We start from the raw sequence: 57,671 nt of genomic DNA on the forward strand, positions 1-57,671 counted from the left end.
ATATGGGGATTGCATCGCCACGCTTCGTCATTGCGAGGAGGTACGACGAAGCAATCTACTTTTATTACATGGATTGCTTCGGGACTTCTAGTAATCGATAAAGCATTACAATCCTTATTGTCCCTCGCAATGCCGCGTGGAGTCCAATTGCGGAATAGTTTCAGGATTTTACACCACGATTCGTCACTGTCAGGATGGAGATTAAGCAGACTGTTTTGATATGGGATTGCATCGCCACGCTACGTCATTGCGAGGAGGTACGACGAAGCAATCTTGGCCATAACAAAGATTGCTTCGGGACTACTGTGTATCGAATAAGAATAAAATCCTTTTTGCCCCTCGCAATGACGGGTTTATTTAGGTGGCGAAATTCTTTTGACCAAAAGCGATTCTCTTTTGACCGTTAGCTTATTTTTTATTTTAAGAGTTGTACCGTTCCTTTGATTTTTTTCTGCCTTAGATTTTCATCCATGACATCGAAAATAACGATGGCCTCATAATAATAAGTGCTCGCTGGAAGCTCATTTCCATTTTGATCTTTTCCGTCCCAATTGATGTAAATGTCTCTCTCGGTTGCTTGAGCACTATTGTATTCGTGAACCAATACGCCCCATCTATTATAAATTTTAATAGCAACCGCTTCTACAAATCTTGGACATTTGACATATGGATTGTCAAAAGCTTGGAAAGTTTCATTTACATTGTCTCCGTTAGGTGTAAAGACATTCGGTAGCTCATAGTAGGGGCAATTGTCTATACAAACAATATTGCTTGGCGCGCTTTCGTTGCCGGAACGGTCGATGGCTGTGATGTAATAGCAGCCTTTTAAATCGGTTAAGCCATCTATTCTCGTTTCATTATTGATGACAGAAACATCTTTGACAAAGTTAAAGGTGCCTTCTTCTCCGGTTTCTGAAAAATAAATTTTATAGCCATTCAACTCTGTATCACAGTTCCCAGAGAAGTCTGGTACCCAGCTTAAGTCATGGTAGAAATCACTGAAATTGCAGGGCTTATCTGCAAGGAATGCCTGGCAATCGGGGCCTTCATAGGAAAGTACCGGAGGGCAAGGCAATCTGTCATCATCAGGTTTTGCACAGACGATTTGAGACTTATTCGCCAGAGGATATTCCAAAATATCTAAATTGTAATCTCCATTGGTGATCACATAGTAACAATATTCTTTATCCGTATCCAGAGGAATGCCATTGTGACTTCCATCATCCAGGAAAACAAAACCAGCCTGAGTCACATCTACCTCACCTATCAATACAAAATTGTCTGTATCATTGGCACCAGGGTCTGTTCTGTTCCGGTATACCAAGTGAGGGTATTTTGCCACTTCATTGTTCCAGGAAACAGCAAATTCCCAATTTAATTCGATGGACTCATTGATAATAGTAGGGTCTAAGCGAACTGAAGACGCTGTATTTGAGGAATCTGTGATTACTCCCTGAGACAAGAGGATTACTTGGTAATTATAAACCAGGTTCTCAGTGTTTATATTAGTGTCTGTAAATATCGTGTCACTCGTTGTAATTAATGAAGTACGGTCGTTTGTTCCTGTAAATCCCTGACTTCGAATTAATTCATAAGTGTACGGTCCAGGGTATAAGACAGGATCAATGTCGTAAGGAGGGGTCCACTTCACTAAAATCTCGCCCTCGTCAGTGCTGGTTTTCTCCACACTGACATTGGTGATAAGTGGCACGTCTACATCTATTGTAATACATATTTCATCCGAAACATAACTTTCTCCACTTCTAGGAGCAGGGAAGGCAGCCACTAACCTGTAGCAATATGTGTTTCCTGGGCTTAATCCCATATTGTCATTATTGTCAACAAAAGAGACCACGTCCATATTGGTGGTGCCCACCAATTCATATCCCGGTCTAATCCCTGTTTCGCAAGAGTCCGGCTCATAATTGTCACTGTTAACCCTACGCCAAACCTGCATGGTTTCTGCTGTGTTCGCACAGGCATAAGGATCCCACTCTATTACTGCTGAACGTCCCTGCTGTTGTTCAATATTAAAGAAACTAGGTGGTGGAGCCACTACTGTAATGTTCCAGGTTTTAATGTCTACTAAAGAAGGTCCGGAATCCGGGTCATCTGCTATTCGAACCCTCACTTGGTATGTACGGGCCCTCACATGGCTACAAACTGTTTGCCAATCGAAATTAACGATACCTGGGGAGGATTGAAAAATGGAAATAGGATTGTAGGTAGCTGGAGATGAGGTGATTTCTATCGGGTCACCAAAAACTTCGATTTTAATAGGGTCACCATCAGGATCCATTCCTTGGAAAATCTCCGTTATATCTGTACCCGCCTCGACGCAAATGTCATCAGGCATAATCAATTCAGGTCTTCGATTGTCTGTGTTTTCTATGATAATTTGCATGTCACGCAAAACATAGCCGATTCTGGTCCATTCTCCTGCAACCAGGCGCCACTCTTCTATTCGAAAGGCCACATTGTATTGACCAGCTATACCAGGAGCATCCCAAATAAGGTCTCCGGTGACAGGGTCTAATTCCAATATTGCTGGTGTGGTACCATCTTGTTTGGTAAAGCTAAATTCACCTGAAGCAGGGCTACGGTAATTGTTTACCTGTCGCTGAAAGGCTTGTTTTGGAATGTCCAACACATAAGCCAAACTGTCTCCATCAGGATCATAAGCTCCGGGATTATGAATGTAAGTTTGATTGACCGCTCCATTGTCTACTGGTGCAATGGTTAGGACAGGAGAATTATTGACGCCCAGAAAGGGGTCAATATTTATCATGGTTTCAATATAAAATGGAGTGTCAACAGATTGATCCATGTTCAATGTGTTCGCATTCCGGTTAAATTCCATAAACCTAATGGTATAGGTTCCTGGCCCTTGAAAAGTATGGGTGATTACAAATGTGTTTTTTTCAATGTCATTTCCGAGATTCTCGGTGCTGGTAATGTCACTTTCCGTATTCAATATCTCAGACCTGCCATCGCCAAAGTCGATTTCACCTGGGCCAAAAATGACAGATGAACGGGTGTCAGTATAACCTACAACAGTGATTTTGTAAGTCAATGTTTGGGTAGAGACCCTTTCAGCAATGATCTCTCCTGCTCTAATATGGGTGGCATAAGAGGAGACAGAGCTCAGCATTAAAGCCATCAAGCCCAATAGAAAATAGCAATATTTCATATTATGGTTTATTTCAGCGGGTTGCCCTATTAAAGTTTGCATGAATCAGCTCCGTATCGCTAAGATACATCGGATCAAATTCTTGCTCCTAAGAACAAAACGTTTTTATTTTTCAATGGTTACCCTAAATTATAGCTTTATAGCGAATTTCTCATTTTCTGTAGTATTTTATTATCGATTAGTTTTACCCCTAAGCCCTCTCAAAGATGTTTTTTAATAAAAACAACAAAGGAATAGAAGGGAGAAACAAACTTTTTATTTTCTAACCGGTTCTAATCTAGCTTAATGAATATTTTTTTTCATTCAGGTAGGAAGGAGATCATAAACAAAAAGGTACAGACTAAGTTTAATCAATGGTATAGGTAATTTAATGGTAAATTATTTAGAACTATTTAAAATAAGATGATTGACAGTTGTTTGATTGTTTGCTATTGATTACAAATGTAAATTTGGCGTCAATACAAAGATCAAACCGTAATAACGAAAAATTATATGAGTTGGGTATCTAAAACCTTAAATAGTACGCTGGGCAAAAAATTAATAATGGCCCTTACGGGAATTTTTCTTATTTTGTTTCTAGTAGTTCACCTTGCTGGAAACTTGCAATTAATTTTGCCAGATGATGGAAAATCCTTTAATGTTTATGCTGAGACAATGGCGTCGAATCCATTGATCAGAATTGTTTCAATTTTAAATTTCGGGTTTATCCTTCTGCATGCTGTGTATGCTGCGATCCTTACCCGTCATAACAAAAAATCCAGGCCGATTGGTTATGCTGTATCGAAAGCTTCAGAGAATAGCTCTTGGAGCTCCAGAAGCATGGGGATTTTAGGAACTTTGATCCTTATCTTTCTTTTGGTTCACCTAAGAGGGTTTTGGTACGAGTTAAAGTTTGGAGAGGTGCCAATTGTTACCTATGATGGCGTAAGCTACAAAGATACCTTTGCCATTGTTTCAGCTGCTTACCAGAATATATTTTATGTTATTTTCTATGTAGTGAGTATGGGGGTTTTAGCTTTTCACCTGGCCCATGGTTTTTCCAGTGCTTTTCAAACCTTAGGGATCAATCATAAAAAATACACCCCTTTTATCAAAAAATTAGGATTGGCATTTGCCATCATAGTTCCTGCATTATTTGCATTGATTCCCATTATAATGTTTATACAGGGAAGCTAAGGAGACTAAAATTAAGAAATTAAAGGGAAATTAAATTTGAATATTGATGAAACTTGATTCAAAAATACCCAATGGTCCTTTGGCTGAAAAATGGACCAATCATAAGTTTAACGTTAAATTGGTCAATCCGGCCAATAAAAGAAAATACAATATTATAGTAGTGGGTACTGGCTTGGCTGGTGCTTCTGCTGCGGCCTCACTTGCAGAACTTGGTTATAATGTCCAGGCTTTCTGCTTTCAGGATAGCCCAAGGAGAGCGCATTCTATTGCTGCTCAAGGAGGGATTAATGCCGCAAAGAATTATCAAAATGACGGTGACTCTGTTTACCGACTGTTTTATGACACCATTAAAGGAGGCGATTATCGCTCCAGAGAAGGTAACGTTTATCGTTTAGCTCAAGTATCAGTGAATATTATTGATCAGTGCGTTGCTCAGGGAGTACCGTTTGCTAGAGAATATGGAGGCTTACTTGCCAATAGGTCTTTTGGTGGTGCACAAGTTTCAAGAACTTTCTATGCCAGGGGACAAACTGGACAACAATTGCTATTGGGTGCTTATTCTGCACTTAGCAGACAGGTAGCCAATGGTAAGGTGAAACTGTATCCAAGAACAGAAATGATGGATGTAGTTACTATTGATGGAAAAGCAAAAGGGATTGTTACCCGAAATTTAATTACAGGCGCCATAGAGTCTCATAGTGGAGATGCTGTATTGCTTTGTACTGGAGGTTATGGAAATGTTTTCTTCCTTTCAACCAATGCAATGGGGTCCAATGTGACTGCAGCTTGGAGAGCACATAAGAAAGGTGCCTATTTTAGCAATCCTTGTTACACCCAGATACACCCTACTTGTATTCCGGTTTCAGGTGATCACCAGTCTAAGCTAACACTTATGTCTGAATCCCTAAGGAACGATGGCAGGGTATGGGTACCTAAAACAATACCAACAGCTGAAAAATTAAGGAAAAAGGAAATAGCCCCTAAAGACATCAAAGATGAGGACAGGGATTATTACCTGGAAACAAAATATCCATCCTTTGGTAATTTGGTACCAAGAGATGTTGCTTCTCGAAATGCGAAGTACGTTTGTGATGAAGGAAGAGGAGTAAATGAAACAGGTGAAGCAGTATTCCTTGATTTCAGGGATGCCATTTTGAGAGATGGTGAAGACGCTGTGAGAGGTAAATATGGCAACTTGTTTGACATGTATGAGAAAATCACCGGTGAAAATCCTTATAAAACGCCAATGAAAATATATCCAGCTGTCCATTATACTATGGGTGGACTTTGGGTAGATTATAACTTGATGACTAATGTACCAGGATTGTACGCACTTGGGGAAGCCAATTTCTCCGACCACGGTGCAAACAGATTGGGAGCCTCTGCACTTATGCAAGGTTTAGCAGATGGTTACTTTGTCATCCCTTATACTTTGGGAGATTATTTGGCAAGCCATCCTAATGGTAAAATTTCAGTAGATCATCCGGAGTTTAAAAAATGTGAGGATGAAGTGAAAGCCAAGGTGCAACAATTGTTGACCATCAATGGTAATAAAACAGTCGATCATTTCCATAAAAAATTGGGTAAGATCATGTGGAATTATTGTGGAATGGCCAGAAACGCTGCAGGTCTTACCAAGGCGAAAGAAATGATCAAAGAGCTTAAGAAGGAATTCTGGTCCGATGTTAAAGTTTTAGGAACTGGAGAAGAACTTAATCTTTCTTTAGAGAAAGCACACAGGGTTGCAGATTTTCTGGAACTAGGTGAGTTAATGGTAGTTGATGCACTGCATAGAGAAGAGTCTTGTGGTGGTCATTTCAGAGATGAGCACCAGACTCCTGAAGGAGAAGCTTTGCGGGATGATGAGAATTTCGCTTATGTTGCCGCCTGGGAGTTTGCAGGTGAAGGGAAAGAAGAAGTCTTGAATAAAGAAGAGCTTGTTTTTGAAAATGTTAAGCTTACACAGAGAAGCTACAAATAATTGATTGAACCTATAAAATTCATCATAATATGAATCTTACATTAAAAGTGTGGAGGCAGAAAAACCCATCTGATAAAGGGGGCTTTAAAGATTATACATTAAGTGGAATTTCTTCAGACATGTCTTTCTTGGAAATGTTAGACGTTTTGAATGAAGACCTTTCAGAAAAAGGAGATGATCCTGTTCATTTTGATCATGATTGTAGGGAAGGAATATGTGGCATGTGTTCCTTATATATCAATGGACAACCTCATGGACCAACTCAAACGACTACTTGTCAATTGCACATGCGTTCTTTTAAGGATGGAGATACCATTACTATAGAACCTTGGAGAGCAAGTTCTTTTCCAATTATCAAAGATTTGGTAGTAGACAGAAGTTCATTTGACCGTATCATCCAGTCTGGGGGATATGTTTCAGTGAACACTGGTGGTGTTCCTGATGCCAATGAGATTCCTATTCCAAAGATAATTGCAGATGAAGCTTTTGATTCTGCTACTTGTATTGGTTGTGGAGCTTGTGTAGCTGCTTGTAAAAATGCTTCTGCCATGTTGTTTGTTTCTGCTAAGATTTCTCAGTTGGCTTTATTGCCGCAAGGAAAGGTAGAGAAACGAGGACGTGCAGAGAAAATGGTCGCCCAGATGGATGATGAAGGATTTGGTGCTTGTACAAATACAGGTGCTTGTTCTGCGGAGTGTCCTAAAGGGATAGACTTAAGTAATATCGCTAGAATGAATAGAGAATATTTTGCTGCTTCTCTTAGTACGGAGGAACATTAAAACTTACTTCAAACATAATTAAAGACCGGATTTCCGGTCTTTTTTTTTGCCATACCCCATAGGTTTAATAAAGCTTGGTAGGTAGTTCTAGTGGTGAACATTAGGTTTTACGATATTTTTTATTATTTATGGCTAGCAATTAATCAAAAAATTAAATTAAATGGAGCTTATAGACTTATCTATTTTTATTGTCTACATGATATTTATGCTTGGTGTAGGCTTTTACTTTATGAGAAAAAACACCGGTCAGGATGACTATTATGTAGGTGGGAGGAATATCGGAAGTTGGCATATTGGGCTTTCTGTTGTAGCAACTGATGTAGGAGGTGGTTTTTCAGTAGGACTTGGTGGATTAGGTTTTGTGATGGGGCTTTCCGGTAGCTGGATGCTGTTTACCGGTCTTTTGGGAGCCTGGATTGCTGCAGTATTTTTGATTCCGAAAGTAAAATCGAATCCAGCATTTGAAAAGTTTTATACTTTGCCACAAATTTTCCAACACCTGTTTGACAAGAAAGTAGGGATTGCGGCTGCCGTAATTTCCTTCGTCGGATACCTTGGATTTACCTCTTCCCAATTACTTGCTGGGGCAAAGCTTGCTTCTGGAACCTTTCCTACTCTTGACTTGAACACGGCCCTGCTAATTATGGGCATCATAGCAGTCATTTACACAGTATTGGGAGGCCTCAAAGCAGTTATATATACCGATACCATCCAATGGATCGTGCTGATGATGGGGTTTATATTTATTGGGTTGCCGATTTCTTATTACCACGTAGGTGGCTGGGAAGTAATTAGGGCCACGCTTCCTGATGAATATTTTTCATTGACCAATTTAAGGTGGCAGGATCTTGCCAACTGGGGGATAACTATTTTACCGATTTGGTTTGTGGGAATGACGCTATACCAACGGATATTTGCGAGTGCAGATGTGAAATCAGCCAAGAAAGCATGGTTTATAGCAGGTTTGTTCGAATGGCCTATAATGGCCTTTATGGGTGTTTCCTTAGGCCTATTGGCCAAAGTAGCTTTTGAGCAGGGGTTGATCGTAGGAAGTCTTGAAAGCCTGGATCCAGAAATGGGACTGCCTATTTTGTTAAGTACCGTTTTGCCTCCTGGCATTATGGGGCTGATGATGTCCGCTTATTTTTCAGCGGTACTTTCTACCGCTGACTCTTGTCTGATGGCCGCTTCTGGAAACCTTACCACGGATTTATTTGGGAAGTTCTTAAAATCCAAAGATGATAAGTTTGTCATGCGGGTGAGTCAGCTCTTTACTTTGCTCATTGGAGTGATAGCATTGGTCATCGCTTTACAAATGACGAATGTGCTTGAGCTTATGTTGTATTCATATGCTTTCATGGTATCAGGTCTCTTTGTTCCCATCATTGCAGGTTTATTTTGGAACATGCGCTCACCTCATGCTGCCTTGGCATCCATGATTGTGGGTGGCGTTACTACTGCTGCATTGTCTTTATTGGAGCTTTCTCTGCCATTTGGTCTTGATCCTAACTTTTTTGGGGTTTTTGCATCTCTAGCAGTGTTTTTGCTTGTATATAAGATTGATAAATGAACAGTTAATATTTAATTAAATTAAAAATTATAAATGTTTACCTTAGAAACACTATCGGCTATTGACAATGCTACCTATTTGCAAAAACTTGAAATTGCTGACTTTTTATTTGAGCACCTTGATCAATATGGTGACCCTAAAGAGGATATCATGCGGTGCCTCGATTATGCACTAGATCAAGCTGCGGATAAAGGTGGTTTTTCAGTTTTGGCTAGAGAAGAAGGGAAGGTAGTAGGCGTTGTGGTGGTCAACAAGACAGGGATGTCTGGTTATATTCCCGAAAACATTATTGTATACATTGCTGTAGATGCATCGCAAAGAGGCAAAGGCATGGGGAAAAAGTTAATGCAAACAGCTATAGATATGGCGCATGGTGATGTTGCGCTTCATGTGGAGCCTGATAATCCGGCGAAAATTCTCTACGAAAAATTAGGCTTTGAGAATAAATACTTGGAAATGAGGTTGAAAAGATAATATGGCGTTCTTAAATCTATACAGGGATAAGCTCAAAGCTAATTTTGAGTTTCTGAAAAATGAGTTTGAAGTCAATGACGTTTCATGGGGTATAGTGTCGAAAATTCTTTGCGGTAATCGAATGTACCTACAGGAGTTGATCAACATGGGGACCAATGAAATCCATGATTCACGAATTAGTAACCTGGCAAAAGTAAAAGAATTAAACCCAGATGTTCAGACGGTTTATATAAAACCACCGTCAAAAAGAAATCTTGGTGATGTGGTAAGGTATGCAGACGTCAGTCTTAATAGTGAATTGAATACCATCAGATGGATTAGTGATGAAGCTGTAAAGCAGGATAGATGGCATAAAATTATTATTATGGTGGAGACCGGTGACCTCCGTGAAGGGGTGATGGGAGACCATCTGCTTGATTTCTATGCCAAGGTGTTCGAATTGCCAAACATTGAAGTTATTGGGCTTGGCACCAATTTGAACTGCTTAAATGGGGTGCTTCCCTCTGCAGATAAATTGATTCAGCTTTCTCTTTACAAGCAGATCATTGAGCTTAAATTCAATAAAAAGATTCCTTGGGTATCTGCAGGCACTTCGGTTACCATCCCACTTATGCTTCGCAAGCAATTGCCTAAGGGTGTGAACCACTTTAGAATTGGCGAAACACTTTATTTCGGTGTGGATTTGGTTGAAGAAAAAACCATTGAGGGCATGCACAGCAATGTCTTTGAATTGTTTGCTGAGATCATCGAAATGCAGGAAAAGCCATTGCTCCCAACAGGTACTTTGGCAGCAAATCCCCAAGGTGAAGTATTGGAAATCGATACCTCTCTTTATGGGCAATCCTCTTTTCGCGCCATACTGGATTTAGGTCTTCTGGATGTTGATCCCAAATACCTTATTCCTGATGATGGTGCCTTTGAAATCTTAGGCGCAAGTTCTGATATGATTATTATTAATTTGGGTGAAAACCCCAAAAATTATAAGGTAGGGGACTTGATTAAATTCCAGTTGAAATACATGGGCGCCCTAGCCATTCTTAATTCTAGTTATATAGAAAAGAGAGTCGTTTAATAGTGCTTTCCTTTAATTTTTTTGAGATGGTGTCATTTCAGTCTTATTTGTTGCTTCAGGGCTCAGTAGAAAAATTGCTTCTACTGAGCTTTGATAGCAAAAAAGGAAAGTAAGAATTTTGAACACGCGAATTCTCAAAGTACTTTTTTTGCTTGTATTTTCATAAGGTTTACAACAATGATTTTTTTTGGACCAAAGAAGCATGTGTACATCCAAGGCGTTACCAGATAGTTTTTAGCGCATTAATTCTTTTCTTTCCAGGTTTTGAACCCCGATTTTTTATTGAGCCAGGACTGTATTACGCTGTTAAGGGGACTTAAAATGATGATGTGGAAATTCCAGAGCTGTTTTAAATTATGTGGATTTACCTATCTTATTTAGAATTTATGCCACCGATGGAGTGAATTTATTTTTCGGTCCTCAGGCTTCCGTTCTTTTGGGATCGAGTTTTGAAGCAGATGCGTTAGAAAATACTTATGGCTGGGATACAGACAATATTAGTGATTTTGATGCAGCTGTGGTTGTAGGTGTTGGGTATAATTTACCAAAGGGCTTTAACCTTCAAGCAAGCTATAATTTTGGGATTAATCCTGTTTTTAAAGATTCAGAGGCATCGGTTTACAATAGAGGATTTAAATTGTCCGCAGGGATAAGCTTCTAATCTTGTATAAAAACCTTTAGATGTATTGCTAGGGTTGTTAAAAGGCCTTTTACAGTGGCTTTGCTTACTTCCAGAAGACCTATAAATAAAATCCCCCGGAACAGGGTATGTGTTCCGGGGGATTTTATTATACTTAGCAATAGAGGGCCTATTGCCATGGTTGCTTTAAATGCTTTTTATAGCCTCTATGTCTTCATCTTTATATTGAGGTGTACCACCATTAAAAGTTGCCACCAATGCGCCTAGAGCGCAAGCAAAGTCAAGTATTTTCTCTGGAGATTCTTTGGCGAGGTACTTGCTGATAAATCCAGCGAGAAAGGCATCACCAGATCCCACAGTATCCTGTACTTCTACAGGATAACCTGGGTGATTGATGAACTCTCCGTCTTGATATATAGCGGCACCTTTGCTTCCTAAAGTTATACAGACCAATTCAAATGAAAATAGCTCGCTCAGTTTTTCCAGTGCGGCTTCCATTTGACTAGGCAAATCATAAAAATCTGCCAGTAATGTAAGTTCATCTTCATTTATCTTCAATATATCCGCCTTGGTCATTAGGCGATCGAGTAGATCGGCGGTGTAATATGGCGGGCGAAGATTGATGTCCAGAATTTTTAAAGCTGGAGCCTCCAAAAGTTTGAAAAGCGTTTCCATGCTTTCTTCATTCCTGGCTGCTAGTGAACCAAAAACGATCGCGTCTACATTTCTTGCTGCCTTGTCTATCTCTTCAGACCATTGAATATGGTCCCAAGCTACAGGTTTTACGATTTCATATTTGATATTCTCTTTGTCCTGGTTGTCTACCAAAACACTTCCTGTAGGAAATTCCTTGTCTACCTGGATTAAATCGTGATTGAGACCATATTTCTCGGTAAAAGCGAGCAATTTACGTCCCGGTTTATCATCTCCTACTTTAGAGATCATTTTTACATCCAAGCCAAGATGTTGCAAGTGTAAAGCCACATTCATAGGTGCGCCTCCGGCAATGCTTTCCTTAGGAAATACATCCCACAACATTTCACCAAAGCAGATTATTTTTTTAACCATTGTCTTTTACAAATTCTTTTTGAATTTCTTCAAGTGATCGTCCTTTTGTTTCCGGCATTTTAACAAATACCCAGATAAATTGAAGTACCATCATCACAGCAAAGAAGCCAAAGATGACCATAGGTCCAAATTGATTGGCCATAAGTGGGAAAATATTAGCTACTATTGCGGCAAGTATCCAATGCGTAAAACATCCCATGGACTGACCATGCGCTCTGAGCTCATTAGGGAATATTTCTGAAATGAATACCCAAATGACAGCGCCTTGTCCCACAGCATGGGAGGCAATAAACATAAAGACAAATATTGGCAAAAAGGAACTGTTGATATCCGCTCCGGAAAATGAATAAGCAATTAGGAGTAAGGAAATAATATACCCGACTGAGCCAATGTACATAAGTTTTTTTCTACCAATTCTATCGATTAGAAAGAGCCCTAACATGGTGGCAACTATATTGACTACACCTATACCTACTGTCGATAAAAGAGCACTTTCTGCACTTATACCGGCCATGTCAAAAATTCTAGGAGCAAAGTAAATGATGGCGTTAATCCCTGAAAGTTGATTAAACAAGGCGATGAAAATAGCCAGCATGGTTATTTTGATGTACTTCTTGTTGAACAAAGCCATAAAACCTACTTGTAGTTTGTTTTCCTTTTTCTCTTCCAATGCAAGTCTTACTGCTTCTTCTACACCTTCAGGATCTGTTCTTTTTAGAATTTTTTCGGCATTTTCAAAATCCCCTTTTTTAGCAATCAACCACCTAGGGCTTTGAGGTACTCTCATTACCAATATAGTGTAAATAAAAGCTGGAATGGCTTCCATGCCCAACATCCACCTCCAACTATTTTCTTCAAGATTCAAATCAATAAGGTAGTTGGATAAATAGGCCATCAATATACCAAAGACCAGGTTGAATTGGTACAAGGCCACCAATTGCCCCCTATTCTTGGCAGGCGAAATTTCACTGATATACATTGGAGCAACCACTGAGGATGCTCCTACACCAAGGCCACCGATAAAACGGAAGGCCATAAAGGAATATATTTCTGGAGCGATAGCGGAACCGACAGCAGATATGAAGAAGAGTATCCCAATCCAAATAAGGGATTTTTTTCTACCGAATTTGTCTGCAGGGATGCCTCCAAATAAGGCGCCAATAACAGTACCGTACAATGCGATAGCGATGGCCAAGCCATGACTCCAATCGCTTAATGACCATAGTTCTTGAATCTGTCTTTCTGCTCCTGAGATAACAGCAGTATCGAATCCAAATAAAAAACCTCCCAGCGCAGCTACGAGAGAGAGAAACAGGACATAACTATTGATTTTCATAGATTATCTGGGTGTGAATTTTTTTAAATCTAAAAAGTTATGGGCTTTTTAAAAAATTTATCCCGAATTTAAATTGCAATGACAACACATAATGCTAAATGATAAGCGTTGATAGGGATTAACGGAGTTGTTCTGTCACACTTCTGGATTGTTTAATATTGCGGTAAAACAAGCATAGACAGGTGTTTTAAAATTCCAGTCTTTTAGGTGTTCCTGCTTTTTAACACTTTGCTTAATGAAAAAATTATCATCATTTGATGACTAGTCGAGCTTTAGGTAGAATATGTTTATTATTGAAAAGTTTGAACCAGTTTTCTTTATTGGTCAACAAAAATGCTGCGAAAACGATTAACCTAACTTATGTGATCAGTACCTGTAACCTAAATGAATTCGATAGTAAAACTGAAACTGCATCAACATGTCAGCTTTTATCCGTTTTTGTTGCAGATCGTTTCCATCTAGTTCACTGAATGGGCTATAAATAAAGGTGGCTTCAAAGCCTATATCAGCATCAGATTTTAAATCTTTAAATGCACCTATTCGAAAAGGAATGTATACGCCGGCGTCAGAAGCAGGGTAGCTTTCTGTGCGTCTTCTTGTGTCATTTAGAATTAATTTTTCATCCGTTCGCTTAGAGTAGAAATACCCTAATCCCAATCCTGTGTAAACTTTTATCAAGGAAGGTATATAGCCACTTAAGTTTGGGTTGATGTGGTATATTGGCATTACATCTCCATAGAACACACTGCCTGAAAAGGCATGTGGTTGATTTGATTCAGCGATTAGATCGATTTGTTCTTGATTGTAGTGATCACCACTGTTTATCATTTGCCAGCCAAGGGTTCCTTTTACATCAAAAAAAGGAGTTATTTTTTTTGGTAATCGACTGAAAGTGCCGGTAAAACTTTGAACTTGAATTTACTATGAACACCTGTGTTGTCTCCATACATAAATGACGGCCCAATACCAATGCCAAGCCGGTCTGTGCGATTATCTTGGGAAAAAACTGGATTTAATGATAATAAAAAGATACAAACTAATATGGATAGCGTGCTTTTCATGTTATAAAATTTCCTGTTATGTAATTGACAAGTTAGTGATAACTTATTAATATATAAAGTAAAACGCATTTCGTATTTAATAAAAACTACTTTGGTTTAATTATTGGCTATTAATCCTGTACTTACGAAATTTAGAAGGAAACCAGATCACCATAGATCTTATTTTACTAAGGGGTTAAATTTTAACAAATAATCAGTTTAAATATTAGAGGTATGTAATAAGGTTTTATCGCTTCTTTAGACAGGGCTTCTTCATTAGCAGGGTTTCGGATGAAGTTTTAACGATAAAAACACTGAGAGGATTTGGAGGTCATATCCCTGAAAAAAAGCCATAAAAAAACCGAGATGGATTTACTCCATCTCGGGTAATGATATATAATTTCGCGGACCCAGAATGTAGGTTCGGCTTGAATTTTTATTATCAAATAAAGACCAGGCGATTCAAAACCTATAGCCCAACATTGTTTGTGATAGGTTAGATTAAGAAGTGATTCGCTGATTTTAGGGGAGTAAACCTTTTTTAGGTTTAGTTTTCCTCTATATTCTCACTTTCATTTTCGACTTCAGCTAAAGGCTTCAGATTATCTGGAATGGCAGGATTTAACTCTTCATCGTCTTTCTCGTAAGGGAAAATTTCAACAATTTGGCTTTCAGAAATGTCTGGAACATTAAAGCTTACCAGCATATTGTTCAAACTTTCGTAGATACGTTCGTATGCCTCCTTGACATTGTGAGCGGTCACCAGCATGTATTGGGTTACCTTTTTCTCTTTGCCACTGTCAGCGTCGGCGATGATATAGGTGATTTTACATTTATGCCAAACATCCACATCCTCGAAGAAAAAGACATCTACGATATTGCTTTTACTGATGCTTGTAACCTGAAAATCTCCCCTGATGACACTGCCCAGCATGTCATATATCCTGGCTTCAGCCTCTGTAAAGGATACTGCATCTACTAGGTATTGTTCTGAGACATTTTTGAGAAGTCCCTCCTCATTTTCTTTGGCGTACTTTACCTTACACAAAAACCATGTTCTCATAATGTATTGCTTCTTATCGATGAAGTTACGAAGGTAATCTGAAATCCTAAAAACAAAAAAACCTTTGGAAGAAATCAAACAAATTTGAGAGAATTAATTCTTTTAGGTTTAGAGTGCTACTCCTGTTGTCTTAAAGTCTTTCTTTTAGGTAGTGTTTGTGGTTAATGTGTAAGTGTCTGTTTTACTGTCGTATAAGTGAAGTCCCGATTTAAAATAAGTCATCGGTGAAAGAGACATTCTCCAAAACCAGGCCATTCGCAGGTGCTTTTCCACACAATGGTGTTTTCAAAGGACTCTCCAGTGCATTTTGAATTTCTGATAGACTAATTTCACCTTTTCCCAACATTAAAAGTGCTGCAGCCATTCTTCTAACTTGATGCATAAGAAAGCCGTCTCCAATTACCTTGAATACCATGATGTCATTTTTAGGTAAAAAAACATAGCCTTCAGGTGGCTTTTCAATTTTGGAGTGAGTGATATTTCTTACGAAGTCATCGGTGTTTTTACCCTGGGTGCAGAATCTCCTGAAATCATGCTTTCCTTCAAATAGGGATGCTCCCTCTTCCATGATTTTTAAATCTACCTCCAATCCGGCATAGGCTACTGAGCCTGCAAACATGGGGTGGGGCTTTTCGCCAATAGCAAAATAATACCCATAGCTTTTATGGGCAACATCTTGGATGATGTTAAAAGCATAAGTGGATTGGTGACCACTCAATATTTTAATGTCAGAAGGTAAATTCTCATTCAAAGCGTTGATATAATCTTCTGGGTTAATTGGCTGGGGTAAGAATAATTCAAAGGCGCCATACAGGCATGAAACGCCCGTATCTGTGCGGCTCGAGCCTAAAATGTTGAAGTCTTCATGTTGCAGCACATAGCGGAAGGTCCTTTCTAGCGTTCCCTGAATGGTTTTCACTCCTTTTTGCACTTGCCAGCCATGGTATCGGATACCTAAGTATTGCAATCTGAACACGTATTTAAAGGGCTTTGTCTGCATGGTGCAAAGCTATAAATTGAAGGATAAATTGCCAACTATGTCTGGGAATGGATTGTTTTTTATTGGCAAAGTCTTCCAGTTAAAGCTAAATGCCAGGTTATTTTTTTATCTTGGTTTCTGATAATGAACCATGTTTGGCCTTCCTTTTTTTTAAGAAAATCAGCATTTACAAAAGCAATGACAGTGAATTGTCCAGATTGTGAATGTTTAGAAGGAAGGCTACTAACCCGTAAATAAATAACCTAAAGAAAATGTACACCAAAAGAGGCAAAATAATTTTTGCAGCAATTTATCTGCTCTTATCCATCTCAGTGGCTCACGCTTTTCAGGGAACTTCCGAAAAACCCAATATTTTATTTATCCTGACGGACGATCAGGCACAATGGGCTTTTGGAGCCTCGGGGGATCCCAATGCATTCACTCCAAATTTAGATGATTTAGCGACTAAAGGAGTGACTTTTCGCAATGCCTTTACCACCACCCCGGTGTGTAGCCCGTCCCGTACCAGCATTATGACAGGTAGGTATGCCAGTGAATACAACATTCTGGATTTTATTGTAAGTCCAACCCACAGTAAGTTGAAATATGACCCAAATGTAAATGCCGGCCTTGATCCACAAAGCATCACATTTGCTGAGATGTTGCAAAAAGCTGGGTATGATACTGGGCTTGTCGGTAAATGGCATTTGGGGGACTGGACAACTAAAGAGGGAGAAAAGTACCACCCTAAAAACCATGGGTTTGATTATTTCATGGGTCTTCCAGGTGGTGGGACAAGCCCTGAGAATCCAGAATTGGAATTAAATGGGAAGTTGGAAATCATAAAAGGTTTGACGACAGATATATTGGCCGATCAGGCCATTGCATTTATTGAGGAGTCAAGAAATGCCCCTTTTCTTTTGTGTTTCAACACCCGGGCACCTCATTCTCAGTGGTTGCCTGTTGCGGATGAGGATTGGGCACCATTCCAAAATATGGATCCAATAATACCCAATCCGAATTATCCCGATCTGGACATTGATAAAACAAAAAGAAAGATGAGAGAGTACTTGGCAAGTACAGCAGGTATGGATAGAAATGTGGGAAGGCTCATGGCATCGCTTGAGGAGACAGGTATCATTGACAATACCATCGTTGTTTTTCTATCCGATCATGGCTACAATATGGGGCATAATGGCATAGAACATAAAGGCAATGGGAAATGGATCACCAAGAGCATACCCGCTGAGACCGAAAACATTAATGAAGGCTATCGGCCTAATTTGTACGACAACTCCCTTAAGATTCCTGCCATCGTTTATTGGAAAGGAGTTGCTCAGGCAGGGGCAATCATAAATGAAACCATTTCTGTTCTTGATATTTATCCTACCCTCCTTGAAATGGCTGGAGTTGGGCTTCCTTCTGTAGAGGACCATGTATTAAGAGGGCGAAGTCTTGTGCCTTTGATTAAGGGGGAAAAGATTACTGATTGGGACAATGATTTTTATTCTGAGTATAGTATGGTTAATTATGCTACCTCATTTTTAAGAAGCTACAGAACACCCGAGTGGAAGCTCGTCAGAGACTTTATGGATCCCAAGCGCGATGAATTGTATCATATCGCCCTTGATCCTGAAGAGAACATAAACCTTATTCATGATTCTAGTAACGAAGTACGTGAAATCATTGATTCCCTTCACCAAAAAATCCTAACCAAAATGCAAGAGATAAACGATCCTTTATTGGGAGAGGTAGCGATGAATAGGGAGTATTTTAGGTAGGGGGCTTATGTAACGGGTTTGAAACTATGTGGAACTAGAGAGATGGAGAGATGTGGTGATGTAGTGATCTGTGATGTGGTGATGTGGTGATGGAGTGAAGTGATATTTATCCTCGTTAATCTATCACCGATCCTTTTACCGTTGCAATTTCTTCTTATAGGCTGCCATTACCTTTAAAATTTCTTCGGCTTCTTTATAGCAATCTGTCATTTTTTCTTTGGAAATAAATCCTGCATCTGTAAGCATTTCTATCCAGAACAAGGTTTCATCGGCCTCTTCAACGACTATACATAGTTTGGAGAAACGTTCCTTTTCAGACCTGGCCCTGCAGACTGCTCTGAAATTTGCAGCGGTGGAGGTTGCTGATCTAATCAATTGTTTTCTTATTGTGCCTAATGCATCACTGTACTTGAGTTCACCCAATAAGGTTATTACCTGCAATGCCAGAGTCTTGGTGCGGTTTCTGAATAGCTCATTGAATTCGTCTTGCTTCATAGCAATATAGATGTGATGTTGTGATCGAGTGATGTTGTGATCTGTGATGAAGTGATCGAGTGATGTGGTGAGGTAGTGATATTTATTCTCCTTACCCTATCACCGATCACTTTATCACCCAATCACAGATCACCACATACCTTCTCCTTAAGGCCTAATAATCGTTCCATCAAACTTCCTTACAGTCCATCTCGAATTGGTGTGCATGGGGTATTTGGCGGCCAGCTTTTCATTGATGTCAACGCCTAAACCTGGGACTTCATTGACCCACATATAGCCGTCCTTCATGGTAGGTGATCCAGGGAAAATCTCTCTGGATAGATCCGAAATATTGGCGGCTTCTTGAATGCCGAAATTCCAGATGGCTAGGTCAATATGTGCATTGGCTGCATGACCTACAGGTGAAACGTCTCCTGGGCCATGCCAGGCAGTTTTAACGCCATAAAATTCACCTAGCCGCGCAACTTTCATCGCAGGAGTGATCCCGCCAATCTGGGAAATATGAATTCGGATATAATCGAACAAACGATTGGTCATTGGCTCCTTGAACTCATTGATGTTGTTAAACAATTCCCCCATGGCCAAAGGAACAGTAGTGGCATTCCTCAATTGCTTGAACCATTCCATTTGCTCCGGAGAGAAGGGGTCTTCAATAAAGAAAGGATTGTAAGGCTCCACACTTTTAATGACATTGATGGCGTCCATGGGGTCCAATCTTTCATGAATGTCATGCAATAGCTCTACTTCTTCGCCGCATTGCCTTCTTACAGTTTCAAAAAGCTTGGGAACATCCTTTCTGTATTTCCCTTGATCCATGTATTGGTCAGTATCACGGGCAAAACCTTGCTTTTTAAAGTCCGGTTCGCCGGAGATCCCCGCACCACCATAGCCGCCTTGCTGAATTCTTACATAACGGTAACCTTCCTCCATATAAGAAGAAACTTGGTTTGCGGCTTCCTCTGCCGTGTTGCCGCTGGCGTGGGTGTAACAAGGGACGGCGAACCTGCATTTACCCCCTAACAATTGATAGGTAGGCATGTTGGCACGTTTGCCCTTGATGTCCCATAAGGCCTGGTCAATTCCACTGATGGCGTTGTTGAGCACTGGGCCATTGCGCCAATAAGAACTTACAAAAACGGACTGCCACATGTCCTCAATATTGTCAACATCCTTGCCCACACAGAAGTCCTTAAGGTATTTTTCTATTGCGGTGATCACCGCAAAGGCCCTTTGGGTAAATGTGGCACAACCCAGTCCGTAAAGGCCAGGTTCGGAGGTTTCTACTTTTATTACAATCAGGTTGGAACTATGCGGGGCAAGGCCTATGGCTTTTACATTGGTAATTGTCAAAGGGGGAAGTCCATTGAGGTAGGCCGGTTTTTCTTTTCTGTTTCAGCCATGGCTTTAGGAAGTACGCCTAGCATACCTGCCATTGTCCCTAATCCCAATCCTTTGAGTAAGTTTCTTCTGGTGTTGTTTTCTTTTACTTTCATTGTTTATTGACTATATGATTTATTGTTATTTTGTTACTTTCTATTATTTGGAAAACGCTACCAGTCCACTACTGATCCATCCCTTGGGTCATAAGATTGAGGATTGGTCCAATCGTGTCCTAATTTGTCTTGCAGGGCATCCTCGTCTAGCTCTATGCCTAATCCTGGCCCTTTGGGAATCAATACCGTTCCGTCAGACTCAAGTTTAAAAGGTGTTTTTAAGTAGCCTTCTCCCAATGAAACCTGCTCCTGTACCAGGAAGTTGGGTACGCTCGCTGCCAAATGAAGGCCGCAGGCAAGCGAAATAGGGCCCATAGGATTGTGTGGTGCAATGGCGGCATAATAAGCTTCTGCCATGCCGGCAATCAATCTTCCCTCTGTCAAGCCGCCCGCATGACAAAGATCCGGCTGAACAATGCTTGCTGCACCTTTTTCTAAAATTTCCCGAAAACCCCATTTTGTAAAGATTCTTTCTCCAGTAGCGATAGGCAAATGGGTTCCTCTGGCAATTTCTGCCATCACATCTACATTCTGGGCCTGGCAGGGTTCTTCAATGAACATGGGTTGGTATTGTTCCAATTCTTTGATGAGCACCTTGGCAGTTTGTGGAGAGATGGAGCCATGAAAATCTATGCCTATGTCCATTTCCGGCCCTCCAGCTTCACGGAGGGAAGCGAAATTGTCCGAAGCATATTGGATAAAAGCGGGGTTCTCAACTATCCTTGCGGGCTGTTTCTTTGCAACGCCGGTTTTGATGACGGTATAGCCTTCCTGCTTCCTCTTTTTCATGTCTTCCGCATTGGAAGCACGGCCGTAAATCCTAACCCGGTCTCTCGTTGGTCCTCCAAAAAGCTCATAGACAGGCACACCGAGTAACTTGCCTTTGATGTCCCACAATGCATGGTCTATACCGCTAAGTGCAGACGTCAGGATGGGGCCACCTCTATAAAAGGCATGCCTGTAGATTGCCTGCCAATGATGGACGACATGTCTTGGGTCTTTGCCAATCAGGTAAGGTTCTAATTCTTTTATAGCAGTTTGTATAGTGAGTGCGCGGCCTTCCAGTAAAGGTTCTCCCAAGCCTACAACTCCAGCATCTGTATGGATTTTGAGGAATATCCAGCGTGGTTTTACCAGAAAGGTTTCTAATTTAGTAATCCTTACTTCTCCCGCTTTAAAGTTTGTAGGGGTAGGTTTTTCAGCATAAGAAGAAAGTGGAAGCAGTAAACTTGTCCCCGCTAGCCCAAGTACAGATTGGATGGCGTTTCTCCTTGTTACAAGGCCTGTGGGTGGTTTTCGCTTGATGTTTTTTCGGTTTTTTTCATGGGTTATCTGGTTATTGTATATTTCTTGATTGTTTCTTTCTTCCGATTGGATTTGAAGTAATTCAGCAATTCTGGCTGTTGGGGGATTGAATTTGGTATCCTTTCTCCAGTGGGATTGGATCTACTTGGCGCATTATTGAAAAGTCCAACATTGTTATTTGTTACGATTTGGTGGTTAACTGGTATACTTAGGTAAAATTCTTTGCTTGGTAAATTTCAAATAGTAAAAAGAAAGCTAGAATTTAATACACAAATTAAAGTATTAAAAGCCTTCTGTAGAATTTGTTTGAGATTTTTGATAAAGGAAAAGTACCTGTCCAGAAATAAAGACAGGTACTTCTCACTTTTAGGGTTGGTCCCACCAAACCCTTCGGTCCAGGTTGTTGGGTCCTTGTCTGCTTATTGCCTCCTGTAGATTGGAGCGGTTTACGACGGTTTCTGAATCAGGATAAGGCATGCTTCTGATAAAGTCGCCAGTGATTTCAGACCCGGAATAGGGGTTTGCGTCTAAAGTAGGGTACCCACTTCTTCTAAAATTGGCAAATAACTCTGATCCATCCAGAAAAGAAGAAATCCAGTATTCTGTATTGATCTGTTCCAAAGCCATCTCATCTTCTAGCGGGTGGTTGGCAATATAGCTTGCTGCTGCCTGCTCTGAAACCGTAGCGTCCAGGTCATAAGTGGCCATTTGTTCCATGTTGGCCTTGATTCCTTCTTCATAATAAGTCGTTGCATCTCCTTGCACCCAACCCCTTATAGCTGCTTCTGCAAGCAGTAATTGGGTTTGGGAGTAAGTGAGGAAAAACTGGGGAGAATCTACTTTTAGAACAGTGTAAATATTTGCCTGGGAAAAGTCCCAGAGGCTAACTACCCCATTTTCGGCCAATACACTATTGATGGATACGTCATCGTGACCCATGGGCATGCCTATTTGTAAATCTGGATCCCGGGTTATTCTGTCTATTGTTTGACTAGGGCCATTCGTGGCGCCTACATGTCTGATGGCAATAGATTCCAGTCTTGGATCTTCATTGGTTTTGAGGTGATTTACAAATGGCTCGGTGAGGTAATAGTTTGCCTTTTCTCTTGCTCCCAAATGCACGCCTATGTAATTGTTGAAGACAGAAGTGTTGCGAAGGATAGCGTTTTCCTCATTGGAGGTAATTAGACCACCCATCACTGCTTTTGTAACATAAGATTCCGCTGTGGAGGGGGCGACTTTGGTAAGTCGCATGGCCGCACGCAACATCAAAGAATAACCGAATTTTTTCCATTTTAAAGGATCTCCACCGTATAGTATTTCACTTGTGGAAGATGGTTTGGAAGGGTCTAGTCCTGCAGTGGCTTCTTCCAGTTCCTTCAAAATATCCATATAAATCGTTTCCTGGCTATCGTATTTTGGTGAAACGATTTGTTCTATGAAACCTTTGGCCCCTTCAAAATAAGGAATGTCTCCATAATTATCTGTCAATACCATGAACGCATAGGCTTTCCAAATCCTCGCTGAATGGTATAAATTGGTGTTGTCAGGATTTTCCTTGCTTTTCTCTACAGCATCCACGGTGTTTTTCAACACGTTTTGGTAAGTGTTTTGCCAAATATGTTGTGAAATGCCCAGGTTTAACTGGTTGTAATTGGCTCCGGCAAGAGAACTACCAAAAGGCGTGATTATTTGTTGTACAATTCCGAAATTATAGGACAGGTCCTGCAAGGCAATTACCCCATCTCTGTAGCGCATGTCAAGGATCCCTTGATTGAGCAGGAACAACGGATTCAAAGTGGTAGGATCAACCAGGTTGGTATTGATTTCATCAAATTTATCATCACAACTGAAAAATCCCACTGCCATAATTAGGCTCAAAAGGTATTTTGTTAGCTTTTTCATGGTTTTAAAATTTTGCGTTTAGGTTAAATCCAAGACTTCTGGTAGGAGGTAAGGAAGGCCAGAAATCCATGCCATTGGCATTGTCAGAGGTTACAGAAACGTTTTCTGGATCCATGTTTTGGGTCCATTTTTTTAGAATCAGCACATTGTTTGCCACGCCACTTAATCGGAGCTGCTTGATGAACAGTTTGTCTGGCAGGTGTTTACTGAAATCATAACTCAGAGAAACCTGACGGAGCTTCCAAAAGCCAGCATTGCTAACCCAGTCTTCATTTATTCCCAGTACGTTGGTTGTTTCATAGAAAGGTTGGATCAATGATTGAGTGGTGTTGATTTCGCCGTTGGGATTGACGCCATCACCTACGACAAAACCCTGATCTCTGCCGTTAAGGGTGTTTTTGTGTAAACCATGCCGAAGGTAATTTTGATTTCTGCCAGCAATCATCTTGTGTCCCAGTTTGAAGTCAATAAGCGCATAAAGGCTTAATCCTTTATAGGTAAAGGTATTGGATATGCCACCAAAGTATTTGGGCAAAACGGATCCCATGTTTTGAGGCTCGTCATTTCTGAGGGGGCGACCGCTATTCTCATCAAAAACCATTCTGCCTTGATCATCTCTCAGGTAAGTGTAAGTGTAGAGTTGGCCTATTGGCTGGCCTACTACCTGTCTTAGGATCCTACCTCCCCCTGAGCTTACAGTGATCATTGTGTCTGCTTCAGATACACCTAGCTGTAGTACTTCTGAGGTGTTGTAGGTGGCATTGACACTTACGTCCCATCGGAAATCCTTGGTGCGGACAGGTGAGCCTGATACCAGAACTTCCAAGCCCTTATTCATGCTTCGCCCAATGTTTACCAATTGATTGGTAAAACTTGAGGCATCGGAAATCTGTGTGGCAAGAATTTGGTCGTTGGTGACTTTGCGGTAATAAGCAAAATCAAGATTGATTTTCTCATCAAATAACCTAAGTTCCATTCCAATTTCGGTCTCTTGCACCCTTAGCGGTTTTAAGTTGGTATTAGGTACTGTGCTGGCATTTACTCTGCCGAGGGGAGAGGGGAGTCCATCCGGGTTTGGGAAGAGATTATTGTCTACGGCATAAAATAACGCGTTGGAATAGGGGGAAACATTGTCATCTCCCACTTCTGCATAAGCCATTCGTAATTTCCCGAAGTAGAGCCATTCAGGTAGATTTTCGAAAGCTTGTGAAAACACAAAGCTCGTTGCAACTGAAGGGTACATGATGCTCCTATTGGCTGGTGCTAATGTTGAAAACCAATCATTTCTGGCAGTAAGATTAAGGAATAGCCATTCCTTGTAGGAAAATTCACCCAGTCCATACAGGGAGTTGATCTTTTTTTCCGAAAGACTGTACAAAGGGTCTTTTACCCGTCCATTCATTACGGTGTAAAGGTTAGGAATTACAAAGTCTTTTACGGCCACACTGTTGTAGTCCATCCTTACAAAGCGTTGGTTTCCACCCATTGTAAGGTCAATATTGAAATCGCCAAAACCACGGTTCGCTCCGATTAAAAAGTCATGGTTGGTTTCCCTGAATCTTCTGGTGTCTTGCGTAAAGCTACCATTTACAAACCCTGCAGGTGCAGGAGGGATAGGGGCGTAACCATTGGGGGTATTGTAATCATTGTCTCTGACATAAAAATCCATGGAGAGTCTGCCCATGGCGTATAACCAAGGGGTGAGTTGATAATTAAGGGATAGGTTACTGATAAGCCTGTCCCGTTTCACATTGTCAAAACGCTTAGTGGTGGAGTAATAGGGATTGTTTCTTACCAGGAATCTGGCCATAACGACTTCATCACCATTTGGGTATGTGACGTTATTTCTCAAGGCTTCAAAAGGCATTGAATTGGCCAGGGTCATGATCACTGTGGCGGTAGAAAAATCCTGGGCGTTCACCTGTGGAGGATTTTGGTTGGCTTCATGGGAATAATTGGCGTTTCCTGATGCAACAAGCTTAGAAGTGATGTTTTGAGAAAAGCCCAGGTTGATCGTTTTTCGGTTTAATTCTGAGTTGGGGACAATGCTTTTATTGTCAGTGTTGGCAAATGAAAGGCTAAAGCTGCCATTGTCTCCGCTATTGGCTACAGTTAACGTATTTGTCCAATTAATCCCCGTGTTGTAAAATTGATTGATTCGGTCATGTACAGGTTCGTAAGGCCATTCTTCGTCGTCAAAAAGAATCTGGGTCATTCCTGGTTCAAATTTCTCTCCAAAACTCCATACTCCTGAAGTAGGGTAGGCGCTGGTAGGTCTCACGCCTCCTTCACCTTGCCCGTATTCGTATTGGAAATCTGTGAAGTCTAAGGGGGTGTCGGTAGTGAAATTGGAGTTGAATTCAACACCCAGGCCTTTACTTGCGTTTTTGCTTTTGGTGGTGATCATGATAACCCCATCTTTGGCTCGGGATCCATACAATGCCCCAGCTGTTGCTCCTTTTAAGACCGTTAAGGTTTCAATGTCGTCGGGGTTGATGCTTTGAAGTCCGTCTCCACCATCGGAATTGTTCATTTGACGGTTGCCAAAATTGCCTCCAAGGGAATAATTGGAATTGTCCATGGGGACACCGTTGATAACGACCAATGGATTGTTTTGTCCGCTAAAGGACGACTGCCCTCTTATGCGGATTTTACTAGTGCCTCCCGGGCCTGTTGACATGGAGGAAATGTTTACCCCTGCCACTTTGCCTTGAAGTGCATCTGCAAAATTTGGTGTTCGATTTCCTGATATTAATTCCCCATCCAGCGTGGTGGTGGAAAATCCCAGCGTTTTGGCTTCTCTTTTTATACCCAAAGCTGTTACCACTACTTCCTCCAGGCCAATGTCATTTATGTTTAACGTAACGTTAATGGTTGTTCTGTTTTGGATATTGATGGATTGAGATTCGTAGCCTATAAAGGAAAAAATTAAGGTCGAATTTGGAGCTGCGTTTAAGGTGAATTTCCCGTCAATGTCCGAGACGGTTCCTTGTGAGGTTCCACTAATCATGATGCTTGCCCCTGGGATGGGTGCCTCACTGGCATCTGTCACTGTTCCAGAAATAGTATTGTTCTGGGCGTAGATCTGGCCATACCAAATCATTGTCAGAAAAAGCAAAAGTACTTTGTTTTTCATAATTCAGGTTGTTTTGGGTTGAATAATATTAAATAGCTATAGCAATAAAAACACTATTAATGGATAATTACTGGATGAAATCATTATTTAATTAAATTATACATGTTCTTAAGTAATTTAATTTTAATTAAATGATTTCAATAGGTGTTTTTATAGTTTAATGGTGAGTTTGTTTTGCTATATGCTTTATTAATTATTCACTCAATATATTAGTATTCATTAAAACAAACAATTTATGACTGCTAAATTGTACTAATAGAAATTAATATGGTGTACAAATTAATTATTGAAGAATAAAACAATTGAAAAAATAGAAATTTACATTGATTAAATTATGAATTAAATTCGAATATTAATTCCATTAACATTATTAATCAAATAAACCATTGTACCAAAAGGTGTATGTAATTTGTGTGAAATAATTAAGTGCTTAAATTAGTGTGGTTTATGTCTTGTTGAAAAGTAATATTAGGTCAGCGATCTCCGTTCATGATTTTGTCAGCATTGTTGCAGAAAAAAAAAGCAACAATACCGCCAAAATCGGGCTGTACTTATCGTTTTGACCAAGGCTTCACAGCCTTGGCTACAAAAATGTCACCCCTTTGGGGTTTTTGGGATTCGTTAGGCTTTGCAGTCAATATTATCAAAGCCTGTCCTGATTTTTAACTCACTCAGGGGCAAAAAATGAACAGGTAGTTAGTGATTTTGTCAGCATTGTTGCGGAAAAAAAAGCAACAATACCGCCAAAATCGGGTTGTGCTTATCGTTTTAACCAAGGCTTGACAGCCTTGGCTACAAAAATGTCACCCCTATGGGGTTTATGGTTAAGGAGCTTCCATATCGGTAATCGTGCTTTTTCTTGAAAGCATAAACTATAAGAATTTATCGGCCTTCAAAGGTTATGGTTTTTGGAGCAGGATGGAGGGCGTTAAGAAAATGAGTTAGCTCCCACAAGGAGATCCACTCATTTTTAGCCCGGAATCCTGATTCAAAAATCAAATGATGGCTATGTAAAAGGAATCTGTTCTTAGAACGATTACCCATCATTTGAAATAAGATTTGACAGCCTTGATTTTTTGGTTCGTTTTTTCATCAAGGAAAAAATGAACAGGAAAGGAAAAGGGTAACCATTGGGAAAAGTCCATAAATCACATGAAAAGGTTAAATTTTGCTACCATTAAATAATGTTGATTACATTTTATCATCCTGTAAAAAGTGGTTTTGTCAGCATTGTTGCGGAAAAAAAAAGCAACAATACCGCCAAAATCTTAAGTTCTTAGATTACTTAAAACCATCTACTACCAGTTGTGAATGGCACCATCGGGACTTTTCAAGTAGGGATGTGTAAACTCGGTGTTTTTAGTGACCTCAAATAAAAGCGATGCTTTTTCTGGTGAGAAAATTACACCAAGCCCCGGACGGTCATTCAGATGAATTTTACCCTCCCTGAAATCAATAAAATCTTCGTTAAAATAAGTAGGCTTTTCCGGTTCACCACCTGCCAGCTCTATCATGCATCGGGTAGGACTAGAAGATCCCAATACATGCACAAGTGCGGCTGTAGAAAGCGGGCCGGTAAAGTGTGGGATGATGCCCACATAATGGGTTTCCCCAATGGCTATTATTTTCTTGATTTCGCTAATTCCTCCTGTATTGGGTAGGGTTACCCTGCTGTAATCTATCAAGTGGTTTTCCATCAACACATTGCTGTCCCAGCGATCACCAAATTGCTCTCCCACGGCAATGGGTACTTTGGTCATGTTCCTAATGGTTCGGTATACTTCAGGGTTTTCAGACCTGATGATGTCTTCTACAAAATAGGGTTCCAATTCTTCCAGCGCATCACAGATTTTTATCGCTTCTGTCGTGTCAAAGCGGGTGTGGAGGTCAATGGCCCAATTGCCACTTCCGCCCACTGCTTTGTCTAGCCGTTGACAAGTTTCAATGGTTTTTTTACTGTTTTCATAAAAATCAAAAGGCAAGTCCCCATTGCCACCGGTAGGGCCAATTCTATAACACCTTAGCCCGGCTTCAAGACAGTCCTGTGCCTGGCCTTCCATTGTCGTGGCTTTGCTTTTGCGAAAACCTGTGGCGTAGCATTCTACGTAATTACGGGTTTTTCCGCCCAGTAATTCGTAAACAGGAACTCCCAAAGCTTTGCCTTTAAGGTCCCATAGGGCCATTTCTATGGCGCCGACTCCATGGAGTTTTTCACGGCCGGGAGGGTAAAACATCCCTCTATAAAGGTATTGCCAAAGGTGTTCGATTCTGAATGGATCTTCGCCGATAAGCATTTCAGCACATTGCTTGACCATATCTGGGGTGCCTCCCTCTCCGATCCCGATCAATCCTGAATCTGTTTCTATTTCTACGATGCCTCTGGCCTGATTAAAAAGCGGCTTGTTGTATCCGGGAGCAGCGTAATAGCGAATTTTTTTGATTTTGAAATCAGAGCGAGCGTGACTGGAAAAAGGTATTCCGGTAAATAAAGCGAGGGAACCAAGGCCACCAATCTTTAAAAATTGTCTTCTTTCCATAATTAATGTAGGGTTTATTGCCAATGAAGGGCTTAATCTTCTAATTATATCTTAATTATGCAAATTCTATCGGTTTAAATTAATTTTTCAACGGTTGGTTGGGGAAATCTGGGGGCAATTGAAATTAAAATTTGACACTAATGCATATTGCCCAACAAATATTTCCTTCATCGGGATAAAAGGGAGCGGTTTATTGGGAAGAGGTAATTATTTGTTTAGTTTTAAGCATGTTCTTAGCTAAGCCTTTTATGAAGTGGAGTCTGTTTTATTATTGTTCGGTACTAAGTCTTCTCTTTTTTGCCTGCCAAAATAACCATGAGAAAGGGGAGTTGAAATTGAAAGTGGTGGATGAAATTACTTTTGAAACAGACAGCCTGGTGCCTATCAATCCGGGGCATATTCAGTTTTTGGAAACTGATTCGGGACCTCAAATATTTCTCTACAATTATTTTAAAAAAATATACCAGTTTTATTCCTATCCTGAGGGGAAATTGGTGAAGGAAGTCCCCTTACATATGGATGGCCCCAATAGTGTCAAGCCTTTTTCAGGTGGAGTACTAATGGCTGAAGACTCTATCTGGCTGGTCAATTATGCCCCTCAAAAAATCGTTTTAATTAATTTGGAAGGGGAGGTCCAGTTACGAAAACCCATTCATAATGAGCTTTTCCCTATTTCCCATATAGGTGTTTCCTTGGAAACCCCACTTTACCAAATAGGTAATAAGGTATATGGTGCGCAGCCACTTTTTATGAAGTACCATGATATGGATAAGGCGGACATACAAAAACACCAATTGGTATACAGTTATGATATATCAGAGGATACCGTGCAGTGGTATGATGTTTTTTACCGGGAAGACTATTGGGACAAGGGCAAAAAAGGCAGTGGGTATTCTTGGGCAAAAAGAGGAGATAAAATTTATATTGCGGCCTTGTATGACCATGAAATCCAGATTTTTGACACGAAATCGGGTAAGGTTGTCCATAGAAAGGAAGTTAAATCTGAAACAGTCAATAATTTTCTTTATGTAGAGGAATTGGCACCTAATCCCAGGGCGGCTTTGGAAGATAGGATAAAATATGACCAATATGGTGCCCTGATCTATGATCCTTTTAGAGATGTTTTTTATAGGGTCACCACTCCGGCAGTGGAATATGATCCGGAGGCTTCTGATGAAGACTTAAACCATTTGAATTATTACCGTCCCTATACTGGTATTATGGTTTTAGATAAAGACCTGAATATATTGGCGGAACATACTTTTGACACTTTCGAAGTTTATGTAGGAAGAAATTTTTTTGTTAGGGAAGATGGCTTGTACCTCTCTAGAAATAATCTTTTCCATCCTGATTATGATGAGGGAGTTTTCAGGTACCAGGTGGTCAGGTTTGAAAAGGAGTAAAAGTGAAATTTAGCTAAAGCCCGTTTAAATCCCCCTTGGGGGAGTTTCAGCCAATGTTTTTTAACGCTGAATTTTTAGAATTTAAAGGTACTGTTGAAATGTTAAATCAGGAACGTACTCGTAAATTCTAAAAAACCTAAATCCCCCTTTCTCTTAAAGGGGGACCAAGGGGGATTCTTTCGTAAACATTCAAAAATACGAGCTATTCCAATCCGAAAATGGAAGGCGATTTTGGTTATTTCAATTTTCATTGTAGCATTTACCCTTCTCTTCCCGTATAGGTGTTAAAAAACCCTAGAAATCATGAAAATAACTACTGCTTTGTTCTGTTTAATGGTATTTACCTCTTGCAACTGGGGAGAGGATGAGGAAATCGACCTTACAGCCAATATCCGACCTTTACAGGTTCACGAACAAGAAATGGTTTTGAGCAGTTCTCAATTTGCCTTCGATTTGTTTCATGAACTTCAGAAGAAGGAGGATGTCAATCAGTTTTTCAGTCCCTACAGTGTACATCAGGCACTCGCCATGGCCATGAATGGCAATGAAGACGAGGTAGAAGCAGAGTTTATGCGGGTTTTGCGATTTGAGGGGATGGAATTGGAAGAAGCGAATCAAGCGGCAAAGTCCCTGACCGATTATCTATTGGCACTTGATCCCAAGGTAAGGTTGGCTATCGCCAATGCCATTTGGTACAAGCAGGGTTTTGAATTGAATCAGGAATTTGCAAAAGATGTCAGAGACAGTTTCAGTGCAGAGGTTGCGAGCCTGGACATGTCCAATCCGCAATCCAAAGAGGTGATCAATCAGTGGATCGAAAACAATACCAATGGGATGATCAAAGACATGCTTGATGCTGTTGATCCGGCAGCAGTAATGTACCTGGTCAATGCCATCTATTTCAAGGCGGATTGGAAATACCGTTTTGATGTTGGTAATACAAAGAAAGCACCTTTTTATACCGCTTCGGGTCAAGAAGTGGTAGTGGACATGATGCAAATGTCTTCTCCCGCAGGGCTTAGGTATTACGCTGATAGCGCATTGGAGTACCTGGAAATACCTTATAGCACCGGGCAATATACCATGGGAGTGATCATTGACAAGGATTTTGAATTGGACAATAAGATGGAGGCTTTTACTTTGGAAGACCTGGAGCATTTTAGAGCCAATGCGGATACTTCAAATTTTATCCTAAAGATGCCCAAGTTTAAGATGGGGTATAGAATAGATAATTTAAAAGAACAATTACAGTCTTTGGGTTTGGTGTCACCTTTTATGGCTAGCCCATTGAATTTTAGTAAGCTCTTTAATAATCCTACTGAGCCCATGTTTATAAGTAAAGTCATCCACGAGGCGGTTATCGAAGTCAGTGAAGAAGGTACGGAAGCTGCTGCGGCAACCATTGTAGCAATTGTAACCACCAGCACAGGCCCTTCCCAGCCAAGGGTTTTCAGTCTGGACAAACCTTTTGTCTTTTTTATCCAGGAGAACAGCAGTGGGGCAATTTTGTTTGTAGGTAAACTTGGAGATCCAGCCCTTCTGGACTAGACCTAAAATACCAATATAAAACCAAGCCAAAGCCACCGAGATTAATTTCTAGTGGCTTTTTGTATATAGAGGGGCTTATTGCTTATAAATTATGGAAGTGGGAAAAGCGTAGACCTAAGTATATTCTGTATTTTGGTTAAATAAGTGCCCATTTATATCTCTTTTCTGACCGTTTTTAATAAATTCCATTAAGATTTCAGTATTTGCAAAGGTTTGGTTGGCCTAAATTGTTAATTTAAAGGATGGTTTAGTCGAAGGAGTGGTGTGCGTAGTAGATATATACGTAACTCTTGGGCTAAAATTTGTTTATATACAGGTGTTAGCAAAAGTTTAAAATGAGAGAGCAATTCACTGAAATAATACAATCGAAGGACTTAAAGGATATTTCCATTGACCTCATTGAAAAAGTCCTCGACAATGAAATTTCAAGTGAAATTCTAAAAGAAGTTCCAATTTTGAAGTCATTAGTTGCCGCAAGAAATATTTATCAGTCATACACTGACAGAATTTTCATTAATAAAGCAATGAATGTTTTATTAGAGTTAGGTGAAACGAATTGGAAAGAGCGAATAGAACTGACTCGAGAATTAGATGACGATGATGAAAGTGGTCCTGAAAAAATATTGATGGCCATTGACCGACTTGAAACAACAAAAAAGTGCAAGGTATATGGACGTCTTTGCAGTTTAAAAGCACTTAGGAAATTGAAATATACTGAAGACTTCCTTAGACTTACTAAGCTTATTCAGGATGCTTATTTAGATGATTTAATTCTAGTTACAGATTTTAAAAAGGGAGAAAGAAAAGAGATACACCTAGGAGATTATTATCCAATATTGAGTTTAGGTTTAATTTATCAGGAGTCTACAGAACAAAAACCAATTGAAAAAAATCATCAATACAATGAATATGATCCTGAATTCAAGGGGGGTGAGATTGAATTTAACTATTTACTCTCTGACTTAGGTGTTACGCTTCTTGAACATTTCTATGACCTTTTTCCTGAATATAAGAAATAAGAACTTTTGCTAATATCGGCTATAGCTAATGCGGGCTGACTATTTAAAAATAAAAATATTGAAACCAAACAACATTCGGTCAGCGGAAAAAGATTCGGTTTCAATATCCCGTTCTTGCCATAGCCAAAGCTCTTGCCAGTAATATGAGCCAACCGAAAACCATAAGATTTAATGAGTGAAGAATTAAAAACGACCTCGGGACAACAATATTTAGACAAAGATTTTAGTGTTGAACTGAACTTTAAATTTTGGACAACAAAAGGAGCTAGATTTGTTGCTAGTCATAGACTTAAATCGATAAATAAACTTTCTTCATATTCATTAGGTTTTTTATCGGCTTATTTAATAATTCTTGGACTTTTAAGTGTATTTGAAATGGGACCTGAATTATTGATCTCAACCAAACATTTTGCTTTAATCTCAACGAGTCTTTCGATTTTAATACTCGTTTTTAGTCAGTTGGAAGGTTCAAATGATTATCGGCTACGAGCTGAAAAATTTCACGATTGTGCTTTAGAAATAAGCGAACTATATAATAAACTACGCTATTTCAAAACAAGTTCTATTGAGCAATACAAAATAAACAAACTTTCAGAGGATTTGTCAATTGAATATTCTAAAGTTTTGAAAAAATATGAAAATCACAAATATATAGATTTTTTAATGTTTCAAACTACTAAAAATGACTATTTCAAACTGAATTGGCTGAATATTGGAATTATCAAATTAAGATATTATTGGAGTACTCAATTTTTATATCACATTTTAATAGTTCTACCACCAATTTTAATTTATTGGCTTGTAAAATGAAAAAAGTACTACTGGCAACAATTAAGTTACATTGATGCGAAGTTCGGCTTCAGTTCATTGTAGTCTCGATCAATCGGGATTGAACTCAGCTTCTGGTAGCTTTCTATTAAAGTAAGCCTGAATTGGGGAAAACTTCATAGCCTGTTCTAAATTTAACCGGATCCGTTTTGATGAAGAGATGAAAATAATTTACTTCTTATTATTATCTTTATAGATACTTAAATTAAGTAGGCTATCAGGAGATACTCTATGCGGTAAAAATATCATGAAGGACAATTATAAAAAATCAATTTCTTTACAGTGCGATACTTGCGGTGAAACATTATTTGAATATAACGAAGATAAAAATTGGGTGAAATGCAAACTATGTGACAGAGAATATCATGGGGGTTATGAAGAGTTAGTAAAACTTAATGAATCGGAATTCGGAGAAGAACTAAATAAGATGAAAAAAGAAATCACTAAAGATATTAAGGTTGATTTTAACAAAATGCTGAAGGGTGCTTTTAAAGATAATGATAATATCAAGTTTAAATAGATATGACAGCTTTTCAAATTATTCCTATTATTGTTTCAATGTTGTCTCTTGGATTATCTCTGTATACATACTGTAAACATGATGCAAAGATAAAAAAACAGAATACTCTTATAAATCAGTTTCAATTGGAAAAACTTAGGAAAGAGACTGATTCAGAAAAAAAAGCGATTATTGAAGCGAATGTAGTTAAAAGAGAAAAGGGGAAACGAATTGTAAAAGTTTATAACAAAGGAAAAGCAATAGCAAAGAATGTAGTAGTTACTTTTCCGGGTGCTCCAAACGTATCCATTATGGATTATCCGGCATCTATTGATATTAGAGCACAAAATTCAATAGATATTCAAATTAATGCTTCAAAAATTTCTCCTGAGACGTTAAAAATAAATTTTGAATGGGAAGATGATTTAAGTTTAAATAATAAAGACAGTCAAATAATCCAAGTATGATAAACTGCTTCTAATATGGTATAAATGTAATGTTGGCTGAAGTGTTAAATTGTAACTCTTCCAAACCCGCACCATGATTACAGCTTACCTATAGTATGCCACGAAGCTGTGGTAATCCATTAGGTGTGAATCCTACCTAAAATTTGTATTGTTTATCAATCTAAACACCTTAAAATTTAAAATAATTTAATAATGAAATATAAAATAATAAAGAAAAAAGAGATTAATTTAGTTAATAAATTTTATTTTTTAGAAGATATTCAAAATAGTTTACGAAATTATTGCGTAGCCTGTAACTTAGAAAATTGCCCTGAAATTATAAGTACTAATTTTAAATATCATGCGGAAATTCATGACATAAAAATTATAGAAAATGGGGAGGAACAATCCATGCTTGAATTGTTTAAAACATTTTCTTTGATAGTTATACCGGAAAATGAGGTAATAAAGATATTTTTGACGACCAAAGATAAATCAGCTAGTGGATATAATGAAATCTCCAATTATTTGAAGGAGTTTGAAATATTTTTAAAGGAAAAAGTTGAATTTACCCAAGGGGATTTTAATGAAATTATTTTAATGGATTAAAAAAATGGTTTTGTTTCCAACTCTTAAAATAAGAAGTCTCGATTGAATTTTGTCCTAAGTCGATAACTCAATTTTTTATTTTTGAACAATTATTCAAGTAAACAAGATATTTTTTAACATTCAATTAAATAAACTCAAAAACCTAGCGTACCCTTTGGTAATCAATGTCCCTTCGGCAGTCTCCGGGCCCTAAATCTGGCCTGACTTTAAAAACAATAAAAAATTATCCATTAAGTTTGCCATAGTCTTTTGTTTCCCCAATTTTTTTTGATTTCATAAAAATTTATTGTATTCATAGTTATAGCCATAGGGTTTATGAATTAGGGAGTTGTGATTGGAAGGAAGGTGTTTGTAAGCAGTAGGAACACAAATGTAGGTCGTAGGAAGGGAGATGTAAGTGGTTGGGTGAATTGGTGATGAGGTGATCGTGTGGACTTGGTTTTGAAAGGAGATTTTCATAATGTTTCCCTAGGCAAGGTGGAAAGGTAATAACAGAGTAGGTCTTGACCTGCAATTGTCAGTATATTGCTTGATGTAGGTGGCGCTGATAGTTTACTTGTAATTATTATCTTTATAGGTATTAATAAAGTAGGCTATCATGCTATACCCTACTATGTCAAATAGCGAATCAGAAATAGCTCATATCGTATCATATCGTATCAGTAATTTTTGAATCTTTGATAGGAATGACCCAAAAAATATACAATTTCGAAATTGACCTAAATTGGAAGTTAATATCCCAGCTTAGTAAAATAGATAGATTTAATGCTTCTTGGACGGCACTTGAAAAACGTGAAAAGCAAAATCTTAGCCAATTGAAAGCGTTTGCAACTATTCACAGTGTAGGTTCTTCAACAAGAATCGAAGGCTCTCATATGAAAAATGATGAGGTTAAAGCCTTAACCCAGAATATTAAGCTATCACAAATTGAGGATAGAGATAGTCAAGAAGTTGTAGGATACTATAATGTACTCAGTATTATAACGGATTCTCCTATTGAAATCACGGTATCTAAAAGTGCTATTAATAACTTACACAATCAACTATTAAAAATAAGTGAAAAATATAAACAACACAGAAAAATACGATCGATATACTGGACCGTTAATGGTCATTAAAATACTTACAATGAGATTAAAGCCCCAAAATTACTATATAGAAAAATCAATGAGAATGAGATGTCAGCAGGTAATATTAATGTTTATTTTGATAGTTGTTGGATGGGGCTGCAAGCATAATACTGAAACACAAATTGATAAGGTAAGGGAGGAAGCCTCTTATTCTGTTCCTAAAATCATGGGGAATTATAGGCAGTCCAAGGAAGAAGAAACCGGCGGGGTGAAAATGGGATTTGAATCTGCCATATTGTATCCTGACTCTTCGCAGAGTGAATTAATCTTTAAATGGGATAATTTATCCGATAAATCATTTAATGAAGGGGCTTATTTCAGGCTTACGCTTGATTCTGATTTAAACAGTCGCCAGAAATTTTTATTGTTTACGGAGGGAAATGAATTAATTGATTCAATGGATATTTCTCTTGGTACACCCTTTCAGCTCGTACAATGTAAAATTCAAGGAAAATACCTACCTGATGTTTTAAAGAACGGATTGAAAGTCCGGTTAAAAGGAAAAGGTGGGCCTGTTGGCGTTTTTACGCATACAGCACTGGGTTTAGATAACTTTTTACCACATATACTCATTCCGGGTGAAACATCACCTCGAGAAGAATTTTATAAAAGAATGGCTTCTATTGCCGGTTTAACAGAGTATGGTTGGCAAGAGGGATGCGTAATAGATGGAATCGCTAAACTGTCGGAAAGGGCAGCGGATGGAACAAGGTATAAAAATAGCCTGGAAAAGCACATGTCACTCATTTTTCCTAATAATGATAGTATTAATCACAACTATGAAAAAATTGGAATAGAGTTTACATCGTGTCTGGCTCAGTTGGCCCTATGGAAACCTGAGCATCCTGAAATTGAGCATGTTTTAAACTTTTGGGAAAGTAAAACAGATTCAGCGGGAGTCATAAAAAATGGGAATACAATTGTTGCCGAAGGAAATTACACTGTCGCTTGGCCTTTAGCAGTAATTTCACAACAATTAAACAAACCTGAATTGGCAGATATAGCAATCAATCAGTTAAGATTTCGCCGCGATTACCTAATTGACAAACAAGGGGCGATTTGGTTAAGGTACAATTTTGCAACACAGGAAAGAACTTTCCGTTTGTGGTCGAGAGGCTTAACCTGGTATGTATTGGGGCTTGCAAAAACATTGGATGTCTTACCTAATCCTCCACAAGATTTAATTGAAGAGTTACAAAGGGCAACTGATTATTTAATTTCAATTCAAGGAGAAGATGGTATGTGGTCAGTCTTTGCCGGAGATTCTCTTACTGCACCTGAAACATCCGGCACATGCGGTATAGGCACGGCTATGGCAATTGGAGTGCGCAGAGGTTGGTTAGGAAAGAATGCTAAAGCAGCTGCAGTGTTGGCTTTACAAGGGGTGGAGAAAAGACTTACAGCCGATGGGTATCTTGATGGTGTGGCAGAAGAAAATAAAGGTGGTATAGCATTTCAAAGAGAAACAAAAGGTTCAATATGCAATTGGGGAATGGGACTGTTTGCACAACTTCTTGCAGAATTAGACCCGCCGGAAAACTGATTTAAATGGATGTGGTGATGGGGTGAGGTAGTGATGGGGTGATCGGGTGATGTAGTGATCGGGTGATGTAGTGAGTTGGTGATGTGGTGATAGGTGATGGTTTTGAATTATTTTCAAATTGGTATAACCACAGATCACAGATCACTAAATCACAGATCCTCAGCTGAAAAGCAAACTTGCAAGGCTCAAGATTTATGTGGATGATTTAAATGCTGTCATGGCAATGATTTTAGACATAGAAAGGGCACATCCTAGCTACATGAGAGAAAAAGGGGAGTCACAAGATGCCACAAAAACCAAAGAGACTTCCTTTGCAAAGATAGATGATTGGATGAGGGCTTTTTACGCTGTGGCCAAGATTTGGTCAGGATGAAAACCCACAATTTCTAGAGGCCCTAGGAAGGTGGTTAGGTAAGCCCGTTTACGGGAGTGATTTTGTCAGCATTGTTGCAGAAAAAAGCAACAATACCGCCAAAATCGGGTTGTGCTTATCGTTTTGGACCAAGGCTTCACAGCCTTGGCTACAAAAATGACACCCCTATGGGGTTTTGGGATTCGTAAACTATACGTCTTTGGAGGGAAATTCTTATATCGGTAATTACGTTTCTTTTTGAAAGCATAACCTATTAGGCTTTATCGGCCTTCAAAGGTTATGGTTTTTGGAGCCGGATGAAGGGCGTTAAGAAAATGAGTTAGCTCCCACAAGGAGATCCACTCATTTTTAGCCTGGAATACTGATCCAAAAATCAAATGATGGCCACGTAAAAGACATTTGTTCTTAGAACGATAACCCATCATTTGAAATAAGATTTGACAGCCTTGATTTTTTTGGTTCGTTTTTGGATCAAGCCTGCCCTGATTTGCGACACACTCAGGGCCTGCCCTGATTTTTTACTCACTCAGGGCCTGCCCTGATTTTTAACTCACTCAGGGGCAAAAATGAACAGGTAGAAATTAGGATATCTATAGGCGAAAGCAATTCTGTCAACATTATTGCAGAAAAAAAAGCAACAATACCGCCAAAACCGGTTTATACTTATCGTTGTGACCAAGGCTTCACAGCCTTGGCTACAAAATATCACCCCTCTGGGGTTTTTGGGATTCCTTGAGTTTTACAACAATATTATTTCATCCATCGCTGTTAGACATCACCTTTTCAGGGCTCAAAATATAAAAGCAAAATTCAAGCCGACTGGGTTTATGGTTGGTATATACGTAAATTCTCAGCTAAACATGTATTTATGAAATTGTGGAGTGATTTGGGGAAATTACCAATAATTGGTATTTTAGTGTGAAAATTAGAAATTATGAGTAAAAACACTTCAATATCACTCGGGAATTATTTTGACCAATTTGTGAGTAGCCAAGTTTCTGCCGGAAGGTATAAAAACGTAAGCGAGGTAATCAGAGCTGGACTTCGATTATTGGAAAATGAGGAAAGCAAAGAAATAGCTTTAAGAAATGCAATTCAACAAGGATTAAATAGTCCAATTGTTGAAGACTTTGATTTCGATGAGAACCTTAAAAAATAAAAGCGGAAAAAAGAAAAAATGGCTAAAGTTGTATTAAGGCAAGAAGCCATCGCCGATTTAAATAATATTTGGTTTTACACTTTCGAAACCTGGTCTGAAACTCAAGCGGACAAGTATTACGCAACTATAAAAATGGTGTGCAATGGAATCGCTGATAATCCAAACATTGGAAAAGAATATGATGGAATAAATAGAAACCTTCTTGGAATAAAATCTGGAAAGCATATAATTTTCTATCAAATAATTAACCCCGAAAGAATCGAAATTATCAGGATCTTACACGAAAGAATGGATCTGAAAAATAGAATAGCTGAATAAAAAAAATAATGCCTTTAAGTGATTTTGTCAGCATTGTTGCAGAAAAAAAGTAACAACACGTCAAAATCGCATCTTACTTTTTTCTGACCATTGCCATGCGCCCATAGTTTTCATCATTTCAGATTTTACGGAAATATTAAATACAGGAAGAAGGTTTATTGGGTATTTCAAAGTACCCAAGCCCTGAAAGGGCGATATATCAAAGCACAGGGTGAAGCCCTGTGTTATGGATAAATGATTTATGACCAAGCCCTGAAAGGGTGTGATACCAATTGTGTTGTGCGTACCAATTCCTGTTAGGGCGATAAAAAGCGGGGGTAAATTCTTCCCTAAAAAATCAATTGGCTAATAGAACCTATAATTACGGTCAATAACTCCGGTTTCATTTGTGAACGGATTACCTTTAACGCTCTGAAAAGATGGTTTTTTGCTGTGTTTGGCGCAATGTTTAGTTCTTGCGCTATTTCAAGAAGTGATAGCTCTTCTGAATGGTGTAGGTTAAACACTTCTTGTTGCCTTTGGGGAAGCTCTTTGATAATAAGGTCAAGGCGATGTATCGTTTCTCGCTCGTAAATATGACTTTCTGTTTTGTTTTCAGATTTTTCCATATGCATCCAAACAGCCTCTTGTAAAGTTTTTTCCTTGGCAAGTTTTTTGAAATGGTCCATCACGGCATTTTTCGCCATTTTAAAAACATAAAAATCCGAGTTCTCCATCCCCAGAATTTTATCCTTACGCTCCCAGGCTTTTAGGATGATATCTTGGGTGATGTCCTCTGCGAGGGAAGTGTCTTTGACAAGTTTTAAAATAAAGAAATAAACCTTATTCCTTAAGATTTTCATCCTATTTTCCATTGTTCATATTTAATAATAAATATCGGGCTATAGATTGAACAAAGACTATTTTAAAATTTGAGAGGAGATATGAATGGCTAATTTATTAAAAAAATGCAAAAACAAAAACAGTTGTGATTTTAAATGTTTTAACGGCATGATATTATGTTTTCATTCCCTTAAAATACCAAATAATCTACTTTTATTCAATTTTTTTCTTTTCCACTGGTCTGTTTTTATCAATGCGGCGTCTTCTTTACGATTGTGATTTATTGACTAAGGCGATTTGAGAAGGAGATGCCTGAAATCGTTTTTTGCTTATATGAGAAAGTAGAAATGGAGTGTCCATTTTGCTGCCAATTTAACCCTTGACAATGCCGAAAAGAGGTTGCATGGGATACCTATGTTGTCAATTAAAGACTTACCTGTGAAAAATAAATTCGAAGAATTATTTAAAAAATATGTTGATGGTTCCCTTTCAAGAGAGGAATACGAAAAATTCCTTGGCCTTCTTGAAAGTGATGACTCGTTGGCAACATTAGATAAGGAATTGGATAAATTATGGGGCCAGGATCAGGGTGATAAGCGTAAAAATGCCTTACCTGCCTCAGCGGCAAAGCAGTCAAGCAGACAACTCACTTTTTGGGGAATAGCCGCCAGCCTTTTATTGGTTGTAGGATTTGCCTCATGGTTTGTCTTCCTGCAGAACAGCGCTACAGGTTTTGAAGAATACCATACTGATTTCGGAGAGGTGAAGGAATTAATGCTTCCCGACGGTAGTAAAGTCAAGTTAAATGCCAACTCCACCATCAGCTGGGACAAGGCCTGGGAGGCAAAAGGAAAGCGGCAAATCGTGTTGACAGGTGAGGCCTTTTTTGACATACAATCCCTTCCTGGGAAAATTCCCTTTGTAGTGGAAACAGGCGAAGTCTCCCTGGAGGTTATTGGCACCTCCTTTAATGTAGACAACAGAAGTGAAAAAGTAGAAATATACCTGGATGAAGGGCGCCTCGATGTCCACTTGAAAGATCCTGAGATTGAGGTCATAAAAATGGTTCCGGGAGACAAAGTAAAGGTAGACCCAGAGACCAATAAAGTAGCTAAAGAAACGAATACCTCCTTAATCAATTCAGCTTCCTGGAAAAATGGAATTCTCAATTTCAAAGACATGAAGCTGGCTGAAGTACTTGTAAAACTTACCAATATTTATGGGAAAACTTTTGTCTGTGAGAATGAAGCATTATTGGACATAGACCTTTACCTGGGGGTTCCTTTTGCCGATTGGGATACCGTAAAGCAGGTTTTGTCATTGTCATTGGACATAGAATTTATAGAAAATGAAGATGTAGTAGAAATTAAACACTTATAATATAATAAACAATTACCCTAAATAACTGAAGTAGATTATGAAACAAATTAGATGGAGGCTAGGCTTATTTAGCCTGTGGGCCATGAGTTTATTGTCCGTAATGGACGTTAATGCTCTTGAGCTGAAAAACAGTGAGGAGATGTATCTCCTTGAGGCGATCGATAAGATCAGTCGGGATTTTGACGTTTACTTCACCTTTGACAAAGCCTTGGTAAGTGGCATTAAGGTGAATTATGACAAAAATGCGGTGAATGTAGAGGCTGCTGTTGGCACGGTGCTGAAGAAGACCTCGCTTACTTTTAAGTTGATCAATGAGCAGTTTTTAATCATCTATAAAAACGATGAAGAGGGCTTGAAATCTCTCCGAAGCATGTCCAAACACCTGGATAAATTAATTAAGGAAGAGGAAAAAGCCTTCAATAAGCAAGCGGTATTAGCGCCGCGACCTATTGCCAATCAAGGTAAATTGTTTGCCAATATTACAGGTAAAGTAGTAAGCGCAAGTGGAGAATCACTTGTGGGTGTTACCATCTTGATCAAAGGCAAAAATAGAGGAACTGTAACCGACCTTGACGGTGGCTTTACGCTGGAAGGGGTTGAGAGCAATGATGTGTTGGTTTTTTCCTATATAGGTTTCTTAACTCAGGAAGTAGCTGTAGGCAACAGTTCTATGATTTCAATAACCCTTCAAGAAGATTCTAAAGCACTTGATGAAGTTGTCGTGACAGCTTTGGGTATAAGGAAAGAAGTTAAAGCGCTTGGTTATTCTGTTACTAAAATAGATGGTGAAAGTTTTTCTAAAGCCAGGGAAACTAACTTTGCCAACTCTTTGGTCGGTAAAGTAGCTGGTGTGAATGTGACTGGCGTAGGTTCTGGCCCGGGAAACTCATCAAGGGTTACCATTAGGGGAAATACTTCCATATCTGGAGACAACCAACCTTTGTATGTGATAAATGGTATGCCTATGGACAACACGCAATTTGGTAGTCCATCGGGCGCAAATCCTGACTGGGGAGACAATATTTCCAGTATTAACGCAGACGATATTGCAGAGATCACAGTGCTAAAAGGCGCAACAGCTGCCGCATTGTACGGTTCAAGGGCAAAAAATGGAGCGATCGTAATCACCACCAAATCCGGTGCTGGCAAGAAAGGCCTGGGAGTTGAAATTACAAGTCACAATACCTTTGATGTTCCTTATTATTTATGGGAAATTCAGGACCAATATGGTCAGGGATATGGTGGCGTCAAACCTGCAAGTCAGCAGGATGCTGCTAACCACGGACAAAATCACTGGGGAGCTCCTTTTGATGGCTCTCAAGTTATTCAGTTGGATGGTGTAGAGCGTCCTTATTCTTATGTGAAAGACCAGGTATTGGATGATTTTTACAGAACAGGTAGCACCTCCAGTAACAATATCTCTTTTTCTGGTGGTGGAGACAATGGGTCTTTCAGGCTTGGTATCACCAACTTGAAAAACAGTGGCATTATTCCTAACTCAGGTATGGAAAGGAATAACATCAGTTTAGGGCTTACGCAAAAGGCGGCTAAAAACCTTACGATTTCTGCCAATGTAGATTATATTACTGAAAATGTAAACAACAGGTATGTCAATAGAGGAACGCAAGGTAGTGCTGGCGGAACCATCCTTTTTGTAAACACCAATATGCCAACAAGTGCATTGGCTCCAGGCTACAATGATGATTATAGCGAGAAGGTGCTTGGTACGGATCTTAATGCCACCAACCCTTATTATGTTGTCAATAGAATGAGCAACAAAACCCAAAAGGACAGGTTCATCACTGGGGTAACTACGCGTTGGGATGTGCTTCCATGGTTGTTTATCCAGGGCAGAGCAGGTCAGGATTATTACACTTTCAAAGGAGATAATATTATCCCTGATGGTACAGGATTCCGTGCAAATGGTCAAATTGACCAAAGGGTCATGAACTTCTGGGAGAGAAACTTCGAAGGGCTGATAGGGATAAACAAAGACGTGAATGAGGATTTTAACCTGGCTGTAAATTTGGGAGGTAACTTAATGTCCCAACACAGGTATACCACCTCTATTTCCGGATTGGGATTTGTTGTGCCTCAATTGCATGTGGTCAACAATACCTCCATTAGAAATACCTCTACTCAAAATTACGACAAGAAAATCAACTCGGTTTTCGGAACAATGGAACTGAGCTTTAGGAATTATCTTTACCTAAATCTGACAGGAAGGAACGATTGGTTTTCAACGCTTAACCCTAATTCAAACAACTTCTTCTATCCTTCTGCAGGGGTGAGTTTTGTGCTTTCTGATGCCGTTGATCTTCCAAGGTCTATCAGCTTCAGTAAATTTAGAGTGGCCTATGCCTCAGTAGGTGGTGACACAGATCCTTATGGTTTAAATCTTACTTATGGTTTGTTGGACTACAATTACAATGGAGTGCCACTAGGTACCATCAACCAGCAAACAGTTCCTAACAATTTGCTTCAGCCACTTAATGTGGACGAATTCGAAGCTGGCTTAGACATTAGGGTTTTGGACAATAGATTGGGATTGGACTTTGCGGTCTACAATAAGTTAACCACCAATGATATTGCAGTGGAAAGTATTTCTACTACCAGTGGTTATTCTGGTGTATCTGTAAACGTTGGAAGTATTCGAAACAGAGGCGTTGAGTTTTTGCTTACAGGAAAGCCTGTTGTTTCTGATAATTTTGACTGGGACATCACGGGTAACCTTGCCTACAACAAAAGTAAAGTATTGAAGATTTCAGATACTTCGAATGAATTGATTTTGGCCACCACTACCAAAGCCTTTATCAAACACATAGAAGGCATGGAGTATTCTCAGATAGTAGGCCGTACCATTTTGAAAGATGAAGAAGGAAGAGACATTATTGATGCTACGGGACTTCCTATCGTTCCAGCAGGTGTGGTTCCTTTTGGTACAGGTGTTCACCGATGGACGGGCGGATTGATAAATAATTTCAGGTACAAATCCTTTAACTTAAACGTTTTGGTAGATGGTAAATTTGGTGGAAGCATTTATTCCCAAACCAATTATGACCTGGAACACCGAGGCATGTCTTACGGATCGCTATTAGGTAGAGAAAACGGAGCCGTTTTGCCAGGGGTAAATGAAAACGGTGAAGTCAATGATGTATTGGTAACGGCTGACAGGGTAAACAACAGGGCCATTATCGTAAGGCGAAGAGATGCACTTGACGATTACCTTTATGATGCAAGTTTTATCAAGTTGAGGAACATTTCATTGAGTTACAGTCCTCCCGCATCATTTTATAACAAGTTAGGATTCGTGAAAGGTGGAAGCATTTCTTTGGTAGGAAGAAATCTTCTAATACTAATGAGTCATTCACCAGGCATAGACCCGGAAAACAATTTGTATCCAGGAAACAGTCAGGGTGTTGAATCAAGTGCCTTGCCTCCAACAAGGAGTATAGGGGTGAATGTAAACCTTAAGTTCTAATCTCAATAATAGACCGAATCATCATGAAAAATAATCTGTTAAAAAACGCGATTTTATTTTGTCTCGTGATCCTGGCGTCTTGCGACCAGGGATTTGAAGAGCTTAATAAAGACCCGAATGCAGTTACTGCCGATCAATTCAATCCCTCCTTTTTATTGACTACCGCACAACTAAAGTCGGCGCAGGGAGATCACAATACCAGCTTGTATTATGGAACCTGTTTTGTGCAACAAATGGCCTCTTTGAGTAATGTGGGAATCTTTGATTACCATGGCGACAAATACGTTTATCATAAAGGCAACAATGAGGCACTTTGGAATGCTACTTATGGCAATACCGCCAAACTAATTGAGGACATTATCATCCAAACGGAAGGGGATGCAGATTTCAACAACCTGCACCAGATGGCAAGAATCTGGAGAACCATCATTTACCACAGGTTAACGGATATGTATGGAGACATTCCTTATTTTGAATCCAGCAGAGGTTATTATGATCAAATCTACAAGCCCAAGTATGATGCCCAAAAGGACATTTACCTCGATATGCTAAGCGAACTAGAGGATGCAGTAAGCAAATTGGATGCAACCAAAAACAATTTCTCCGAAGCAGACATTGCCTATAATGGAGACATTGCCAAATGGAAAAAATTGGGAAATTCCATGATGCTTAGGCTAGGCATGCGTTTGTCTAAAGTGGAACCAGCTACCGCTGAGACCTGGGTGATTAAAGCCGTAACTGCTGGTGTGTTTACTGACAACGCTGACAACCTTATGATCAGCGGAACAGATCCTACAGGCACCTCCTCTGATCTAGCCAATGGCATGAGCTGGACGATAAGTGTTGGCACAAGAAGTCCTGGCAAAATCGCTGCTACCTTCTTTGATTTCTTAAATGACAATAATGATCCAAGGCTGAAACACACGGTAGCCGTCTATACTGACCCTACCAATATAAGCACTAAAAACACGGATCCTGCCATTCAAAAAGGCTTGCCAAACGGTCTGGACAGACAGACTTTGGAAGCTGATCCAAGTTATAATCCAGACAGCCCTGGTCAGGAACACCAATATTCCGGTGTAAACAGGTCCGTATATGCCAAGCTAGATGGGCCAAGGATGTTCATCACCAATGCAGAGGTGCAGTACATGATGGCAGAAGCCGCAGTTCGAGGCTGGATAAGTGGAGATGCTGCTGCCTATTACGAAACGGGTGTGTCTGAAGCCATGAAAATGCTTCAGCAATACGACCAGTCAGCAACCATCACCGATCAGGAAATCACTGCTTATTTGACTGCCAATCCATTTGTAGGCACTTCAAATATGGAAGCCGCCCTGGAGCAAATCAATACCCAGTACTGGGCTGCTACCTTCCTGAATGGCTACGAAGCTTTTTCCAATGTCAGAAGATCTGGTTACCCAGTTCTGACGCCTATCAACTATCCCGACAATGAAACCGGAGGGTTGTTCCCTGGCAGGTTAAGGTACCCAGACAATGAGCCAGTACTCAACGTAGAAAATTACAACGCAGCAGTAAGCAGCCAAGGAGCCGATAATTACATCACCCATGTATGGTGGGATGTAGCCAATTAAAACCGAGCCTATAGTTACTTATTGTCTGTACTCAATTATCACCGAATGAAAGCCGCCAAGCATTTGTCTTGGTGGCTTTTTTTGTACAGTCATGGGGAAGGGTTTTAGGGGTTATTGCTTATAAATTATAGAAGTGGTAAAAGAGTAAACCCAAGGATATTCTGTGATTTAGTTAAAATAACGTCCATTTATATAAGTTTTCTGACCATTTTTAATAAATTCCATTAAGAATTTAGTATTTGCAATGGATTCCTTATCCTAAATCCTTAATTTGACGAATAAAATTGAAATAGCCGGATATATAGTTGCTATATATGCAACTCAGAAGTTATAATGGTGACATATACGGATGTTATGCCTCACCTAAAAACAACCGAGTTATTGAAAGATTAACGATAGTATGATAAAATAAAACATATGAAACTAACTAATACGCAATTACATAACTTCATAGGCAGGATAAAGTTGAAAGAAGAAAACATGCCTAAATACCGTGAACAAGTAAATAATCTTAAAGAAAGACTTGAAAAAAAGATAATAGAAGATGACAGAACAGGATTAAAAGTTACAAAGTACTTGCTTGCAGGCTCTTGGAAAAAAAGAACAATACTAAGACCAACAGGTGAAAACCCTATTGATATTGATTTAGTTTTATACGTTGGAGGAGATGAAAGCTTAAAAAATGACCTAAATAGACTGCATGACTTTATTGTGGGCTATTTAAGAGAAATATACCCTAATAAAGATATCGATCGTGATGTAGATGCTGAGGGTAATACAAAGTCAATAACAATAAAATTTAGTGGTACAGGCTTAGAGCTTGACATTGTTCCAGTTGTCCCTATTCCCAATTCTAACGAATATGTTTGGCAACCACAAAGAGGTGGAGGTGGCAAAAGATATACTACTAGCGTAACTAAGCAAATTGATTTTGCAAGGGAAAGAAAAGCGGAAAACACCTCATTCACTTCAATTGTTAGGGCGATCAAATGGTGGAAAAACTATAAAGAGCTAAAACCAATTGGAGATGATCCCGGTCTGTCATCCTTTGTAATTGAACTCATTGTTTCTCATTTGGAATTAACAGAAGGAACCGAAAATGATATTGAAACGGGAATAATTAGGTTCTTTCGATTTGTAAGCGATCCCAACTTCCCAATTATTAAATTTAAAGATGCAATAAATTCTGTTCCTATATTATTTGACAGCCCAGTTTACATTGCAGACCCTACAAATAATGATAATAATGCATCAAAGAAGCTTGATAATTCCATTTGGGACGAAATAATACATGAAGCGAATGATGCATTTGATGCGCTCTTTATTGCTCAATCCAAAATTTCTCAAGGCGATACTATTGAAGAATGGAAACATATTTTCGGGCCAAAATTCAGTATAACCAAAGAAGATTAATTATGTACAATACTTATACTAACACAGGAACTTATACTGTCACAGATATTAGAAAAACCTTTGAAGGTTTCAGTGCTGATTTCAGAATGATTGCTACTAGAACAGGCAAAAGAACCATGACCGAAGTAGAATCATTTATAAATGACATTTTAATATGGGCTGAAACTAAAAATCTAGATTATGTTGATATTGCATTAATTGACTCTAATAAAAAACCAATAAAAGCAGTAAGATACAGAGTGGATGAAAATGGCAAAGCCAATCAAAGCGACAGAGCGGGCAACAATAATGATTGGCAAAATTTACCTAATACAGAATTAAGGGCTGTTGTAACCTTTACTAAAAAATGGACAAGCCTTACAGATGAACAAAGAAATGAATTTTTGAAAGCAAACAATTTTAGGTGTAGTTGGGGTCGATTAGATTTTGATAACTCTTACAATCACTTATCTAAAGATGATGCTCAATTGTATGCAAGTAAAGGATATGAACTTAAAAAAGAAAACTTTAAATAATGGCTTCAATATTTGATAATACAATTGACCTTCCAAATGCAGGTATAAAAGAAAGAACAGCCAACCTAATCGGATTTGATGCAAAGTTCCAAAGGATATATGGGAATCTTAAGTTACTTCTTGACCAAGAAGGTTTGAAGACTTGGAGCAAAAAGCACCATAAAATTGAGTTGCCAATAATCGAACAACTCACAGAACGTTATCCCTTGATTATTTTAGCAGGTGATGCAGGTACAGGTAAAACTGTTTCTGCCGAAGCAATCGCCGATAAAATGGTTAGAGAATTAAAGAAAGAAGGTTTTTTTCTAAAACTAAGCACTAGAGTAAGAGGTGAAGGACTTCACGGGCAAATGGGTAATTTAGTGAATGATGCATTTGCAGAATTAAAAAAGCAGGCAGGAAAAAAGAGATTAGCATTCTTATTTATAGACGAAGCAGATGCCATTGCTACAACTCGATCAACAATGCAAATGCATCAAGAAGAGAAAGCCGCTGTAAATACTTTAATACAAAAAATCGATGAAATACGAGACTTAAAAGGCAGAGCTGTTATTTTCATGTCCACAAACAGACTTCATTTTATTGATGAGGCCATAATTAGAAGAGCAGCAGTAATTTTAGAATTTGAAAGACCAAATGAGCAAGAGCGTAAAGACCTTTTTGAAAAAAGTTTAACAGGAATTGAGTTTAGCAATCAGGATTTACAAGAACTTGCTGATTTAACAAGTCCAGAGAAAAACGATAATTTAGGCCATTCATTTTCGGATATTAGATTGAAAATTCTGCCAGAGACAATAGCTTCGTGTTTTCCTGACACACCTCTTACTTTCCAGATTTTGTGTGAAACCATAAAAAAAATTAAACCAAGTCCTAAAATTGTATGACAACTCGACAATCAAATATAATTGTACTTATAATATTTGGAGGTTTTATCCTATATAGGACTATTTTTCCGCCAGATTCCGATGATTCTTTCTCTCAAACTTTCTTTAATATTTCAATTGAAATAGTTGGCGGAATATTACTTTTTGGGATTTTGCAGTTTCTTCAAAATATTAATCGATTTTGGTTCTACATTCAAACACAATTTCTTTTAAGAAAGATAGATGTTAGATTATCCATTGCATACTTATTTAGGATAAATATTAATGGGAAATTTTTATTAGTGAAGAGTCGTAGAAGGGACTATTATCAACCAGTAGGTGGTGCTTTTAAAACGTTGCCAGGAGCTGATAAAGTATTTGAAAAACTTGGTGTAAAACCTGATAAATTAGTCGAGACAGAACATGGGATTGCTAAAAGTGATTTAAGGGTTTATGTTAAAGGAGTGCATATTATCGAGTTTTTAGAATGGTTTAAATCTAAAGAAGATAGAGAAATTTCCCCTTGGAGAGAATTTTGTGAAGAACTTATATCAACAGATATTTTACCTTGGAAACCATTTAGATATATCGATTATAAGTTTAAAGGAACAGTTCAATCTCCAATTATTAATATGGATAGTGGAGGAAAGGGTTTGTTCTTGTTTGAAGTTTATGATCTTGTAGTAAATGATGAACAGAAACCTGTTTTAGAAGAACTGCAAAAGCGAGGCAATACGGCTGAATACGTATGGGTAGATGATTATCTAATTCAAAGGTTGGGGCATGACGAACGTACAAAAGATCAACTTTTTGAGATTGCGCCCCATACAAAATATGCGCAGAATTTATCTTGGAATAAATAAGAACTAAAATATTTGAAATAAACTAAAAGCGGATGATATGATAAAAAATGGATAGGGCATAATAATGTATGTTTAAAATAGGCACGTTAATACTAAACTCAATGCTTTTAACTCGTATCATACTATGTGCTTAACCGAAGGTTTAGTGCTTCCAAAGCACCTACTTTTCATATATGTTTCGAGAGTAACGATCGGCTAAAAAATGGTTACGCAACTATTTATAAGATGGTGGAACCGACCCAACGGTGTTGTTCTACAGGGGAAGCACCAAAACACCATAAGGTGCTTTGGTAAAGAGTCAAGGTATTGAGCGTTATGGAAAAGGCCACGTCAAGAACGTAGTCAGGTAATGATAAAGGAGATAAATGCAAATGAACCTCTGATGATGTGTCCAGAAAGTGCTTCATTCTGTAAAAGTGGTTGAATTATGACTATCATTACGAGTTTAGTGGTTACCTGTTTATTGACTGGACGCAAGGCGTCATTTAGGAGGTATGGCCTTTCCCGTATTTTCGGAACCTTTATTCAGGGTTATTTACTGACTTCCCAACAACGGTTAACAATTTAATCGGGAAAGATTGTTCCACTCCTTTTTTATTTACCCGTCGGAGAGGCAGTATAAAGGAGTGTTTTACAAGAAAAAGAAAAGCTCAATATAAAATTAAGTAATTGTATAAGCTTTAGTAATAGTTGTTTTGTGTACTTCTAAAAATTGGCGCTTAAGTGATGTGGGTATTTTGAAAAAGAATATGGGAAAAGAAAAAGTATGTTTTATAATAATGCCTATTTCTGACCAAGAAGGATATGAAAAAGGACATTTTTCACGTGTTTACAAGCATTTAATTGTTCCAGCATGCGAAAGAGCTGGATTTAAACCTATAAGGGCGGATGATGAAGTTAAAACAAATTATATTGTAATTGATATAATAAGAAAGATTTTGGATTCTGATATAGTTCTCGCTGATTTAAGTGCTAAAAATCCTAATGTAATGTATGAATTAGGTATTAGGCAGGCATTCAATAAAAAACAACGTTAATAAAGGACAATAGAACCTCGAGAGTATTCGATATACAAGGATTAAGAACAATAGATTACGACGAGAGTTTGAGAATTGATGAAGTGCAAAATAAAATTGATATGATTTCCAATGCTCTCAAAGAAACTTTCCATGCGGGAGACGACGAAATAAATTCTGTACTACAATTGTTGTCGATTAAACCTGCTTCATACCCTGAGTCATTTGAATTATCTAAAGAGTCGAATTTAGTTCTAAATGCACTGGAAGGTATATCAAATCGACTTTTAAAAATTGAAGGGGAAAAACCAATTTTTTATAAAACTGAGAAATCGACTTTCAGAATTAATGGAGAAGATTTTGAATTAGGTCAAGAAATGTATGATTCTGGTAGTAATTTTAATACGATAGGTAAATTTATTTGGGTCGATGGCTCAATAATTTATTATTCAGATAATGAAAATACAATTAAATCTATAAATGAAGAAAATGATATTTATTCTAGAATAACTTCATTACCCTTTTAGAAGCAACCCCTAATCAATTAAACTAAAATTTTGTAAGATAACACATTAATTCATTGTAACCTGGATGGGAATCAATCTCAGCTTGCTTTCCGCTATTGGCATTGCATAGCTCATTATATTTGAAAGTACTAATAACCTAGATTTTCAGGCTCTACTTTACAAAACATTTGGAAATGAAATTAAGAAATATTAACGACATACAATCCCTTCCTTCTGTTCTTGGTCTCAAAGAATTGAACCAGTATTTGATTCAATTGATTGAGATATTAGAAAATGACAATACAATTTCTCAAGCGCAAGCTGCGGAAGAGATAAACAACTTGATTTCATATCAATGTTTCAATGAGGAAGGGCTTAGTGAGGAAACCAGCCTTAAGATATTGAATTGGATAAAATCAAATTATGAACCTCAAAATAAAGATTCAATCGAATGTAATTCAGGAAGTCTTGCCAATCTCAATTGTTATGGTGTAGAGGAATTCATTAACGAAAGAATTGAAAAATCAAATTGGGAATTTGAAAAAAATGAACTTGTTGATTGTTTGAAGGAAATAAAGGAAAGTAAAAACGGGGGGGAATAACTAAGCAATCTAGTAATTTTAAAAGCTTAATCTAAAGCTTATGGACCCATCGATGAAACGAAGTTTAGCCAGAACGTTACCACATTTTCGTAAAATGAAACTGAGAATACTAATCATTCTAATCCTGGGACTTCAAATTAGTTGCTCTAAAAAAGCGAGCAGAAACGAAACTTTAGTATTTAATGAGTCTGAACATTCACCAGAAAGTGGAATGCAATCGACAAATCAAGAATCAAATAACATCTCGGAAAAGGAGACCGAAGACGATTGCATTTTTGATCTAACCACACAATCGGACGAGTTCATTCAGCACATTCCGGAATTTAAAAATTACACATGGAATGATTCAACAAAAACAGCAACCATTCTTCTCCAAAACGGTGACACGTTGTATGCTCAAAGAGGAGGTTGTTATCACTTTGGCATTTCAGGAAAACTAGTCAAATTAAATGATGATCATTCAATCGATAATATTGACCATTGGCTTGGTGAAGCTAAATGGATAAGCAAACGAATATTGGACGATTCAGACTATCAAGAATTAGAACAAATGATAGTATCTAAGAACTACGACCTTGACCTTGATAACGACAGAATTTACATTGCTTTTAAAGGCCATAATTACTCTGAATGGTACTTAACGGTTGAAAGGCTACATGGAAATACAATTATAGACACAGGGTATTATTTTGATTGAAAAAAGAAATAAAAAAATGTGGGCCAAAAATCAAGCATTCTGACAACTGGAATAGCCTGGTTTATCCCTTCGACAGGCTCAGGGGACAAGCTCATTGAATCACTGTAAGGGTCCGGATTATTTGTGAACTATGGATCCTGGTTATTCCTTTATTTATAGCAGCTATTTTTCATCGCTTAAAGGTTTACGGAAGTGATTTTGTCAGCATTGTTGCAGAAAAAAAAGCAACAATACCGCCAAAATCGGGTTGTGCTTATCGTTTTGGACCAAGGCTTCACAGCCTTGGCTACAAAAATGACACCCCTATGGGGTTTTGAGATTCGTTAAGTTTAAGCGTATAGATTGCCACCGAAAGAAATGTTAAGCTTTAAAAACGTTTGAAGGGATTTATAGACATTGACAAGGGACGTATTAAAGCTTATTTAATTGCCACTTTCTTTATTTCTTGCGTTACTTTTGCCAGTTTTTCTTAAGATTTTATTGGCTCATCTGGATTTCTTGTCGGGGATTCAAAATTTGGAAGCCTAAAACTGAAATTGCCTGATAATTAGTGCGATTATAGGCATGTCCTCTGCTAAAATTTAGTTTTATACAAATGTTATTTGGAGTCCAGAAGGTTGAAACCGATAGTAATTTCAAGAAATCTTACTTAACTGATAAAAATCAGGACAATGTTGACATCAATACCAATAATTGGTATATTGAAAAATAAAATAGTAGGAATAGGAAATGGCAAAAAATACTTCAATTACTTTAGGTGAGCACTTTGAAACCATAATAGAGAAAAGTATTGCTTCGGGAAGATATGCATCGGCGAGTGAAGTAATTAGAGCAGGATTACGTAAAATCGATGAAGAAGAGCAAAAAATAAATGCTTTAAGAAATGCAATTGAAGCAGGAGAAAATAGTGGCTATATCACTGATTTTGATCCCAAAGAATTCTTAGAAAGAATGCATGCAAAACATTCGAAATGAAATTGAAATTCCAATTAAGTAGATTAGCAAATAATGATTTAGAAAACATTTGGGAATATACATTTACAAACTGGTCTTTAAAACAAGCAGATAATTACCCAAATCAATAACATTTGTATTAACCCGGAACTTGGAAGGCAAATTTTTAGCATAAATCCTAACCACAGAATGATTAAAATTAATGCTCATTTCATAGTCTATAAAGTAGATGGGGAACTTCTAAAAATCGACCGAATCGTCCTTGAAAGAATGGATATTCCGAATAGAATTTGATGCAAAAAAGGAGTCCACCTAACAATAAAGAAGCTGTAGCACCTTCATCCTTTCTACTCTTATCCTCTTCGCTGAGGGTGTGATTTTGGCGGTATTGTTGCAGAAAAAAAAGCAACAATACCGCCAAAATCTTGTTGTCCTCCTTGTTTTTACCAAGGCTTTACAGCCTTGGCTACAAAAATGACACCCCTATGGGGTTTGGGGATTTGTTAAGTTTTGCCGTCAATATTATCAAAGGGAGTAATGCCAAAATCGTATCTTACTTTTTTCTTACTACTAGCATGCACCCATGGCTTTGATATTTTCATCTTTACAAATCCTACGGAAATATTGAATACAGGAAGAAAGTTTCTTAGGTGTTTCAAAGTACCCAAGCCCTGAAAGGGCGATATATCAAAGCACAGGGTGAAGCCCTGTGTTAAGGATCAATGATTTATAACCAAGCCCTGAAAGGGTGTAATACCTATGGTGTGAGTGCCATTTCCTGTAATGGCGATAAAATAGGGGGTAAATTCCAAGCTCTGAGGGTTGTCCATCCTAATTAAAGGGAAAGTGCAAAGAGGAAATTATATCGCCCCGTCAGGGCTTGTAAAATCGTATGTCTCATAACGATGGGCTTCACCCATCGCTGGTAGATATCACCCTTTCAGGGCTCAAAATAAAATAAAAAACAAGCCGACATGGCGAAATATAACAGAGTTGTAACCGTGGTTCAGGAAATACACATTAAATGATTTTGTCAGCATTGTTGCAGAAAAAAAGCAACAATACCGCCAAAATCGGGTTGTGCTGATCGTTTCGACCAAGGCTTGACAGCCTTGGCTACAAAAATGACACCACTATGGGGTTTTGGGATTTGTTAAGTTTTGCCGTCAGGACCGCCATAGAAAGTAATGTTATGCTATATTGTGTTAGATGGGATTCACGGACTCATATTAGTGGTTCAGGTAAGACAATTGGAATGGATGGTACTTTGTTTATTTCTCGGGTTACTTTTGATTGTTTTCGTTATAAATTTAGGAGCTGCACTGGATTCCTTGTTCGGAATTCTTAATTTGAGAGAGAAACAGACTGTAATCCCCTGATTTATAGTACGTATATACAAAGCTCTAAGGCTAGAATGTGGGTGTATACAGATATTATACTTCACTAAGAAACAACTATTTATGAAAAAATTGATCTTTTCCATTCTGATCGTAACTCTGCTACTCGGATGCAATTCTGACAAAACAGAAAAAGAGCAAACTCGAAGTCAAAATTTTAATCTGACACCTTTAGAAGTTGTTAATAATCGTATGGATTTATACAATCAACACAACTTTTCTGAATTTATAAAACTTTATGCCAATGATGTTGAAATATACACTTATCCTGATAAATTATTAGGGATAGGAACAGATAACATAATTTCTATTTTTGAACCAAAGTTTGCTACCAAATCGATAAAGGTTGAAATCGTTAGTCAAATGAATAACGGTAACTATGTTATTAATCACGAAATCGTTACGGAAAAAGGAATTGAGACAAAGTATATTTCTATTTATAAAGTCAAAGATGGATTGATAAAAAGCGTGAAGTTTGTAAGAGATAAATAGTAATATTTGACCAAAATTTAAGTTGAATCAAATCTGAATAAAAAAGCGAAAGCATAAAAATTAAGCATTCTGACGGCTGGCTTAGCCTGGTTTGATCCTTAGACAGGCTCAGGTTACAAGTTCATTGAATCACTGTAAGGGTCTTGATTATTGGGGTTTTATGGATAATGGTTATCCCTTTTTTTATAGCAGCTATTTTCCATCAAGTAAAAGTTTACGAAAGTGATTTTGTCAGCATTGTTGCAGAAAAAAAGCAACAATACCGCCAAAATCGGGTTGTACTTATCGTTTTTACCAAGGCTTGACAGCCTTGGCTACAAAAATGGCACCCCTATGGGGTTTTGGGATTTGTTAAGTTTTGCCGTCTATATTATCAAAGGGAGTATTGCCAAAATCGTATCTTACTTTTTTCTTACTACTAGCATGCACCCATGGCTTTGATATTTTCATCTTTTCAGATCCTACGGAAATATTGAATACAGGAAGAAAGTTTCTTAGGTGTTTCAAAGTACCCAAGCCCTGAAAGGGTGTAATACCTATGGTGTGAGTGCCATTTTCCTGTAAGGACGATAAAAATAGGGGGTAAATTCCAAGCTCTGAGGGTTGTCCATCCTAATTAAAGGGATAAGTGCAAAGAGGAAATTATATCGCCCCGTCAGTGCTTGTAAAATCAGTATGTCTTTTAACGATGGGCTTCACCCATCGCTGGTAGATATCACCCTTTCAGGGCTCAAAATAAAAATAAAAAACAAGCCTACATGGCGAAATATAACAGAGTTGTAACCGTGGTTTAGGAAATACACATTAAATGATTTTGTCAGCATTGTTGCAGTAAAAAAAGCAACAATACCGCCAAAATCGCGTTGTGCTGATCGTTTCGACCAAGGCTTCACAGCCTTGGCTACAAAAATGGCACCCCTTTGGGGTTTTGGAATTCCTTAAGTTTTGCCGTTTGCATAGGCATAAGAAGTAATGTTAAGGTATAAAGTGTTAGATGAGCTTAATCCGGTAGATATTCTCACTTTTTTTAGAATTAAAATGCATTGGTAAACTCCCAGAAAAAATAGCGCATTAACCAAATGATATTCTTATCTATTTCCCAGAAGCGGACCATTCTATAGCTTTTCGGTTTGTTTTTCAGAAAGTTTCATTAAAAATGCAGTATTTAATAGGTATTCCTTGT

The 57,671-nt window shown here is 38.5% G+C and carries 45 protein-coding genes and 2 pseudogenes; 34 read left to right on the forward strand and 13 right to left on the reverse strand.

What is annotated here, in order from left to right; genetic code table 11:
• Positions 1 to 219, forward strand: a 219-nt coding sequence (locus tag ADICYQ_RS28110) for a hypothetical protein (RefSeq protein ID WP_235114307.1), incomplete at its 5' end; no start/stop codon positions are given.
• Positions 220 to 415: 196 nt separating this feature from the next.
• Here the strand turns inward: ADICYQ_RS28110 and ADICYQ_RS02580 are convergent.
• Positions 416 to 3,190, reverse strand: coding sequence for a T9SS C-terminal target domain-containing protein (locus tag ADICYQ_RS02580; RefSeq protein WP_020890751.1), 2,775 nt, complete (start codon positions 3,188 to 3,190; stop codon positions 416 to 418).
• A 492-nt stretch (positions 3,191 to 3,682) separates the two neighbouring features.
• Here ADICYQ_RS02580 and ADICYQ_RS02585 point away from each other — a divergent pair, with 492 nt between their 5' ends.
• The 7 genes and pseudogenes from ADICYQ_RS02585 to ADICYQ_RS26535 form a co-directional block, all read left to right on the forward strand.
• Complete coding sequence (locus ADICYQ_RS02585; RefSeq protein ID WP_020890752.1) at positions 3,683 to 4,366, forward strand: succinate dehydrogenase cytochrome b subunit; 684 nt, start codon at positions 3,683 to 3,685, stop codon at positions 4,364 to 4,366.
• Between the two features lie 46 nt (positions 4,367 to 4,412).
• A complete protein-coding gene (locus ADICYQ_RS02590; RefSeq protein ID WP_020890753.1) occupies positions 4,413 to 6,347 on the forward strand; it encodes a fumarate reductase/succinate dehydrogenase flavoprotein subunit in 1,935 nt (644 codons plus the stop codon).
• 29 nt (positions 6,348 to 6,376) lie between these two features.
• Positions 6,377 to 7,126 carry a succinate dehydrogenase/fumarate reductase iron-sulfur subunit gene (locus tag ADICYQ_RS02595; protein WP_020890754.1) on the forward strand — a complete coding sequence of 250 codons (750 nt, stop codon included), beginning with the start codon at positions 6,377 to 6,379 and terminating at the stop codon, positions 7,124 to 7,126.
• A 160-nt stretch (positions 7,127 to 7,286) separates the two neighbouring features.
• Positions 7,287 to 8,696, forward strand: coding sequence for a sodium:solute symporter family protein (locus ADICYQ_RS02600; RefSeq protein WP_020890755.1), 1,410 nt, complete (start codon positions 7,287 to 7,289; stop codon positions 8,694 to 8,696).
• A 33-nt stretch (positions 8,697 to 8,729) separates the two neighbouring features.
• Positions 8,730 to 9,170 carry a GNAT family N-acetyltransferase gene (locus ADICYQ_RS02605; RefSeq protein WP_020890756.1) on the forward strand — a complete coding sequence of 147 codons (441 nt, stop codon included), beginning with the start codon at positions 8,730 to 8,732 and terminating at the stop codon, positions 9,168 to 9,170.
• Between the two features lies 1 nt (position 9,171).
• A complete protein-coding gene (locus tag ADICYQ_RS02610; RefSeq protein WP_040414192.1) occupies positions 9,172 to 10,242 on the forward strand; it encodes an alanine racemase in 1,071 nt (356 codons plus the stop codon).
• 272 nt (positions 10,243 to 10,514) lie between these two features.
• A pseudogene (locus tag ADICYQ_RS26535) lies at positions 10,515 to 10,903 on the forward strand (porin family protein); the annotation flags it as partial.
• 165 nt (positions 10,904 to 11,068) lie between these two features.
• Here ADICYQ_RS26535 and ADICYQ_RS02620 read toward each other — a convergent pair.
• The 5 genes from ADICYQ_RS02620 to truA form a co-directional block, all read right to left on the reverse strand.
• On the reverse strand, positions 11,069 to 11,950 hold the full coding sequence (locus ADICYQ_RS02620) for a carbohydrate kinase family protein (protein ID WP_020890759.1): 882 nt from the start codon (positions 11,948 to 11,950) through the stop codon (positions 11,069 to 11,071).
• A complete protein-coding gene (locus ADICYQ_RS02625; protein WP_020890760.1) occupies positions 11,943 to 13,286 on the reverse strand; it encodes a sugar porter family MFS transporter in 1,344 nt (447 codons plus the stop codon). The genes ADICYQ_RS02620 and ADICYQ_RS02625 overlap by 8 nt, the downstream gene beginning before the upstream one ends.
• Before the next feature lie 366 nt (positions 13,287 to 13,652).
• The gene (locus ADICYQ_RS02630) at positions 13,653 to 14,114 is read right to left on the reverse strand and encodes a hypothetical protein (RefSeq protein ID WP_020890761.1); all 462 of its coding nucleotides are present in this window, start codon (positions 14,112 to 14,114) and stop codon (positions 13,653 to 13,655) included.
• 759 nt (positions 14,115 to 14,873) lie between these two features.
• Positions 14,874 to 15,389: a DUF4494 domain-containing protein gene (locus ADICYQ_RS02635; protein WP_020890762.1), complete on the reverse strand. Its 516-nt coding sequence runs from the start codon at positions 15,387 to 15,389 to the stop codon at positions 14,874 to 14,876.
• A 208-nt stretch (positions 15,390 to 15,597) separates the two neighbouring features.
• The gene (gene truA / locus ADICYQ_RS02640) at positions 15,598 to 16,365 is read right to left on the reverse strand and encodes a tRNA pseudouridine(38-40) synthase TruA (protein WP_235114332.1); all 768 of its coding nucleotides are present in this window, start codon (positions 16,363 to 16,365) and stop codon (positions 15,598 to 15,600) included.
• Positions 16,366 to 16,640: 275 nt separating this feature from the next.
• Here truA and ADICYQ_RS02645 point away from each other — a divergent pair, with 275 nt between their 5' ends.
• Positions 16,641 to 18,149 (forward strand): sulfatase family protein, encoded by a 1,509-nt coding sequence (locus ADICYQ_RS02645; protein WP_020890765.1) that lies wholly within the window; start codon positions 16,641 to 16,643, stop codon positions 18,147 to 18,149.
• 135 nt (positions 18,150 to 18,284) lie between these two features.
• Here the strand turns inward: ADICYQ_RS02645 and ADICYQ_RS02650 are convergent, their stop codons facing one another.
• The 6 genes and pseudogenes from ADICYQ_RS02650 to ADICYQ_RS02675 all read right to left on the reverse strand — a co-directional run bounded on the left by ADICYQ_RS02650 (position 18,285) and on the right by ADICYQ_RS02675 (position 29,020).
• Positions 18,285 to 18,644, reverse strand: a complete 360-nt coding sequence (locus tag ADICYQ_RS02650) for a four helix bundle protein (protein ID WP_020890766.1) — start codon at positions 18,642 to 18,644, stop codon at positions 18,285 to 18,287.
• Positions 18,645 to 18,791: 147 nt separating this feature from the next.
• Positions 18,792 to 20,137: pseudogene (locus tag ADICYQ_RS02655) on the reverse strand (enolase C-terminal domain-like protein).
• A gap of 57 nt (positions 20,138 to 20,194) precedes the next feature.
• Positions 20,195 to 21,442, reverse strand: coding sequence for a galactonate dehydratase (gene dgoD, locus ADICYQ_RS02660; RefSeq protein WP_081652270.1), 1,248 nt, complete (start codon positions 21,440 to 21,442; stop codon positions 20,195 to 20,197).
• A gap of 366 nt (positions 21,443 to 21,808) precedes the next feature.
• Positions 21,809 to 23,347, reverse strand: coding sequence for a SusD/RagB family nutrient-binding outer membrane lipoprotein (locus tag ADICYQ_RS02665; protein ID WP_040414198.1), 1,539 nt, complete (start codon positions 23,345 to 23,347; stop codon positions 21,809 to 21,811).
• Between the two features lie 4 nt (positions 23,348 to 23,351).
• Complete coding sequence (locus ADICYQ_RS02670) at positions 23,352 to 26,483, reverse strand: SusC/RagA family TonB-linked outer membrane protein (protein ID WP_040414200.1); 3,132 nt, start codon at positions 26,481 to 26,483, stop codon at positions 23,352 to 23,354.
• 1,298 nt (positions 26,484 to 27,781) lie between these two features.
• A complete protein-coding gene (locus tag ADICYQ_RS02675; RefSeq protein WP_040414203.1) occupies positions 27,782 to 29,020 on the reverse strand; it encodes a mandelate racemase/muconate lactonizing enzyme family protein in 1,239 nt (412 codons plus the stop codon).
• A 248-nt stretch (positions 29,021 to 29,268) separates the two neighbouring features.
• Between ADICYQ_RS02675 and ADICYQ_RS02680 the strand changes: the two genes are divergently transcribed.
• From ADICYQ_RS02680 to ADICYQ_RS02740, 12 genes are all read left to right on the forward strand, one after another.
• Positions 29,269 to 30,423 (forward strand): DUF4221 family protein, encoded by a 1,155-nt coding sequence (locus ADICYQ_RS02680; RefSeq protein WP_040414245.1) that lies wholly within the window; start codon positions 29,269 to 29,271, stop codon positions 30,421 to 30,423.
• Between the two features lie 303 nt (positions 30,424 to 30,726).
• Positions 30,727 to 31,971, forward strand: a complete 1,245-nt coding sequence (locus tag ADICYQ_RS02685) for a serpin family protein (protein WP_020890777.1) — start codon at positions 30,727 to 30,729, stop codon at positions 31,969 to 31,971.
• Positions 31,972 to 32,306: 335 nt separating this feature from the next.
• Entirely contained in the window at positions 32,307 to 32,990 is a 684-nt protein-coding gene (locus ADICYQ_RS02690) for a hypothetical protein (RefSeq protein ID WP_020890778.1), read from the forward strand.
• A 171-nt stretch (positions 32,991 to 33,161) separates the two neighbouring features.
• A complete protein-coding gene (locus ADICYQ_RS02695) occupies positions 33,162 to 33,800 on the forward strand; it encodes an SLATT domain-containing protein (RefSeq protein WP_020890779.1) in 639 nt (212 codons plus the stop codon).
• A gap of 265 nt (positions 33,801 to 34,065) precedes the next feature.
• On the forward strand, positions 34,066 to 34,338 hold the full coding sequence (locus ADICYQ_RS02700; protein WP_020890780.1) for a hypothetical protein: 273 nt from the start codon (positions 34,066 to 34,068) through the stop codon (positions 34,336 to 34,338).
• Between the two features lie 2 nt (positions 34,339 to 34,340).
• Complete coding sequence (locus ADICYQ_RS02705) at positions 34,341 to 34,784, forward strand: hypothetical protein (RefSeq protein WP_040414206.1); 444 nt, start codon at positions 34,341 to 34,343, stop codon at positions 34,782 to 34,784.
• A gap of 192 nt (positions 34,785 to 34,976) precedes the next feature.
• Positions 34,977 to 35,372, forward strand: a complete 396-nt coding sequence (locus ADICYQ_RS02710; RefSeq protein ID WP_020890782.1) for a hypothetical protein — start codon at positions 34,977 to 34,979, stop codon at positions 35,370 to 35,372.
• A 686-nt stretch (positions 35,373 to 36,058) separates the two neighbouring features.
• Positions 36,059 to 36,490 (forward strand): Fic family protein, encoded by a 432-nt coding sequence (locus ADICYQ_RS02715; RefSeq protein ID WP_051160093.1) that lies wholly within the window; start codon positions 36,059 to 36,061, stop codon positions 36,488 to 36,490.
• Between the two features lie 10 nt (positions 36,491 to 36,500).
• Complete coding sequence (locus ADICYQ_RS02720) at positions 36,501 to 38,045, forward strand: glycoside hydrolase family 88 protein (RefSeq protein WP_161625564.1); 1,545 nt, start codon at positions 36,501 to 36,503, stop codon at positions 38,043 to 38,045.
• A gap of 196 nt (positions 38,046 to 38,241) precedes the next feature.
• Entirely contained in the window at positions 38,242 to 38,418 is a 177-nt protein-coding gene (locus ADICYQ_RS27310; protein WP_161625565.1) for a hypothetical protein, read from the forward strand.
• Positions 38,419 to 39,352: 934 nt separating this feature from the next.
• Entirely contained in the window at positions 39,353 to 39,577 is a 225-nt protein-coding gene (locus tag ADICYQ_RS02735) for a type II toxin-antitoxin system ParD family antitoxin (RefSeq protein WP_020890788.1), read from the forward strand.
• A gap of 18 nt (positions 39,578 to 39,595) precedes the next feature.
• Positions 39,596 to 39,895, forward strand: coding sequence for a type II toxin-antitoxin system RelE/ParE family toxin (locus ADICYQ_RS02740; protein ID WP_020890789.1), 300 nt, complete (start codon positions 39,596 to 39,598; stop codon positions 39,893 to 39,895).
• Between the two features lie 329 nt (positions 39,896 to 40,224).
• Here the strand turns inward: ADICYQ_RS02740 and ADICYQ_RS02745 are convergent, their stop codons facing one another.
• Positions 40,225 to 40,749 (reverse strand): RNA polymerase sigma factor, encoded by a 525-nt coding sequence (locus tag ADICYQ_RS02745; protein WP_020890791.1) that lies wholly within the window; start codon positions 40,747 to 40,749, stop codon positions 40,225 to 40,227.
• A 406-nt stretch (positions 40,750 to 41,155) separates the two neighbouring features.
• On the opposite strand from ADICYQ_RS02745, the gene ADICYQ_RS02750 reads away from it, so the two are divergent.
• The 13 genes from ADICYQ_RS02750 to ADICYQ_RS02810 all read left to right on the forward strand — a co-directional run bounded on the left by ADICYQ_RS02750 (position 41,156) and on the right by ADICYQ_RS02810 (position 56,488).
• Positions 41,156 to 42,097 carry a FecR family protein gene (locus ADICYQ_RS02750; RefSeq protein ID WP_161625566.1) on the forward strand — a complete coding sequence of 314 codons (942 nt, stop codon included), beginning with the start codon at positions 41,156 to 41,158 and terminating at the stop codon, positions 42,095 to 42,097.
• 37 nt (positions 42,098 to 42,134) lie between these two features.
• Positions 42,135 to 45,578, forward strand: a complete 3,444-nt coding sequence (locus tag ADICYQ_RS02755) for a SusC/RagA family TonB-linked outer membrane protein (protein WP_081652272.1) — start codon at positions 42,135 to 42,137, stop codon at positions 45,576 to 45,578.
• Positions 45,579 to 45,601: 23 nt separating this feature from the next.
• Complete coding sequence (locus tag ADICYQ_RS02760) at positions 45,602 to 47,170, forward strand: SusD/RagB family nutrient-binding outer membrane lipoprotein (protein WP_020890794.1); 1,569 nt, start codon at positions 45,602 to 45,604, stop codon at positions 47,168 to 47,170.
• A gap of 417 nt (positions 47,171 to 47,587) precedes the next feature.
• The gene (locus tag ADICYQ_RS02765) at positions 47,588 to 48,583 is read left to right on the forward strand and encodes a CBASS oligonucleotide cyclase (RefSeq protein ID WP_020890795.1); all 996 of its coding nucleotides are present in this window, start codon (positions 47,588 to 47,590) and stop codon (positions 48,581 to 48,583) included.
• Between the two features lie 2 nt (positions 48,584 to 48,585).
• Complete coding sequence (locus ADICYQ_RS02770; protein WP_020890796.1) at positions 48,586 to 49,098, forward strand: HORMA-1 domain-containing protein; 513 nt, start codon at positions 48,586 to 48,588, stop codon at positions 49,096 to 49,098.
• Positions 49,098 to 49,982 carry an ATP-binding protein gene (locus tag ADICYQ_RS02775; protein WP_020890797.1) on the forward strand — a complete coding sequence of 295 codons (885 nt, stop codon included), beginning with the start codon at positions 49,098 to 49,100 and terminating at the stop codon, positions 49,980 to 49,982. The genes ADICYQ_RS02770 and ADICYQ_RS02775 overlap by 1 nt, the downstream gene beginning before the upstream one ends.
• The gene (locus ADICYQ_RS02780) at positions 49,979 to 50,824 is read left to right on the forward strand and encodes an SMODS-associated NUDIX domain-containing protein (protein ID WP_020890798.1); all 846 of its coding nucleotides are present in this window, start codon (positions 49,979 to 49,981) and stop codon (positions 50,822 to 50,824) included. The genes ADICYQ_RS02775 and ADICYQ_RS02780 overlap by 4 nt, the downstream gene beginning before the upstream one ends.
• Before the next feature lie 695 nt (positions 50,825 to 51,519).
• Positions 51,520 to 51,861 (forward strand): hypothetical protein, encoded by a 342-nt coding sequence (locus tag ADICYQ_RS25685; RefSeq protein WP_161625567.1) that lies wholly within the window; start codon positions 51,520 to 51,522, stop codon positions 51,859 to 51,861.
• A 68-nt stretch (positions 51,862 to 51,929) separates the two neighbouring features.
• On the forward strand, positions 51,930 to 52,367 hold the full coding sequence (locus tag ADICYQ_RS25690) for a hypothetical protein (RefSeq protein WP_051160097.1): 438 nt from the start codon (positions 51,930 to 51,932) through the stop codon (positions 52,365 to 52,367).
• Between the two features lie 173 nt (positions 52,368 to 52,540).
• Positions 52,541 to 52,948, forward strand: coding sequence for a hypothetical protein (locus tag ADICYQ_RS02790; protein ID WP_020890801.1), 408 nt, complete (start codon positions 52,541 to 52,543; stop codon positions 52,946 to 52,948).
• A gap of 211 nt (positions 52,949 to 53,159) precedes the next feature.
• Complete coding sequence (locus ADICYQ_RS02795; protein WP_146948708.1) at positions 53,160 to 53,645, forward strand: hypothetical protein; 486 nt, start codon at positions 53,160 to 53,162, stop codon at positions 53,643 to 53,645.
• 729 nt (positions 53,646 to 54,374) lie between these two features.
• On the forward strand, positions 54,375 to 54,620 hold the full coding sequence (locus ADICYQ_RS02800; protein ID WP_020890805.1) for a type II toxin-antitoxin system ParD family antitoxin: 246 nt from the start codon (positions 54,375 to 54,377) through the stop codon (positions 54,618 to 54,620).
• A 1,439-nt stretch (positions 54,621 to 56,059) separates the two neighbouring features.
• The gene (locus tag ADICYQ_RS02810) at positions 56,060 to 56,488 is read left to right on the forward strand and encodes a nuclear transport factor 2 family protein (RefSeq protein WP_040414218.1); all 429 of its coding nucleotides are present in this window, start codon (positions 56,060 to 56,062) and stop codon (positions 56,486 to 56,488) included.
• The last annotated feature ends 1,183 nt before the right edge of the window (positions 56,489 to 57,671 follow it).

The sequence above is a fragment of the Cyclobacterium qasimii M12-11B genome, assembly GCF_000427295.1.
Taxonomy (GTDB): Bacteria; Bacteroidota; Bacteroidia; order Cytophagales; family Cyclobacteriaceae; genus Cyclobacterium; species Cyclobacterium qasimii.

What these genes read in the sequence shown, in the direction of transcription:
- ADICYQ_RS02580 (WP_020890751.1), bottom strand. Translation starts at nt 3,190, where the DNA reads ATGAAATATTGCTATTTTCTATTGGGCTTGATGGCTTTAATGCTGAGC.
- ADICYQ_RS02585 (WP_020890752.1), top strand. Translation starts at nt 3,683, where the DNA reads ATGAGTTGGGTATCTAAAACCTTAAATAGTACGCTGGGCAAAAAATTA.
- ADICYQ_RS02590 (WP_020890753.1), top strand. Translation starts at nt 4,413, where the DNA reads ATGAAACTTGATTCAAAAATACCCAATGGTCCTTTGGCTGAAAAATGG.
- ADICYQ_RS02595 (WP_020890754.1), top strand. Translation starts at nt 6,377, where the DNA reads ATGAATCTTACATTAAAAGTGTGGAGGCAGAAAAACCCATCTGATAAA.
- ADICYQ_RS02600 (WP_020890755.1), top strand. Translation starts at nt 7,287, where the DNA reads ATGGAGCTTATAGACTTATCTATTTTTATTGTCTACATGATATTTATG.
- ADICYQ_RS02605 (WP_020890756.1), top strand. Translation starts at nt 8,730, where the DNA reads ATGTTTACCTTAGAAACACTATCGGCTATTGACAATGCTACCTATTTG.
- ADICYQ_RS02610 (WP_040414192.1), top strand. Translation starts at nt 9,172, where the DNA reads ATGGCGTTCTTAAATCTATACAGGGATAAGCTCAAAGCTAATTTTGAG.
- ADICYQ_RS02620 (WP_020890759.1), bottom strand. Translation starts at nt 11,950, where the DNA reads ATGGTTAAAAAAATAATCTGCTTTGGTGAAATGTTGTGGGATGTATTT.
- ADICYQ_RS02625 (WP_020890760.1), bottom strand. Translation starts at nt 13,286, where the DNA reads ATGAAAATCAATAGTTATGTCCTGTTTCTCTCTCTCGTAGCTGCGCTG.
- ADICYQ_RS02630 (WP_020890761.1), bottom strand. Translation starts at nt 14,114, where the DNA reads ATGATAAACAGTGGTGATCACTACAATCAAGAACAAATCGATCTAATC.
- ADICYQ_RS02635 (WP_020890762.1), bottom strand. Translation starts at nt 15,389, where the DNA reads ATGAGAACATGGTTTTTGTGTAAGGTAAAGTACGCCAAAGAAAATGAG.
- ADICYQ_RS02645 (WP_020890765.1), top strand. Translation starts at nt 16,641, where the DNA reads ATGTACACCAAAAGAGGCAAAATAATTTTTGCAGCAATTTATCTGCTC.
- ADICYQ_RS02650 (WP_020890766.1), bottom strand. Translation starts at nt 18,644, where the DNA reads ATGAAGCAAGACGAATTCAATGAGCTATTCAGAAACCGCACCAAGACT.
- ADICYQ_RS02665 (WP_040414198.1), bottom strand. Translation starts at nt 23,347, where the DNA reads ATGAAAAAGCTAACAAAATACCTTTTGAGCCTAATTATGGCAGTGGGA.
- ADICYQ_RS02670 (WP_040414200.1), bottom strand. Translation starts at nt 26,483, where the DNA reads ATGAAAAACAAAGTACTTTTGCTTTTTCTGACAATGATTTGGTATGGC.
- ADICYQ_RS02675 (WP_040414203.1), bottom strand. Translation starts at nt 29,020, where the DNA reads ATGGAAAGAAGACAATTTTTAAAGATTGGTGGCCTTGGTTCCCTCGCT.
- ADICYQ_RS02680 (WP_040414245.1), top strand. Translation starts at nt 29,269, where the DNA reads ATGAAGTGGAGTCTGTTTTATTATTGTTCGGTACTAAGTCTTCTCTTT.
- ADICYQ_RS02685 (WP_020890777.1), top strand. Translation starts at nt 30,727, where the DNA reads ATGAAAATAACTACTGCTTTGTTCTGTTTAATGGTATTTACCTCTTGC.
- ADICYQ_RS02690 (WP_020890778.1), top strand. Translation starts at nt 32,307, where the DNA reads ATGAGAGAGCAATTCACTGAAATAATACAATCGAAGGACTTAAAGGAT.
- ADICYQ_RS02695 (WP_020890779.1), top strand. Translation starts at nt 33,162, where the DNA reads ATGAGTGAAGAATTAAAAACGACCTCGGGACAACAATATTTAGACAAA.
- ADICYQ_RS02700 (WP_020890780.1), top strand. Translation starts at nt 34,066, where the DNA reads ATGAAGGACAATTATAAAAAATCAATTTCTTTACAGTGCGATACTTGC.
- ADICYQ_RS02705 (WP_040414206.1), top strand. Translation starts at nt 34,341, where the DNA reads ATGACAGCTTTTCAAATTATTCCTATTATTGTTTCAATGTTGTCTCTT.
- ADICYQ_RS02710 (WP_020890782.1), top strand. Translation starts at nt 34,977, where the DNA reads ATGAAATATAAAATAATAAAGAAAAAAGAGATTAATTTAGTTAATAAA.
- ADICYQ_RS02715 (WP_051160093.1), top strand. Translation starts at nt 36,059, where the DNA reads ATGACCCAAAAAATATACAATTTCGAAATTGACCTAAATTGGAAGTTA.
- ADICYQ_RS02720 (WP_161625564.1), top strand. Translation starts at nt 36,501, where the DNA reads ATGAGATTAAAGCCCCAAAATTACTATATAGAAAAATCAATGAGAATG.
- ADICYQ_RS02735 (WP_020890788.1), top strand. Translation starts at nt 39,353, where the DNA reads ATGAGTAAAAACACTTCAATATCACTCGGGAATTATTTTGACCAATTT.
- ADICYQ_RS02740 (WP_020890789.1), top strand. Translation starts at nt 39,596, where the DNA reads ATGGCTAAAGTTGTATTAAGGCAAGAAGCCATCGCCGATTTAAATAAT.
- ADICYQ_RS02745 (WP_020890791.1), bottom strand. Translation starts at nt 40,749, where the DNA reads ATGGAAAATAGGATGAAAATCTTAAGGAATAAGGTTTATTTCTTTATT.
- ADICYQ_RS02755 (WP_081652272.1), top strand. Translation starts at nt 42,135, where the DNA reads ATGAAACAAATTAGATGGAGGCTAGGCTTATTTAGCCTGTGGGCCATG.
- ADICYQ_RS02760 (WP_020890794.1), top strand. Translation starts at nt 45,602, where the DNA reads ATGAAAAATAATCTGTTAAAAAACGCGATTTTATTTTGTCTCGTGATC.
- ADICYQ_RS02765 (WP_020890795.1), top strand. Translation starts at nt 47,588, where the DNA reads ATGAAACTAACTAATACGCAATTACATAACTTCATAGGCAGGATAAAG.
- ADICYQ_RS02770 (WP_020890796.1), top strand. Translation starts at nt 48,586, where the DNA reads ATGTACAATACTTATACTAACACAGGAACTTATACTGTCACAGATATT.
- ADICYQ_RS02775 (WP_020890797.1), top strand. Translation starts at nt 49,098, where the DNA reads ATGGCTTCAATATTTGATAATACAATTGACCTTCCAAATGCAGGTATA.
- ADICYQ_RS02780 (WP_020890798.1), top strand. Translation starts at nt 49,979, where the DNA reads ATGACAACTCGACAATCAAATATAATTGTACTTATAATATTTGGAGGT.
- ADICYQ_RS02790 (WP_020890801.1), top strand. Translation starts at nt 52,541, where the DNA reads ATGAAATTAAGAAATATTAACGACATACAATCCCTTCCTTCTGTTCTT.
- ADICYQ_RS02795 (WP_146948708.1), top strand. Translation starts at nt 53,160, where the DNA reads ATGCAATCGACAAATCAAGAATCAAATAACATCTCGGAAAAGGAGACC.
- ADICYQ_RS02800 (WP_020890805.1), top strand. Translation starts at nt 54,375, where the DNA reads ATGGCAAAAAATACTTCAATTACTTTAGGTGAGCACTTTGAAACCATA.
- ADICYQ_RS02810 (WP_040414218.1), top strand. Translation starts at nt 56,060, where the DNA reads ATGAAAAAATTGATCTTTTCCATTCTGATCGTAACTCTGCTACTCGGA.